The 57,671-nt window shown below is 58.3% G+C and carries 50 protein-coding genes and 2 pseudogenes (2 of these 52 cut by a window edge); 35 read left to right on the plus strand and 17 right to left on the minus strand.

Annotated features, from left to right (window positions below):
* The 6 genes from BSU04_RS20215 to BSU04_RS20240 all read left to right on the plus strand — a co-directional run.
* A protein-coding gene (locus BSU04_RS20215; protein ID WP_144021293.1) for a T6SS immunity protein Tli3 family protein crosses the window boundary here: on the plus strand, positions 1-498 show its 3' portion. It extends 246 nt beyond the left edge of the window; 498 of the gene's 744 nt are visible here — the last part of the coding sequence; its start codon lies off the left edge, out of view; it ends in the stop codon at positions 496-498.
* On the plus strand, positions 495-1,238 hold the full coding sequence (locus tag BSU04_RS20220) for a T6SS immunity protein Tli3 family protein (protein ID WP_144021294.1): 744 nt from the start codon (positions 495-497) through the stop codon (positions 1,236-1,238). The genes BSU04_RS20215 and BSU04_RS20220 overlap by 4 nt, the downstream gene beginning before the upstream one ends.
* Before the next feature lie 39 nt (positions 1,239-1,277).
* A complete protein-coding gene (locus BSU04_RS20225; protein WP_089162301.1) occupies positions 1,278-1,535 on the plus strand; it encodes a PAAR domain-containing protein in 258 nt (85 codons plus the stop codon).
* Entirely contained in the window at positions 1,532-2,914 is a 1,383-nt protein-coding gene (locus BSU04_RS20230; protein WP_089162302.1) for a hypothetical protein, read from the plus strand. Before BSU04_RS20225 ends, BSU04_RS20230 begins: the two co-directional genes overlap by 4 nt.
* 64 nt (positions 2,915-2,978) lie before the next feature.
* Positions 2,979-6,635 (plus strand): ImcF-related family protein, encoded by a 3,657-nt coding sequence (locus BSU04_RS20235; protein WP_179258376.1) that lies wholly within the window; start codon positions 2,979-2,981, stop codon positions 6,633-6,635.
* 74 nt (positions 6,636-6,709) lie between these two features.
* Positions 6,710-7,018: a hypothetical protein gene (locus BSU04_RS20240; protein ID WP_089162303.1), complete on the plus strand. Its 309-nt coding sequence runs from the start codon at positions 6,710-6,712 to the stop codon at positions 7,016-7,018.
* A gap of 50 nt (positions 7,019-7,068) precedes the next feature.
* Here the strand turns inward: BSU04_RS20240 and BSU04_RS46495 are convergent, their stop codons facing one another.
* Entirely contained in the window at positions 7,069-7,293 is a 225-nt protein-coding gene (locus BSU04_RS46495; RefSeq protein WP_179258377.1) for a hypothetical protein, read from the minus strand.
* A 60-nt stretch (positions 7,294-7,353) separates the two neighbouring features.
* Between BSU04_RS46495 and BSU04_RS46500 the strand changes: the two are divergent.
* Positions 7,354-7,565, plus strand: a pseudogene (locus BSU04_RS46500) (response regulator); the annotation flags it as partial.
* Positions 7,566-7,572: 7 nt separating this feature from the next.
* Here the strand turns inward: BSU04_RS46500 and BSU04_RS20250 are convergent.
* The gene (locus BSU04_RS20250; protein ID WP_089162304.1) at positions 7,573-8,226 is read right to left on the minus strand and encodes a glutathione S-transferase family protein; all 654 of its coding nucleotides are present in this window, start codon (positions 8,224-8,226) and stop codon (positions 7,573-7,575) included.
* Between the two features lie 209 nt (positions 8,227-8,435).
* Between BSU04_RS20250 and BSU04_RS20255 the strand changes: the two genes are divergently transcribed.
* A complete protein-coding gene (locus BSU04_RS20255) occupies positions 8,436-9,767 on the plus strand; it encodes a polyhydroxyalkanoate depolymerase (protein WP_089162356.1) in 1,332 nt (443 codons plus the stop codon).
* 33 nt (positions 9,768-9,800) lie between these two features.
* Here the strand turns inward: BSU04_RS20255 and BSU04_RS20260 are convergent, their stop codons facing one another.
* Positions 9,801-10,247, minus strand: a complete 447-nt coding sequence (locus tag BSU04_RS20260; protein WP_089162305.1) for a cupin domain-containing protein — start codon at positions 10,245-10,247, stop codon at positions 9,801-9,803.
* Between the two features lie 321 nt (positions 10,248-10,568).
* Between BSU04_RS20260 and BSU04_RS20265 the strand changes: the two genes are divergently transcribed.
* The 6 genes from BSU04_RS20265 (at position 10,569) to BSU04_RS20290 (ending at position 15,994) form a co-directional block, all read left to right on the plus strand.
* The gene (locus BSU04_RS20265) at positions 10,569-10,853 is read left to right on the plus strand and encodes a hypothetical protein (RefSeq protein WP_089162306.1); all 285 of its coding nucleotides are present in this window, start codon (positions 10,569-10,571) and stop codon (positions 10,851-10,853) included.
* Between the two features lie 160 nt (positions 10,854-11,013).
* On the plus strand, positions 11,014-11,859 hold the full coding sequence (locus BSU04_RS20270) for an oxidoreductase (protein WP_306427204.1): 846 nt from the start codon (positions 11,014-11,016) through the stop codon (positions 11,857-11,859).
* A 271-nt stretch (positions 11,860-12,130) separates the two neighbouring features.
* On the plus strand, positions 12,131-12,730 hold the full coding sequence (locus tag BSU04_RS20275; protein WP_373452847.1) for an RNA polymerase sigma factor: 600 nt from the start codon (positions 12,131-12,133) through the stop codon (positions 12,728-12,730).
* A 12-nt stretch (positions 12,731-12,742) separates the two neighbouring features.
* Positions 12,743-13,063: a hypothetical protein gene (locus BSU04_RS20280; RefSeq protein WP_089162309.1), complete on the plus strand. Its 321-nt coding sequence runs from the start codon at positions 12,743-12,745 to the stop codon at positions 13,061-13,063.
* A complete protein-coding gene (locus BSU04_RS20285; protein WP_089162310.1) occupies positions 13,060-13,356 on the plus strand; it encodes a 4Fe-4S dicluster domain-containing protein in 297 nt (98 codons plus the stop codon). Before BSU04_RS20280 ends, BSU04_RS20285 begins: the two co-directional genes overlap by 4 nt.
* A gap of 400 nt (positions 13,357-13,756) precedes the next feature.
* Positions 13,757-15,994, plus strand: coding sequence for an NADP-dependent isocitrate dehydrogenase (locus BSU04_RS20290; RefSeq protein WP_089162311.1), 2,238 nt, complete (start codon positions 13,757-13,759; stop codon positions 15,992-15,994).
* 198 nt (positions 15,995-16,192) lie between these two features.
* On the opposite strand, the gene BSU04_RS20295 is transcribed toward BSU04_RS20290, so the two are convergent.
* Positions 16,193-16,888, minus strand: coding sequence for a mobilization protein (locus tag BSU04_RS20295; RefSeq protein ID WP_089162312.1), 696 nt, complete (start codon positions 16,886-16,888; stop codon positions 16,193-16,195).
* Between the two features lie 483 nt (positions 16,889-17,371).
* Between BSU04_RS20295 and BSU04_RS20300 the strand changes: the two genes are divergently transcribed.
* Positions 17,372-19,126, plus strand: a complete 1,755-nt coding sequence (locus tag BSU04_RS20300; RefSeq protein WP_089162313.1) for a GGDEF domain-containing protein — start codon at positions 17,372-17,374, stop codon at positions 19,124-19,126.
* A 37-nt stretch (positions 19,127-19,163) separates the two neighbouring features.
* Here the strand turns inward: BSU04_RS20300 and BSU04_RS20305 are convergent, their stop codons facing one another.
* The gene (locus BSU04_RS20305; RefSeq protein ID WP_089162357.1) at positions 19,164-20,087 is read right to left on the minus strand and encodes a LysR family transcriptional regulator; all 924 of its coding nucleotides are present in this window, start codon (positions 20,085-20,087) and stop codon (positions 19,164-19,166) included.
* A gap of 118 nt (positions 20,088-20,205) precedes the next feature.
* Here BSU04_RS20305 and BSU04_RS20310 point away from each other — a divergent pair, with 118 nt between their 5' ends.
* Positions 20,206-20,859 (plus strand): DsbA family oxidoreductase, encoded by a 654-nt coding sequence (locus BSU04_RS20310; protein WP_089162358.1) that lies wholly within the window; start codon positions 20,206-20,208, stop codon positions 20,857-20,859.
* 147 nt (positions 20,860-21,006) lie between these two features.
* Positions 21,007-22,221 carry an MFS transporter gene (locus BSU04_RS20315; protein ID WP_089162314.1) on the plus strand — a complete coding sequence of 405 codons (1,215 nt, stop codon included), beginning with the start codon at positions 21,007-21,009 and terminating at the stop codon, positions 22,219-22,221.
* 279 nt (positions 22,222-22,500) lie between these two features.
* Here BSU04_RS20315 and BSU04_RS20320 read toward each other — a convergent pair whose 3' ends face one another.
* The 3 genes from BSU04_RS20320 to BSU04_RS20330 form a co-directional block, all read right to left on the minus strand.
* Positions 22,501-23,046 (minus strand): glutathione peroxidase, encoded by a 546-nt coding sequence (locus tag BSU04_RS20320; protein WP_089162315.1) that lies wholly within the window; start codon positions 23,044-23,046, stop codon positions 22,501-22,503.
* 76 nt (positions 23,047-23,122) lie between these two features.
* Entirely contained in the window at positions 23,123-24,088 is a 966-nt protein-coding gene (locus tag BSU04_RS20325; RefSeq protein ID WP_089162316.1) for a LysR family transcriptional regulator, read from the minus strand.
* 121 nt (positions 24,089-24,209) lie between these two features.
* Positions 24,210-24,674 carry a MarR family winged helix-turn-helix transcriptional regulator gene (locus tag BSU04_RS20330; protein ID WP_089162317.1) on the minus strand — a complete coding sequence of 155 codons (465 nt, stop codon included), beginning with the start codon at positions 24,672-24,674 and terminating at the stop codon, positions 24,210-24,212.
* Positions 24,675-24,940: 266 nt separating this feature from the next.
* On the opposite strand from BSU04_RS20330, the gene BSU04_RS20335 reads away from it, so the two are divergent.
* Together BSU04_RS20335 and BSU04_RS20340 are read left to right on the plus strand one after the other, a co-directional pair.
* Positions 24,941-25,912 (plus strand): amidohydrolase family protein, encoded by a 972-nt coding sequence (locus tag BSU04_RS20335; RefSeq protein ID WP_089162318.1) that lies wholly within the window; start codon positions 24,941-24,943, stop codon positions 25,910-25,912.
* A 30-nt stretch (positions 25,913-25,942) separates the two neighbouring features.
* Positions 25,943-27,352 (plus strand): MFS transporter, encoded by a 1,410-nt coding sequence (locus BSU04_RS20340; protein WP_089162319.1) that lies wholly within the window; start codon positions 25,943-25,945, stop codon positions 27,350-27,352.
* A 724-nt stretch (positions 27,353-28,076) separates the two neighbouring features.
* Here the strand turns inward: BSU04_RS20340 and BSU04_RS20345 are convergent.
* Genes BSU04_RS20345 through BSU04_RS20355 form a run of 3 tightly spaced genes read right to left on the minus strand, consistent with a single transcriptional unit; the run spans position 28,077 to position 30,362 of the window.
* Complete coding sequence (locus tag BSU04_RS20345; protein WP_089162320.1) at positions 28,077-29,141, minus strand: maleylacetate reductase; 1,065 nt, start codon at positions 29,139-29,141, stop codon at positions 28,077-28,079.
* Positions 29,128-29,481, minus strand: a complete 354-nt coding sequence (locus tag BSU04_RS20350) for a Dabb family protein (RefSeq protein WP_089162321.1) — start codon at positions 29,479-29,481, stop codon at positions 29,128-29,130. The genes BSU04_RS20345 and BSU04_RS20350 overlap by 14 nt, the downstream gene beginning before the upstream one ends.
* On the minus strand, positions 29,478-30,362 hold the full coding sequence (locus BSU04_RS20355; RefSeq protein WP_089162322.1) for an intradiol ring-cleavage dioxygenase: 885 nt from the start codon (positions 30,360-30,362) through the stop codon (positions 29,478-29,480). Before BSU04_RS20355 ends, BSU04_RS20350 begins: the two co-directional genes overlap by 4 nt.
* A gap of 132 nt (positions 30,363-30,494) precedes the next feature.
* Here BSU04_RS20355 and BSU04_RS20360 point away from each other — a divergent pair, with 132 nt between their 5' ends.
* Positions 30,495-31,454 carry a LysR family transcriptional regulator gene (locus BSU04_RS20360; protein ID WP_089162323.1) on the plus strand — a complete coding sequence of 320 codons (960 nt, stop codon included), beginning with the start codon at positions 30,495-30,497 and terminating at the stop codon, positions 31,452-31,454.
* 4 nt (positions 31,455-31,458) lie between these two features.
* Here the strand turns inward: BSU04_RS20360 and BSU04_RS45580 are convergent, their stop codons facing one another.
* Positions 31,459-31,647: a hypothetical protein gene (locus BSU04_RS45580; RefSeq protein WP_144021295.1), complete on the minus strand. Its 189-nt coding sequence runs from the start codon at positions 31,645-31,647 to the stop codon at positions 31,459-31,461.
* A gap of 72 nt (positions 31,648-31,719) precedes the next feature.
* On the opposite strand from BSU04_RS45580, the gene BSU04_RS20365 reads away from it, so the two are divergent.
* From BSU04_RS20365 to BSU04_RS20385, 5 genes and pseudogenes are all read left to right on the plus strand, one after another.
* On the plus strand, positions 31,720-32,742 hold the full coding sequence (locus tag BSU04_RS20365) for an IS30 family transposase (protein ID WP_089162324.1): 1,023 nt from the start codon (positions 31,720-31,722) through the stop codon (positions 32,740-32,742).
* A 33-nt stretch (positions 32,743-32,775) separates the two neighbouring features.
* Positions 32,776-33,084 (plus strand): annotated as a pseudogene (locus BSU04_RS20370) (ABC transporter permease); the annotation flags it as partial.
* Between the two features lie 344 nt (positions 33,085-33,428).
* The gene (locus BSU04_RS47755) at positions 33,429-34,652 is read left to right on the plus strand and encodes a L,D-transpeptidase (RefSeq protein ID WP_256983114.1); all 1,224 of its coding nucleotides are present in this window, start codon (positions 33,429-33,431) and stop codon (positions 34,650-34,652) included.
* A 723-nt stretch (positions 34,653-35,375) separates the two neighbouring features.
* Positions 35,376-35,651 carry a DUF1488 domain-containing protein gene (locus BSU04_RS20380; protein WP_062001862.1) on the plus strand — a complete coding sequence of 92 codons (276 nt, stop codon included), beginning with the start codon at positions 35,376-35,378 and terminating at the stop codon, positions 35,649-35,651.
* A gap of 709 nt (positions 35,652-36,360) precedes the next feature.
* Positions 36,361-37,893 carry a CYTH and CHAD domain-containing protein gene (locus tag BSU04_RS20385; RefSeq protein WP_089162325.1) on the plus strand — a complete coding sequence of 511 codons (1,533 nt, stop codon included), beginning with the start codon at positions 36,361-36,363 and terminating at the stop codon, positions 37,891-37,893.
* 80 nt (positions 37,894-37,973) lie between these two features.
* On the opposite strand, the gene BSU04_RS20390 is transcribed toward BSU04_RS20385, so the two are convergent.
* The 5 genes from BSU04_RS20390 to BSU04_RS20410 form a co-directional block, all read right to left on the minus strand.
* Entirely contained in the window at positions 37,974-38,162 is a 189-nt protein-coding gene (locus tag BSU04_RS20390; RefSeq protein WP_089162326.1) for a DUF3562 domain-containing protein, read from the minus strand.
* A 127-nt stretch (positions 38,163-38,289) separates the two neighbouring features.
* Positions 38,290-40,899: an MMPL family transporter gene (locus BSU04_RS20395; RefSeq protein ID WP_089162327.1), complete on the minus strand. Its 2,610-nt coding sequence runs from the start codon at positions 40,897-40,899 to the stop codon at positions 38,290-38,292.
* 248 nt (positions 40,900-41,147) lie between these two features.
* On the minus strand, positions 41,148-41,684 hold the full coding sequence (locus BSU04_RS20400; RefSeq protein ID WP_089162328.1) for a hypothetical protein: 537 nt from the start codon (positions 41,682-41,684) through the stop codon (positions 41,148-41,150).
* Between the two features lie 279 nt (positions 41,685-41,963).
* Positions 41,964-42,620 carry a helix-turn-helix domain-containing protein gene (locus tag BSU04_RS20405; protein WP_256983119.1) on the minus strand — a complete coding sequence of 219 codons (657 nt, stop codon included), beginning with the start codon at positions 42,618-42,620 and terminating at the stop codon, positions 41,964-41,966.
* A gap of 225 nt (positions 42,621-42,845) precedes the next feature.
* The gene (locus BSU04_RS20410) at positions 42,846-43,505 is read right to left on the minus strand and encodes a BON domain-containing protein (RefSeq protein ID WP_089162329.1); all 660 of its coding nucleotides are present in this window, start codon (positions 43,503-43,505) and stop codon (positions 42,846-42,848) included.
* Positions 43,506-44,943: 1,438 nt separating this feature from the next.
* Here BSU04_RS20410 and BSU04_RS20420 point away from each other — a divergent pair.
* The 10 genes from BSU04_RS20420 to BSU04_RS20465 all read left to right on the plus strand — a co-directional run.
* A complete protein-coding gene (locus BSU04_RS20420; RefSeq protein ID WP_089162331.1) occupies positions 44,944-45,417 on the plus strand; it encodes a cation-transporting P-type ATPase in 474 nt (157 codons plus the stop codon).
* Complete coding sequence (locus BSU04_RS20425; protein WP_089162332.1) at positions 45,414-47,735, plus strand: PAS domain-containing hybrid sensor histidine kinase/response regulator; 2,322 nt, start codon at positions 45,414-45,416, stop codon at positions 47,733-47,735. The genes BSU04_RS20420 and BSU04_RS20425 overlap by 4 nt, the downstream gene beginning before the upstream one ends.
* Positions 47,736-48,441: 706 nt before the next feature.
* Positions 48,442-49,185, plus strand: coding sequence for an HAD family hydrolase (locus tag BSU04_RS20430; RefSeq protein WP_089162333.1), 744 nt, complete (start codon positions 48,442-48,444; stop codon positions 49,183-49,185).
* Positions 49,182-51,482, plus strand: coding sequence for a glycoside hydrolase family 65 protein (locus BSU04_RS20435; protein WP_089162334.1), 2,301 nt, complete (start codon positions 49,182-49,184; stop codon positions 51,480-51,482). Before BSU04_RS20430 ends, BSU04_RS20435 begins: the two co-directional genes overlap by 4 nt.
* A 323-nt stretch (positions 51,483-51,805) precedes the next feature.
* Entirely contained in the window at positions 51,806-53,434 is a 1,629-nt protein-coding gene (locus tag BSU04_RS20440) for an acyl-CoA synthetase (protein ID WP_256983120.1), read from the plus strand.
* A 35-nt stretch (positions 53,435-53,469) separates the two neighbouring features.
* A complete protein-coding gene (locus tag BSU04_RS20445) occupies positions 53,470-54,222 on the plus strand; it encodes an electron transfer flavoprotein subunit beta/FixA family protein (protein ID WP_089162336.1) in 753 nt (250 codons plus the stop codon).
* Positions 54,223-55,164 carry an electron transfer flavoprotein subunit alpha/FixB family protein gene (locus tag BSU04_RS20450; RefSeq protein WP_089162337.1) on the plus strand — a complete coding sequence of 314 codons (942 nt, stop codon included), beginning with the start codon at positions 54,223-54,225 and terminating at the stop codon, positions 55,162-55,164.
* Positions 55,165-55,186: 22 nt separating this feature from the next.
* Positions 55,187-56,974 (plus strand): acyl-CoA dehydrogenase, encoded by a 1,788-nt coding sequence (locus tag BSU04_RS20455; protein WP_089162338.1) that lies wholly within the window; start codon positions 55,187-55,189, stop codon positions 56,972-56,974.
* Positions 56,975-57,001: 27 nt separating this feature from the next.
* Positions 57,002-57,442, plus strand: a complete 441-nt coding sequence (locus BSU04_RS20460; RefSeq protein WP_089162339.1) for a MaoC family dehydratase — start codon at positions 57,002-57,004, stop codon at positions 57,440-57,442.
* A 112-nt stretch (positions 57,443-57,554) separates the two neighbouring features.
* Positions 57,555-57,671: the 5' end (the start) of a phasin family protein gene (locus tag BSU04_RS20465; RefSeq protein WP_089162340.1), read on the plus strand. 306 nt of this gene lie beyond the right edge of the window; only the first 117 of its 423 coding nucleotides appear in the window; its start codon is at positions 57,555-57,557; its stop codon lies off the right edge, out of view.

Consider the following 57,671-nt stretch of genomic DNA (forward strand, 5'->3'; position numbering starts at 1 on the left):
AATTACTACAACGACACGAGTCTTGCGATCCATCAAAAAGTCTGGACGGGCAAAACGATCAACTATCGCGGCCGCCTGGTTATCGATGACCCATCCGGCATGAATATCGTTTTCCCAACCAACAGCAACACAACCTGCGGTGATCGCGGCTGCAAAGAATCGTTCGCTTATTCAACCGATAGCGGTCGCACGTTTCGCTGGCTTGACTATAAGCAACACAGCTCCAGGCCATCCGAGGATTCCGAAAAATTCACGATTGCGGTGGCCTCGAACAAGTTGTACGTGATTGAGCAAATTCTAAACAATGCTTATGTGATGCAATATCCGTTGGTTTCCGGTATCGACATAAGCAAACCCTATCCGCCTGGAATCGAGGGCGATGGTTTCAGTGCGTCGAGTAGGCCAACGTTTATGTCCGGGGTACATACGCCTTCCGGCCAAGACCACTACAGCTGCGATGCGTCTCTTCGCGCGCCCAACGTGACGACACTTCAATGAGCGCGAATATGGCGATGAGCATGAAATGCCTTGCACCTGCGAGCCTGTTGATCGCGGCTCTAACGCTGGTCGGATGTCAGACTGACTATGAGGACATGACCGTTGCTCAACGCGCCGCATATAGTCGCACCGGTAGCTCCTACACCCTTAAGCCGGACCCGAACGCACCAATCCAAGTGACCTACCGCATTGATGACCACCGGTTCGTGACGCTGGAAAACTACGACCGCTGCTTTGGCGACAATTATTACAACGACACCCGGCTGAGTATTCATCAAAAAGTATGGAAGGGCGAGCCAACGGATTATCGAGGACGCTTGGTAATCGATGACCCCTCGGGAATGAACGTGGTTCTTCCTACGGCGAGAAACTCTTCGTGCGGCGACCGAGGCTGCACCAACCATCTTGCCTACTCCACCGATAGCGGCCGCACGTTTCGCTGGCTTGACTATATGAAGTACAGCTCTAGGCCGTCCGAGGATTCGGAAAAGTTCACGATCGCAGTAACTAATCGTGGCTTCTACGTAGCCAGAGAAAATGGAAACGATGTTGGCGTAATGGAATACGCACTGATCAAAGATATCAATCTCAGCCAGCCATATCCTGCTGGCGTGAAAGGTAGCAGCTTCATGGCATCAAAAAGACCGGACGTTTTACCAAGCTTGCATACGCCTTCGGGCCAAGACCGCTTCACCTGCGACGCGTCTATCCGCTCGGCCGGACAGCCGAAAACGCCGTAATCAGCAATCAAGCATAACTAAGACACACTGCGAGAACCCATGAAAAAGCCAGTCTGCGAAGGCGATGATACAAGTCACGGCGGCAAGGTCAAGTCCGCCTCCTCGTCGTTCAATCTGAACGGGCGCAAAGCCGCCGTCAAGGGCGATATCGTGTCGTGCCCTGAGCACGGCGACAACCCGATTATCGAAGATGGCCCGGGCTTCAGCGATCAGGGCCGCCGCCTTGTGGTCGATGGCTGTCGCACGCAATGCGGGAGCATCGTCATTGCGCGCAATCCGGGCGTGTCGATCGCATGAACCGGCGATGGTCGTTATCCAGCGTACCGCGTCAAGCTGACGCGCTCGCGCCACCGGTCTGGCTGCTAGTGGTGCTTTTCGGTGTTATTCAAGCGATAGGCGCGGCGCTACGTGTCTACACGTGGCCCAAGGGGCAGCCCGTCATGGTGCCGGAGTTCCTGATGGGCCTTATCGTGATTCCCTGGCTTTTTTGGCTGGGCGCGTGCGGCGCACTATTCTTTGCGTACCTGCAAGATCAGAACCGCGCCGTGTGGTGGAATTATCTGACCGAAGAGCACATGACAGGCTGGCGCTTATGGGCGCAGACGCGGGTCGTTGTGGTCGATAGCGTTGTGCTTTCGCCTGAGCCCGATCTCGCCGAGCGCATGCTCAAGCTTGAGGGAACGCTTCCGGACAATCCCGGTAAAGCGCTGCTGCTGTCGGAACCCGCGACACGCCAAGGCGGCGCACGACTTCAGTCGGTTTTCGATCAACTGCTTACGCCGCTTATTCCAGCGCTCACCCGCATGAAACGGGCGGACAAAATGGAAATCGTCTATCAGACCGAACGCGAGAACGATATCGTCCATCTACGCGCAGCATGGGACCGTTTTGAACTGCCGCATACACCCACGTTCCAGTGGCTCGCGCCCGATGCCGCATCGCCGCTGACCGGTCCGTGGTTCGCCGTGCGCCCGCCCGAGTGCCGGATCGTCATTGCATGTCAATTGCATTCCCCGGACGTGACGCCCAAGTTTTCCGAAGTGGCCGTCGCCTTGTTGTTGACCACCTCGAAGTTTGCCGCGCGCACGAAGATCAAGCCGCAGGCATCGATATTCAGGCCGATCACCGCCGATTTCAGCACCGCAGAGCACGCATTAGGAACGCTGTTACGCGCCGAGCAAACGCCCGTCGATAAACTCCGCCACTTCTGGTCGAGCCACCTGAACAAGATCACGGCACACGCGGTAGATGCCGCCGTGAAAGACTCCGCACTGAAGGTCGAGCATCACGACATCGACAAGGCGATTGGTAAAGGAGGCCCGGCGAACCGCTGGCTTGCTCAAGCGCTCGCCGCCGAGATGGTTCAGCACGGACAAGGCGCGCAACTCATCGCGGTCCCACACGCGAGCGGTGTGGCATGGAATCTGGTGGCATCGAATCCGGCTCCGGTGCTGAGGCCCGCGCACCCGCCGATCCACTATTTTTCCTGGCCGTTTCTGGCGATGGTCATCGCGTTTGTCGCGTGCCTGTTCTTTATTCTGCTACCCGACGGCCTGAGCGACACGCTCAAGATCGCCATGATTGCGGCCATTCCGGTGCTGGTCGTCGTTCAAATCGGCGCTGAAATATGGACGCTCAAGCGAACATCGCGAGCCTTCGCCAATGAAGTCCGCTGATATGTCAGGTGCAGTGATCGATATCTCCGTGAGCCGAACCCTAAAGAATAAAGTGAATCATTAAATGACTATCCGCTTCAGCGTGAAATACGCCGCTATGGTTATGGCAGTCGGTGCGCTCGTGGCATCGGCGGCGTATTTCGGCGGCACGCAGACCGCGTCACTGATATCCGAGCGCGGCGCGATGGTTGCGCTGATCGGCATCGTCTGCGCGCTCCTGATCGGGTTTCGCGGTCCTATCGCGAGCGGGTGGAACGCGCTGACGCGTGGCGCTGCACCTCATGACACAGCACCCCGTAAGGCTCTGAACACCGACGCCGCGCCCGATCAATTCGACGAGGACGAGGCGCATTCGCTCGGGAAACAAACGGCATCGAATCTTGATAGCCTCAAGTTCGCGTTGCGAGACCGTCCGCTGCGTCGTCAAGCCCGGTTGCTGATCGCCGGCGACGAAGCCGTTGTTACGCGGCTCATGCCCGAGTTGGTAAAACACGGATGGCTGAGCACCGGCCACGCGCTATTGCTATGGGGCAAACCCGACACGGACGGACGACCGGACGAGACATGGCTTCACGAGGTGTACAAGCTGCGGCGTCGCCGCCCGGTCGATGCGGTGATCCTGACGCTCGACGGCGACGCGGACACGTCGTTGCCGCGACGCGGCAGCAATGCAAATGGTGTGATCCTTGCGCGTATCGCTGACGTGCTGCATTGGTCCGCACCAGTTTATGTGCTGGATGTCGCGCAGACCGATGAATTCAACGATGGCCGCACGGCATTACTCGGCTGTGAATTCGCGCCCGACGCTAACGAAGGCGCAGTTGAATCAACGCTGCTCACGTTGCGCAGTCGGATCGGCCATATGAGCGTTGAACAGTTGATTCGAAGCTTTAAAGACCGGTACAGCAATCAACTATCGCAAAGACTCGATGCACGCAGTGCGCCGCTGGCTGCGTTGATCGCATCGCTGTCAAATCGCCAAGACCGGCATCAGTGGGTAAGCGGTGCGTTCTTCGCGCCGTATCCGGTGGCGATTGATTCGGCGGATGACGAAGCCGATCCTAGCGCGCTCACCGCAGCCGATCTGCCGCTCTGGACTCACCTCGCCATGATCTCGCGCAAGGCGCAAGGGCGGCGCATGAACGGGCATCCCGTAACGGTGTTTTCGACTATCGGGCTGTGCATCATTGGCTTGTGGATCGCGGGCATGGTCGTGTCGGGCATGACGAACGGACGTGACCTCGTTGAAGCACGCAGTACGATTCAGGCGCTAAAGACCGCGCCCGATCCCGCTGCACGTCTGCAAGCCTTGCTCGCGTTGCAGCAGAAGCTTGGCCCCTATGAAGAGCGCGTCGCGCATCAGCCGCCGTTGTGGTCGCGCTTCGGGCTGAATCAGGACACGGCGATTCTGGCCGCGCTGTGGAAGCCATATGGCGAAGCCAGCAAATCTTTGTTAGTGACGCCGATTCAGCAGAACCTCGAAGCCGCGCTGGTCGACCTGAGCCAGATGCCCACCGATGCCCTCGATGACCACGCCAATGCAGCCGCTCAGGACGGCCACAAGGCGCTTAAAACCTACCTGATGTTGGCGGAGCCGAACCGTGTCGATGCCGGTCTCATCACGCCGCAACTGATGCGTTACTGGTCCACGACTGCGAACGTTTCCATCGGCGCGAAGCTGGATATTTCGGAACGGCTGCTGGGGTTTTACGCGCAACACCTGAAGGCCCACAATGCATGGCGCATCCAGCCGCGCGCTGAACTCGTGAACGCATCGCGCCAAACGCTGCTGTCAGTCATTGGCGTGCGCAATTCGGAAGATACCGTCTATCAAAGCGTGCTGGCCGGTGTGGGCAACAAGTACCCCGACCAGACGCTGGCATCGCTGACTACGGGCACCGATACGCGCGGCCTCGTGCGTTCCACCGTCACGGTGCCGGGCGTCTACACGCGGCAAGCGTACGAAGGTTATGTCGCAGCGGCCATCACCGAAGCCGCCAAGAGCCGCGATGTGACGCGTGACTGGGTGCTGGCTAACACCGCAGATCAAGCGCCACCTGCCACATCAACAGACGCCCTTGAACAGTCGCTCACCACGCAGTATTTCAACGACTACGCCGAGCACTGGCAAGGCTTCATGAATGCGTTGCAATGGCAAGCCGCGCCGAACATTCCGGCTGCCATCGAACAGATGAAACTGCTCGCCGACGCGCGTCAGTCGCCTGTCATCGCGTTGATGAAATCGATCGACTATCAAGGCAACGCGGGCATACGTCAGGCGTCGTTGTCGGACACATTGGTTGCTAAAGCGCAGAACATGTTCGGTAAGAAAGACGATCCACAAGCAGCCGTTGCCAACGACGCGGGACCGCTTTCGTCCTCGTTCGGCCCGGTGCTTCGCATGATCGGACAGGTCAGTGAGACGTCGACAACCAAGGCCAACGCATCCGCCAGCGATGTCAGCCTGCAACGCTATCTCGAACGCGTCACTGCATTGCGGCTGAAGCTACAGCAACTGAGCAACGGCATCGATGGCGACGCTCAAGCGCGCCAACTCGCGCAAGCGCTCTTCCAGGGCAAAGGTTCGGAACTTGCCGATACGCAAGCCTACGCGCACCTGATCGCGGCAAGCCTCGGCGCGCAGTGGTCGGGCATGGGCGATGCGCTCTTCGTTCGCCCCGTCGCACAGGCCACTCACATCGTGCTGCAACCGGCACAGGCGAGCCTGAACGACGCGTGGCGGCAATCCATCGTCGCCAACTGGAACAAGTCGTTTGCGGGGCGTTATCCGTTCAACGACACGGACAACGATGCATCGATTCCTGAACTCGCCCGATTCCTTCAACCGCAAGGCGGATTGATCTCGTCGTTTCTCAGTGTGCAGCTCGCGGGCGTGCTGGAATTGCAGGGCGATCAATGGGTGGAATTAAACACGCGCGGCGGCGCATTGCAATTCGATCCGGTGTTCCTGAAGGCCGTGAACACGCTGCAACGCGTTGCGGGGCATTTAATGCCGCAGGGTGAGCCGCAGTATCGATTCGACTTCAAGCCGATTCCGACACCGGGCATCACCGACACGTTGCTGACCATTGATGCGCAGAAATTGCACTACTTCAACCAGCGCGAACGATGGCAAGGTTTGCAGTGGCCATCGAACGACCCGCAAGTCGCCGGCACGCGGTTGCAATGGCAAACCGAAACAGCGGGCACGAGCAAGAATTTCGAATTCGCGGGTCGCTGGGCGCTGATCCGGATGCTCGAACGTGCCAAAGTCGAACCAATCGACAGCGCCACGTTTCAGCTTACGTGGCAGGCCGCGCCCGATACAAGCATGACGCGAATAGCGGCATTTTCAGTCCCCGCATCGAACGCGCGAACGTCGTCCCATCACGCCGCGGACGATTGGAGCGGTTCGGCGGATGACGCATCGCCCGGCCATGCGTCACTCGATAGCCTCGTCACGCAAGCACCGCTTATCGCTGCGCCCGCGAACCTGACTTATCCGCTCAGCTATTTCATGCGCACTGACATCGGCAAGGGTCCGCTGGAATTGCTCGTGTTGAAAGGCTTTGTTTTGCCGAACCGCATGTTTATTGAGAAGACGCGCGTGACGCCGCCGAGCAACGACGCGAGTCCTCCACCCTTGCCGAAAGCCGCACGCGAAGCCGCTAAACAGGCCGCCACGCCGCTACCAAGCGGCGATCTGGGTCATTCGCTGTGAAGTCGCGTTCGTCGTCACGGGGTAAGATTGCGGCAATCCTCCTGGCTCGATCGCCGTTATCGCCAAGACTAACCATGGGACGCATCGTCCTGAGCGTTCTCATGCTTGTCACGCCGGTCTGTGCATACGCCCGGGTTGACGCAATCAGTGCAGGCATATGCGTCGGCTTGGGGAGGATCGCCACATTGACCGCAATACAACGTGACGCGGGCACGCCCGAAAACCAAATGACAGGACAGGCGATCAAGTCGTTCTCGGACAACAACCTGCCTGCCATCCTGATGCTCATACATAACGTGTACACCGACAGCGTCATGCGCCGCCTCTCACCGGCCAAAACGGGCGAGGCGTATCGCGAGGTATGTCTGACCCAAGCGCAGTAGGGACGGCACCAACGCGCCGTTCGCCGTCGAGCGGGCACGGTGCCGCTGGGCTATGCGGCCTTCGCCAGCGAAAACGGCATTGAAATCGCATTGCCCGCCGCCATAACCTGTTCAAGGTGCGCGCCGAGCCGGTTCCACGCGTCGCAGATTTGCGTTTCGTAGTCGTGGCGCATATAAATGCGGGCGAGCTTCGTCGAGTTGCCCGAATGCTCGCCCTTTGGCGTGTGTGCGAGGCACTTATGGATGATGGCCTCGTTGCCCCCCAGACGCTGCATCGTGGTCGCACTCCACCAAGAAACCGAGTCGTAAAGACGCGTGAGCCCGTAACCCACAAAAATGACGTCAATATGCCCGACATGGACGCCCCTGACCGTGGTCGAGAAGATCCAGCGAGCTCGTGAATACCACGGTCAATGTCATCATGCTGACCACGGAAAGCAGCCCGGCCATGAAAGAGCGGGGCAAGGCAGCCGGCGTAAAGCGCTGGATCGTCAAGCCGTTCAAAAGTGACGCCGTGCTGGAAACCTTCAGGAAACTGGCAAGCTAAGCGGGCCTTAAAACTCGGCATCCAGCTCGTCGATCTCCTCGACCTCCTCCTGCGCATCCGCTATCCACTGCTGCATCTCCGGCAAGGCGAGAATGCGCTGCGCATACTCGACAATCTCCGGCTCGAGCTTGACGTCGTAAGTAACAAAGCGCGTAACGACCGGTGCGAACATCGCATCGGCAGCGCTCAAGCTGCCGAACAAATAGGGGCCTTCGTATTGCTTGAGGCATTCGATCCAAATCGCCGTCACTCGTTCGATATCCGTCTGCGCGCGTGCCCAGATCGTGAAGTTCGGAAAGTGCGCTTTGATATTCATGGGCAACGCCGAGCGCAACGAAGCGAAGCCTGAATGCATTTCTCCGCAAATAGAACGACAGTGCGCGCGCAAGCGCCGGTCAGCAGGCAGCAATCCGGCTTTCGGGCGCACTTCGTTCAGGTATTCCGCAATCGCGAGTGTGTCCCATACCTTGATGCCATCATGGACCAGACACGGAACGAGAATGGATGGCGAGAGCAGCAGCAATTCGGCGCGCGCGCCGGGATCGTCCATGGGCATCACGAACTCTTCGAACGGCAGCCCGCTGAACTTGGTGAGCAGCCAGCCTCGCAGCGACCACGACGAATAATTTTTGCTGCTGATAGTGAGCGTTGCTTTCGTCATCTGATGCTCCTCGGCGGTTCAGGCGAAACACGCGCGCCCAAATTCGCGGCGCAGTGCAGACACGCACCAAAAGACGGCATGTCCAGTGCGCGTTCAGGAATGCTGCAAGGGATGTGCCACTTTTAACCGCCCTCATGCCGACGCTGCACGTTGGCATATGTATTGCGTTGTTTTGTACGACTCGACAATACGCGCTCAAGCGAAAGGCGATGAACCCATTCGCATACTCCGGCTATCAGGCAATGGCAGACCTTACGCTGCCAATGCGCCACGGCGCGGCACTGGTCCATCACGCGCTCGATGCGTGGCCGTTTCTCGCCGATACACCTCAAGGCCGGTCACTGCGAGCCACATGCGATCTGCTGGGACTGTCAGCACTCACGCATAGCCGGCGCCCATTCGCTATCGACTCGGTGGAGATGGACGGCAAGAGCGTACTCGTGGCCGAGGAGATCACGTTCGCCACGCCATTCTGTTCGTTGCTGCATTTTGCGAAGGAAGGCGGACCTAAACAGCCACGGGTGCTTGTGATCGCACCCATGTCCGGCCACTTCGCCACGCTCCTGCGCGGCACGGTGCGCACCCTGCTGCCTGACCACGACGTCTACATCACCGACTGGATCAACCCTCGCGACGTCTCGCTGGCGCAGGGCCGCTTTGGCTTTGATGAATACGTCCAGCATGTGATTGACTTTATCGTCGCGCTAGGACCCAACACCCACGTGCTGGCGGTCTGCCAGCCGACCGTTGCCACTCTCGCGGCGGTGTCGCTGATGGCCGCAGACGATCATCCGCTGCAACCCGCCAGCATGACGCTGATGGCCGGGCCTATCGACACGCGTATCAATCCGACTTCGGTGAACGTGCTGGCGAAGAGCAAACCGCTTGAATGGTTCGAGCGGAACCTGATCAGTGCCGTGCCGTGGGGTTTTGCGGGCGCAGGCCGGCGCGTTTATCCCGGCCACACCCAACTGATGGCATTCATGTCGATGAATCCGACACGTCATTTCGACGCGTTCGAAGACATGGTGTATCAGCGCGCCAAGGGCGACCCCGCGAAGGCCGAGGCCATCCGCGTATTCTATGAAGAATACTTCGCGACCATGGATTTAACGGCCGAGTTTTATCTCGAGACCGTCGACACCATCTTTCAACAGCATGCATTGCCGCTGCATGAACTGGAAGTACGCGGGCGCCACGTTGATCCGTCATTGATCCGGCGGACCGCGCTGCTCACCGTTGAAGGCGAGCGCGACGATATCTGCGCGGTCGGCCAGACGCTTGCCGCGCAGGAACTGTGCAACAAATTGCGCCCCTACATGAAGACCCACCATGTGCAAACAGGTGTCGGCCACTATGGCGTGTTCAATGGCAAGCGTTGGGAGCGCCATATCTATCCGCGCGTGCGCGCAATGATTCACGACAACGAGCCAAGCCCGATTGTCATCAACGCGCGTGCGCAGCCTTTGCAATCATTGGCGCCGCTCACACGCCCTGTCGCACCACGCATGGATGTGAATGTGCAGTCCGAAGGGCCTTGATATGCTGGTCGAGAACGCCGCCTCAGCCGCATTTCAAGCAGGTTGCCGGCTCTGCCACGGCGTGAAAGCGGGAACCTCGCATGGCCCCTTTGCGTCGATGGTAGTGAAGTTGGCAGGCCCGACTATCTCCAGATACTCCATGTCCTCGGAATAATCGAAGAGGTAATGCACGATCCCCGGTGCCTGATGCACGCAGTCGCCGGTCGCGACCAGTGTCTCTTTGTCGCCGTACATGAAGCGCGCCCAGCCCTTGAGCATGATCACAATGTGGAATTCAGCCTCATGACGGTGCCATCCCGTGCCTTGCTCTGGTGCATTATTGGCTTTCACGAGTTGCGCGATCACCTTGCCGCCAGTCGCTTCTGCGATGCCTAAATCACGATAAAGAAAAAAATCGCGCAACCCCTGATCTTCATAAGGGGTGTCTTGTGGCCGGATATGCGAAAAGCGAGTGGCAAGTTCGAACGTTTCAGATGACATGGGCACGCTCCGGTTGGGCAGCAAAATTGTCGAATGAAAAGGGCTAGCCACTTTGCTATGCATCAAGCGTTCCAACTTTACCGGTTCAATGAAACGGCAATCAGATGACTTATTACGGTCTTCCCTGGACAAAAGCTAGGGCCTGCGCTCGCGAAAAAGTGGCATTTAAAAAGCACATTCACTCACTGGCAATTCGCGCGCAAACTCCATCAAAGACATTGCCCATAAACGAGCGTGTGTTGCTAAACTTGGTTCCGTAGCGTTTCGTGCCGGGTTGCAGCGCGAGCCATCCTGGGTACGTTCACTGGAGAGATCGACACCATGTCCTACATCAGCGTCGAGATCAGAGACTACGATGAATCGCGAAAAGTGGTCACCGTCGCGTTCAGTGAAAAATGGCCCGTCACACTGTCCTCTGCCGTCATAGCCGAGTTGACCCTTGAAGACTGCGACACCATCGGCCGCGACGGCGAGTTGGTCGAAGCAGTTCTGACCGATGACGAAGCCTGCGTCCTCAAGATGCTGTTCGAAGACGAGGGCACCATTGAAGACTTTCTCGCCAATCCCTCCAGGCTAATCGGTTGCACAAGCGAACTCGACGAATAAGCCAATTGCGCTTAGAAAGAGCGAGCTTTATCTCACGACCCGCAAAAGACCTGACTGGTCAACGACCCTGTTTTGCACGTTCAGGCAAGAACGCGCGAGGATCGGTCTATCGCGCAAGCATCGCATCATGGTTCCATGAGGCTTGATCAGCAAGGAGCCAATGATGCAGAAAACATGGTTTATCACAGGCGCAAGCCGCGGCCTTGGAGCGCTTATTGCCAAGGCCGCGATCCGGGCAGGAGATCGGGTCGTCGCCACGGGGCGCAAGCGCGAAGATATCGTCAAGAGCCTGGGGCAGGACAACGACCAACTGCTTAACATCGCGCTGGACGTGACGGACGCACCCCAGGCGCACGCAGCGGTTGAAGCCGCCGTGTCGCGATTCGGCGGTGTCGACGTACTCGTGAACAACGCGGGATACGGCCATCTGGGATTCTTCGAAGAGAACACGATCGAGGACGTGCAAGCCCAGTTCGCCACCAACCTGTTCGGCGTTTTCAACGTGACGTGGGCTGCACTGCCCGTCATGCGCTCCGCTCGGCACGGACGCATCTTCAACATCTCGTCGCTTGCCGGTATCCTCGGTGCGGAAGTGGGCTCGCTTTACTGCGCCAGCAAGTTTGCGCTCGAAGGTTTCTCCGAGTCCCTGGCGAAGGAAGTTGCACCGTTCGGTCTCTTCGTGACGATTGTCGAGCCCGGTCCTTTCCGTACCGACTTCCTCACCAGCGAATCGCTTCGGTTAGGGAAAAAATTGGTGGCCGACTACGATGACCGGCGCGAGCGGTTGCGCTTGTCCTTCGAACAACGCAGTGGCCAGCAACCGGGCGATCCTGTGAAGCTCGCACAAGCACTAGTTGATCTGGCAAACGAGGCCGAACCGCCGATGCGTTTTGCCGCCGGATCGATTGCCGTCAATGCAGCGGACGCAAAACTCGCCGGCATGCAAGCCGAGCTCAATCGCTGGCGCGCGCTTTCGGTCGCGACTGACGGTGACTACGCCGCCTAGCGGTTTCATCTGCCTGGATTACGTCAGCGTCACATCGAGCGGGCGCTGAGCGGCCGGTGCCGGCCTCGCCTCTATCGCTCATGAAGAGCTTCGGCGCGGCGATTCAATTCGCCTGCTGCCGTCTCAAACACCCTATTCCACCGCCGCGGACAAAATCGTGGTCTCCTGTCGTTTCGCGTCGCGAGCGCTCAGCCTGCGCGTCCGCTGGCCCTGACGCCGGAATTTTTCCTGCCGCCCACAATATTCCCGATCGTGAAACGTCTTCACCTGTATGGAACAGCCGCCGCCCACGAACCCGATGATCGATAGAGATAGCGACATCACCGCAACCGTCTTGCGTGAGCGGACGAAACTCGGGAACTTCATCCGGCGTCGCGTGCGTGATCCAAGCGACGCCGAAGACATCCTGCAGGACGTACTCCACGAGTTCGTGCAGGCGTACCGGCTTCCCGAACCGATTGAACAAGTCAGCGCCTGGCTGTTTCGCGTGGCGCGTAACCGCATCATCGACCGCTTCCGAAAGAAGAAAGAGCAGCCGCTGAGCGAGATGGCCGGGACCAGCGCGACCAGCGATCACGCTGATGCCGTCGACGACGAATACCGGCTGGATCTGGCGCTGCCTGCACACGATGCCGGGCCGGAAGCCGCCTATGCCCGGTCGGTGCTCTTGGCGGCCCTGCAACACGCGCTCGACGAACTGCCGGAAAACCAGCGCGAGATTTTCGTGGCCCACGAGATCGAGGGACGCAGCTTCAAGGAATTGGCTTCGGAGAGCGGCGTGGCTTTGAACACGCTGCTGGCGCGCAAGCGTTATGCGGTGCTGCATCTGCGCGCCCGCTTGCAAGCCGTCTATGACGAACTGGATATTTAAAGGAGAAGGTAGATGAGATTCAGACTGAGGTTCCTCGGCAAGGCGCTGCTGGTGATCGTGGGCATTGCGGTGTTCGGATGGATGGTGATGACCTTATGGAACTGGGTGGTCCCTGCGCTGTTCGTCGGCGCGCGCGCGATCGATTTTGCCCATGCGCTGGGCCTCTTGATCCTGAGCCGGATCTTGTTCGGCGGATTCCGGGGCCATGGCGGCTGGCGTGGGGGGCGGCAGTGGCGCCGGTGGGAACAGATGACACCGGAGGAGCGGGAGAAGTTTCAGAAGGGCATGCGCTGCGGCCGCGGCCGCGGCAAGCCGCAAGAGGATGCGGTATGAGCAATACGCCGGCATCCGCATGCAAGCAGGCACCGGGCGTGATCGTGCCCGTTGTGAACTTCAACCGGTGCGAGGGCAAGGCCGATTGCGCAGTCGTGTGTCCCGAGAATGTTTTCGACATCCGCCGGATCGACACCGCCGACTATCAGCGCTTGGGGACGATGCAGAAATTCAAGCTCCGGGTGCACGGCATGAAGGTCGCATACACGCCGAACGCCGATGCGTGCCGGGCATGCGGTTTATGCGTGAGCGCGTGTCCCGAACGAGCCATTACCTTGGCCCGGATGAGTTGACGGCGCCCCCGCTGACGCGGCCAAGCGAATGGTCCTGATCGCGTCGGCGCCGGGCATTTTCCGGCCGAGCGGAGCCGGTACTAAGGCGACGCTCAAGATTTTCGCCGATTTAATCGCGAATGCCGCTGTTAGCGGTGTAATGCGGTCGCAAGCGGCGGCCCAAGCAATCGGCGTAGCAATTTAGTCTTTAGATTTAGGCGCTTAAGCGGATCAGCGGGGTGCCCCGAAACGCCCCACCGCCCTTCGCGACAGCATCGAAAACCCTCGATTTGAGGGTTGCGGCGCGAAACGGCGGGCCGGTTCAGCCCTCTTGAAAGCAAAATCAGGCAAAATTCGATGGTTAACCCCGGTCGTTGACGCAGCCGGCGGCGCCCCCAACCCATTTTTCTTGAGATAAGCGATGAGTACCGAGCAACCTACCATCATCTACACCCTCACCGACGAGGCCCCGCTGCTGGCGACGAGCTCCTTCCTGCCCATCATCCGGACGTTCACCGCGCCGGCAGGAATCCGCGTCACCACCAGCGACATCTCGGTCGCCGGCCGCATCCTGGGCGAGTTCCCGGAATTCCTGACCGAAGAGCAACGGGTGCCGGACAACCTGGCCGAACTGGGCCGCCTGACGCTGCTGCCCGAAACCAACATCATCAAGCTACCCAACATCAGCGCATCCCAGCACCAGTTGATCGGCGCGATCAAGGAACTGCAGGGCAAGGGCTACAAGATCCCGGATTTCCCTGAGGAACCGAAGACCGACGCTGAGAAGGCGATCCGCCAGCGTTATTCCAAGTGCCTGGGCAGCGCCGTCAACCCGGTGCTGCGTGAAGGTAACTCGGACCGCCGCGCGCCTGCCGCCGTCAAGAACTACGCTCGCAAGAACCCGCACAGCATGGGCGAGTGGAGCATGGCTTCGCGCACCCACGTGGCGCACATGAAGCATGGCGACTTCTATCACGGCGAAAAGTCCATGACCGTGGACAAGGCTCGCGACGTGAAGATGGAACTGCTTACGCAAAGCGGCAAGACCATTGTGCTCAAGCCGAAGGTGTCGTTGCTGGACGGCGAGATCATCGACAGCATGTTCATGAGCAAGAAGGCGCTGTGTGACTTCTACGAAGAACAGATGGAAGACGCGCGCAAGACCGGCGTGATGTTCTCGTTGCACGTGAAGGCCACGATGATGAAGGTCTCGCACCCCATCGTCTTCGGTCATGCCGTGAAGATCTTCTACAAGGAAGCCTTTGAGAAGCACGGCAAGCTGTTCGACGAACTGGGCGTGAACGTCAACAACGGCCTCGTCAACCTGTACGACAAGCTGGAAAGCCTGCCGACTTCCAAGCGCGAAGAGATCATCCGCGACATGCATGCGTGCCACGAGCATCGTCCGGAACTGGCGATGGTGGATTCCGCCAAGGGCATCTCGAACCTGCATGCGCCCAACGACATCATCGTGGATGCATCGATGCCGGCCATGATTCGCATTGGCGGCAAGATGTGGGGCGCCGACGGCCGTCCGAAGGACACGAAGGCCGTGATTCCTGAAAGCACGTTTGCGCGGATCTATCAGGAAATCATCAACTTCTGCAAGACCAACGGCAACTTCGACCCGGTCACGATGGGCACGGTGCCCAACGTCGGGCTGATGGCGCAGCAGGCCGAGGAATACGGCTCGCACGACAAGACCTTCGAAGTGTTGGAAGCGGGCGAAGCGCGCATTGTCGACATCGCCACGGGTGAAGTGCTGCTGACGCAAAACGTGGAAGAAGGCGACATCTGGCGCATGTGCCAGGTCAAGGATGCGCCGATCCGCGACTGGGTGAAGCTGGCCGTCACGCGTGCCCGCAACTCGGGCATGCCGGCTATTTTCTGGCTGGACCCGTACCGTCCGCACGAAGCCGAAGTGATCAAGAAGGTCGAGACGTACTTGAAGGATCACGACACCAAGGGCCTGGACATCCAGATCATGTCGCAAGTGCGCGCGATGCGTTACACGCTGGAGCGTGTCATCCGAGGGCTGGACACGATCTCTGTCACGGGCAACATCCTGCGTGACTACCTGACCGACCTTTTCCCGATCATGGAGCTGGGTACCAGCGCCAAGATGCTTTCCATTGTTCCGTTGATGGCTGGCGGCGGCATGTACGAAACCGGCGCGGGCGGTTCTGCTCCGAAGCACGTCAAGCAACTGGTTGAAGAGAACCATTTGCGCTGGGATTCGCTGGGTGAATTCCTGGCGCTGGCGGTGTCGCTGGAGGATTTGGGCATCAAGACCGGCAATACGCGGGCCAAGGTCCTGGCTAAGACGCTGGATGCCGCCACGGGACAACTGCTGGAGAACAACAAGAACCCGTCGCCCAAGACTGGACAACTGGACAACCGCGGTAGCCAGTTCTATCTCGCGATGTACTGGGCCCAGGAACTGGCAGCGCAAACGGAAGATGCAGCCTTGGCCGCTCAGTTCGCGCCGTTGGCGAAGCGACTGACGGCGGACGAGAAGACCATCGTGGATGAGTTGTCAGCGGTTCAGGGTGAGGCGGCGGACATTGGCGGCTATTACAAGCCTGACTTCGAGAAGCTGGAGTCGGTGATGCGTCCCAGCAAGACGCTGAACGCTGCGCTGGCGGCAGCTCAGGCTTGAGGCGTTTCATTGGCTTGTAGCCTATGATCGCTTTCTTCCGGTTTCGGCCGGAAGAAAGCGCCAGCAGCGTAGATTTTTGCGGGTATTGGCACGGCTAGTTCAACAGGATTTTCCGGGCCGGTTTTCGTCCAATTTAGTTTGTATCACTATCTATTATTTGGCGGCCGGGCAACTCCTCATCCCCAGCCGATCTTCCTACTACAACGCCAGACTGCCCATCTCTCCATAAGCACGATTCAACCACACCTTGACGCGCTGTCGCTCCAGCAAACCAAGCCCGGAAGCTGCTCGATCCGGGTGATTCACGGCAGCCCAAAAACTGACACCATGTTGATCGATTTTCTGCATCGTGGTATCGGGCAAGCGCCTCAGGCTGATCACACTGGCGCCCAGCGCTTCGGCCCGGGCGAGTTCCCCTGACGCTTCCAGAATCTCGAAGCGATCCCCGCGAACCTCATTCAGGACGATGACCAGCTTGATCCGTCCGCCGAACTGATCGAGCCACTGCCGCAGCAGGTCGACCGAATCGCGCCCGGCGTCCATGACGTGCCACCAGGTCAGCGTCAGCCCATGCTCTTGCGAGAGACCAATAACATCCGCGTCGTCGAGCCATTTCCCGAGAGACTGCTGCGTCTGCGCAGCAAGATCAACCAGGATGCGCCGCTGAGGATCCTCAAGCGCATGTTCAATGATGGGGTCCAGGCTATCGTGACGATCAAGCACGGCCGGTGCAGCAAAATCCGCATAGAAGCGCAATAACGCGCCGTGCGATTTGTCGGTGTCGAAACCCGTGAACGGGATGCTCCGATCAACAAAATACTGGGCTAATACGCGGGCGACGAGCGATTTGCCGACGCCTCCTTTTTCGCCACCGATGAAGTGGATGTAGCTCATTGCTGCGGATCCTTTGTCGAGGAGCGGGCTGGGTGGAGACAAGAATATCGCGTTTCGATGACGTAACAGCGACTTGGGTAACAGCGGCTTAGGCTACACGGAAAAGAAATGAGTGACAGCAGCACGCTGTACTCTCGCATGGATTTGTTAAATCGGACGGAAGCTGAGCTTGGGGCGGGCCATGAGTGACGCGAGCGCGCCCGACCTGGCAAGACAGCAAATGGAACGCATGCCCGCGCCTCTGAATAGAGCAGCCAATGTGTCGCGAACCAAGGGAAATCATCTGCGATTGAATTCTCCCCGACAACAGTTCCAAGGTTCCGACTAGATCGCTCGCCGGTAATTTTGAAAGAAAACGGTCTAACGATCGTGTTTTGTCCGAGTAGACGATTCCGGCGGGCTGCGGTATGTTGAATCACCGGCTGCAATAAGTCGCCCTGTTTTAAGAATGTTAGGCAAGCGACCTGCTGCGAATCAACAAAAATGCCATCAACCCGGATCTTGCTTGCCAAGCGACTCAAGCTGACAACAGCCGCTCTGTGCGTTCTGGTCTTGAGCCTTGCCGCGCCTTTGCTCCTGCATCAATCACGCGCCTATTCATTGGCGGAGAATGGGGTTCAATCATTGGACCGCTTTCGCGCCGCATTGCTCGCCATGGAAAGCGTGTCGGCGGAACGCGGCCCCGCCAACGGCGCGCTAGGCGCAGACGCCCGGAGTGCACCATCGCTGCGACTGCCCTTGATCAATGCGCGCGCCGAAAGCGACCGGCGCTTGGCCGTGTTGCGCTCACTGATCACAAGTCAGGCGTGTCCCGACTGCGCGGTTGAACGCGCGTCGGTCGATGCAGTACAAACACGGCTTGTCGCGGCCCGCAAGCAAGTCGACGGCCTCATCGCCCAGCCCATAGAACAACGTGACCATGATGCCGTCCTAAGCGCGGTCAACCAGATGATCGCCGTCATTCCCAACTTCGGGCCGCTGGCAAATGCCAGCGCAGCGGGCATTGTGCGCGGGGACCCCAACGCACTGAATTGCGTCTTGACCGCTCGGTTGACCGCTGAACTTCGTGAACAGGCGGGGCTTCTAGGGTCGACCTTCACTGCCGCGCTGACCGCTCGCCGGCCCTTGAGTGAAACCGAATTATTCGCGCAAGAACGCGCTAAAGGACGTATAGACGAATTGCGCAGCCTGATAGCTGCCCGAGTAGAACACACACCGATCAGCGCAAGCACCTATCAGCGCCTCACCAGCGTCTATTACGACACTGGCCTGAGCTATATGGCGCACGTCCGCGACATGGCAAGGCGGCCGGAAGGAGCCAATCTCACGGCTGCCGGATTGGCCGCAGAGTATGTGCCGACCATGAGGCCGATCGTGCAATTTCGCGACTACGTGCTGGATCTGGCGGACAAAGAAGTCAAAGGGCATCGTAATGATTCGCTGATGTTGCTGGTTGCAAGCGCAATGGGTAGCGCGGGCGTTCTCTACCTGTTGCTGATTGCGTCCGTGTACTTCAAGCGGCGATTCGTCCAGCCGTTTATTGAAGCCGCGGACATCATCATGGCAATCGCCGATGGAAAGCTCGAGACGCCCATCCCTCACGGTGAACACCGGCTTGAGATCCGCAGCCTGTTTCACGCGATCCTCGTGCTGAAGGAAAACAGCATCGAAAAAATGCGGCTGGAGCACGAGCGCAATATCCTGCTGCGCGAACTCGAGACCGTTGCCGACACTGACTTCCTGACGCGCTTGCTCAACCGCCGCGCGTTCGAACGCAAGGCGACCGCTTCGCTAAGCAGGCGCACTTCGTCCGAAGCCAAGCAGGTCCTCATCATGTTCGACGCGGACCGCTTCAAGCAGATCAACGACACCCTGGGCCACGCCGCCGGCGATCTGGCGCTGCAGACGATTGGAAGACTATGCAGCGAGATATGGCATAAGCCGGACATCGTGGCACGCCTCGGCGGCGAGGAGTTCGCTGTGCTGACAAAAGTCGATGACGCCAGCGAAGCCGTTGGTGCCGCCAACGAACTGCGGCGGCGGCTAGCGTCCACGGCGCTGGAACTGGATGGTGTCCGCTTTACAGTCACATTGAGCTTCGGGATCTCGCTCGCTTCGCAAACCGGGCGGGAGACGCTCGACGCCCTTCTGCTACGCGCCGACAAGCTGCTTTACAGCGCCAAGCTGGGCGGGCGTAACTGTATTGTGTCGGACATCGAAAGCTCGACAAGTCACTAGCATTGGCTTTAAGCAGCGTGCAGCATCTGGCCGCCGATCATTCCACCGTAGGCGTTCGCACGCGTACAGCGAGGAACTGCACGAAGGTGCGGACCTTGCTCGAATGGCGGCGATTCGGCAGGTAAGCCGCGTAGATCACCGAATCGCCCGCATGCGGATTGACGTCGATGTTTTCAAAGAGGCGCAGCAGATGGCCGGCACCGATCTCCGGCGCCACCAGCCACTCTGGCATCAGTGCAATGCCCCTGCCCGCGAGAACGGCTTCGAACAGCACGTCAGGGTTATTGGCAATCAGGTGGCCGCGCACTTCGACCCGTTCTTCCGTGGCTCCATGGCGAAACGTCCACACCTGCCTCGTAGCGCGATGGGGTCCGCCATACGCGAAGCGCAAGCATTCGTGATTAGTCAGCGCCCGCGGTTCAGCAGGCGTGCCGTGCCGCTCCAGATACTCATGGCTCGCCACGACAAAACGCTTGTTGTCAGCCAGCTTCCTGACGACCAGGTTTTCATCGCGTGAGGGCAAGCCGATTCGAATCGCGACATCGATCCGCTCTGCGGCCAGATCGACATAGTGGTCGGCGACCACCACGTCGAGGACCACACGGGGATACTCGCTCAGGAAGGTGGCAAGGTGCGGCGCCAGGCACAGCCGGCTATATGCCGTAGGCACGGAGATGCGCAGCGCGCCAACGGGCGCTGCGCCGCTGTCGAAGATGCTGTCGTCGGCTTCAGCCAGGTCGTCCAGCACCTTGCTGATTTGCTCGACGTAAGCGGTGCCGGCGTCGGTGAGGCTGACGCGCCGCGTAGTGCGCGTCAGTAGCGCGGTGCCAAGCGACGCTTCGAGCGCATCCATCAGGCGTGTAACTGAGGAAGTGGCCACCCCCAGGCGCTGGGCGGCCTTGGAAAAACCGCCGGCCTCAGCCACTTCCAGCAACGTCGTCAATGCAACCAGTTTGTCCACTTTGATGGCTCCGCTGCCCGAGCGTTGCGTGGCACGCAACGCGAGATTGCTCTGCGAACGTATTCTACTAACGAATTGCAATCGATATCCTGTGTGCAATCTTCTTCAGGAGCGCGCCGTGCAAGCCATCGAAATCTCTGTCAACTACGACTTCATATGTCCGTGGTGCTGGATCGGCCACCTGAATCTTGCGTCCGGAATTCGCGCAGCCAACCTGCCGGTGCCCGTTTCAATCCAGTATGTGCCGTTCGAATTGAACCCGACGATGCCCGCGCACGGAATGGACCGGCGCGAATATCGGACGGCCAAGTTCGGCAGTTGGGTACGCTCCCAAGGTATGGATGCGCAGGTTGCGGCCACAGGCCTGGCTGCCGGCGCGCAATTCAACTATGACAAGGTCGGCAGAACGCCTAACACACGCCTCGCTCATCAGTTGATGCAGTACGCGTTGAGTATCGGCGACGCGCACAAGACCGAAGCGCTCTATCAGTCGATATTCGTCGCGTACTTCTCGGAAGGACACGATATTGGCCTGCTCAGCATATTGGTCGAGATTGCCGTGAAAAACGGCTTCGACGCTGCCGCGGCAGAGGACTACCTGACGCAAGACCGCGGTCTTGCAAAGGTCGGCGAAGCGCAGCAGCTCGCGCAACAGCAAGGCATTCGTTCGGTGCCGACCGTGTTCATCGCGGGCGAAGCGATCAGCGGAGCGCAACCCCCGGCGGTGTTTTCCAACGCGTTGCGATCGGCGCTCGAGCGGAGCACAGCATGAGCGCTGGCACTGGCGACTGCGCTGGCATCGGCGCCGCGCACAGCTTCGGCTCGGTATCCACATGACCGACCTTGGCGTTCTCGCTCGGAAAACCGCCTGACGAACATCGAACATCAAACCAAATTTGACCACTGAAGGATCCATCGCATGACGCCTAACGCACCTGCTGCCGACCGGAACGGCGGCACAGTCAAGCTAACCCAGGGCATGATCGCGCTGTTCGCGTTCTGCTGCGGCGCGATCGTCGCCAACCTCTACTACGCGCAACCGATCACCGAGCTCATCGCGCCCGACATTCACATGTCAAGCGGCACGGCGAGCCTGATCGTCTCGCTTACGCAGATCGGCTATGCATTCGGACTTTTCTTCCTGGTTCCGCTCGGCGATTTGCTGGAGAACCGCAAGCTGATGATCACGACAGCCATTGTCTCGATCTTCAGTCTGGCGCTGGCAGCCGTCACGCATCAGCCGAACGCGTTCCTGGCGGTCTCGCTGCTGGTCGGTTTCAGCTCGGTCGCCGTGCAGATCCTGATCCCGCTGGCCGCGCACCTCGCGCCCGACGAATCGCGTGGCCGCGTGGTCGGCAACATCATGAGCGGGCTTCTGCTCGGCATATTGTTGTCACGTCCGATCTCAAGCGTGGTGGCCGGTCATTTCGGCTGGCGCGCCGTATTCGGCTCGGCGGCGGTGTTGATGGCGATCGTGACGGCAGTCCTGGCATTGACAATCCCGCGCCGTCAGCCTTCGCATCAGGCGACCTACTTTCAGTTGATCCATTCGCTTGGCGAGCTGGTTGTGACCTTGCCGGTACTGCGTCATCGCGCGCTGTATCAAGGGCTGATGTTTGGCACGTTCAGCCTCTTCTGGACCGCAGTGCCGATCGAGCTGACACGTCATTACGGCCTGTCGCAGAACGGGATCGCGGTGTTCGCGCTGGTCGGCGCAATGGGCGCGACATCCGCGCCTGTGGCAGGGCGGCTTGCCGACGCCGGGCACACGGTCCGCGCTACGCTGATTGCGCTTGTGGTCGGGGCGCTCGCGTTCACACCCGCGCTGATTCATCCGGCGTGGGGCGTGGGCGGACTCGTCGTGACCGGCGTTGTACTGGACTTCGCCGTGCAGATGAACATGGTGCTCGGCCAACGCGAGATCTATGCGTTACATGCGGCCAGCCGGAACCGTCTGAATGCCCTTTATATGACCAGCATCTTCATTGGCGGCGCGATCGGGTCAGCGCTCGCCAGCAGCTTGTATGACCATGGTGGATGGACGCTGACCGCGACGGTTGCGAGTGTATTTCCGATCATCGCGTTGCTTCATTACCTAGTGGTCGGCAGGTCGGTTGCTGCGGCGAACGCTTGACCGAAGTTGAGCGCTCCTCGCCTTGGCGGGGGCGCTTTGATGACGACGCAAGCGCCCCGGGAACGCGCGTTGTATGGCAATCAACTCGTGGACCGCGAGCTTGCAATGATGAAGCGAGGCCAAGCACTATTCGCGCTTAAAGAGAACACGGTCGACGGATCGCGCTTGTTGCGTGTCGTCTCAATTCGTCTGATTGTCACGCGCTGCGCAGTGCGATTGCCGGTCCTGCCGGCGTTCTCACCGCACAGCCGCAGCGGTGCTGCTGAAGCGCTGCTTCGCTTAGTTCGACAGCGCCGTTTGAATAGCCTCAAGCAGGCGCGGATCATCTGCCGTGACATCCGGCGAGAAACGGCCCACTACGCGGCCGTCCCTGCCAATCACGAATTTCTCGAAGTTCCACAACACATCGGGTGCCGGGTTAGGCTCAATGCCGTAGCCTTTGAGCCGCTCGCGAAACGGGCCGTCGCCGGTAGTATCCGGCTGCGTGCTGGTCAGCGTCTGGTACAGCGGATGCTGGTCGGCGCCGACCACTGATACCTTCGAAAACATCGGGAATTTCACGTCGTAAGTCAGGCTGCAAAAATCCTTGATCTCTGCGTCGCTTCCTGGCTCCTGCCCCTTGAAGTTGTTCGCCGGAAAGCCCAGCACTTCCAGGCCTCCGGCCCGCTTGTCCTCATAGAGTTTTTCCAGGGCTTCGTATTGCGGCGTGAGCCCGCACTTGGAGGCTACGTTCACGATCAGCAACACCTTGCCCTTGAACGGCTCAAGCGTAAGCGCCGCGCCGTCGATGGATTTCACAGGAATATCGTAGATTGTCTGGCTCATATAGGGGCTCAATGGAGAAAGGGATCGGGCGCTTGCGGGAACTGAGTTAAGCGATGCCTATCCTACTCCGGAACCGTTAGCCGCTGCACGGGTCGTCCATTCCCTTCAATGGAGCGACCTTCGTTGCGGACTGTCCTGCCAACAACGATGCCGCAATATGGTCACGCAAGAACGTAATCCACGTAGCGATTTTCGCGTCCAGATACTCGCGCGATGCATAGAGCGCATAAACGGTCGAGCTCTGTAATTCATATGTGGGCATCACCCGCACCAGTTCGCCGCTCCTGAGAAACGAGAGCGCCGTCAACAGGGGCAGCGGTGCGATGCCCATGCCTTCTCGCAGCGCGATTGCCAGCGCCTCTGCGGAGCTTACGCGCAACTTCGCCGGTGGCACATGGAACACCTCCGTTCCTCGCTCTGAGCTAAAAACCCACTTGTCCGACGCGAAGAATGAGGTCAGCAGTTGCAGGCAGCTGTGCATGCGCAGATCGGCGACGGTTTCCGGCGAGCCGGTATTGACCAGATAAGACGGTGCCGCGCAAAGCACCGTTGGCACGCTACATAACTGGGCCGCGACCATCGCCGAGTCAGGCAACGGGGAGTGCGTCACGTGCAACGACACGTCGAAGCCGCCCTCCAGAATGTCCGGCGCGTACTGGGAAAGCGTGAGGTCGACACGCACATCCGGATACTTCTCGCAGTACTTCGCGAGCGCTGGAATCACGTAGTACTGGCCGAAAGCGGACGGCGCGTGAAGCCGCAACACACCTTTGGGCAGCGCCTTCGCATCGCCCGCCTGCGCCTCCGCTATGTCGACGCGATCCAGTATTTCCCGGCATTGCTCAAGATAGCGGGCACCCGCTTCGGTCAACGCGACACGTCGCGTGGACCGGTTGAGCAAGCGACTGCGCAGATGCGTTTCCAGGTCGGAGACAGCCCGCGACGCTTGCGCCGTGGTGCTGCCCAGGAGCTGCGCGGCAGCGGTGAAGCTGCCTGTATCCGCAACCGTCACGTACATCCGCATTTTTCCAAGCTTGTCCATCGTTAATCCGATTCAATACGACAGATGTGCGACGCACACAACCGCCAATCCTCACTGGCCTTGGACGGTTCGCCAGCGCCCGGCGATGCGCCGCCGGAGGGAGGAAGTTGAGAAAACTCGTTCAGGCCAGCGGCTCAGCGTTCTCGTACAACCGGTCGAGCAAGTTACGCAGCGTCTTCACCTCGGCTTTGGTAAAACAGTTCACGGCAACGGCTTCATAGTGCTTCGCCAACGGCACAATTTCCCGTGTGAGATTCGCTCCGTCTACAGTGAGCGAAAGCTGAACCGCGCGCGCGTCTTCCTCGCTCTTCTCACGGGAAACGTAGCCCTGTGCGATCAGGCGATCGACGATACGAGACAGCGCCGACACGTCGACACACGCACGAACTACCAGCTCCGACAGACGTTGATGGGGTCTCTGTCCCAGTGAAGCGCACACCCGCCACTCCGTCAGGCTGAGCCCGTAGGGTTTGAGTGCCTTGGCGAACGCGTTTCCCATCCTGCTCCCCGCTCTCGACACCAGATACGGAACCGCCGCCTCCAGATCGTGCTCAACCGTGATGGATGCCTCGTGCCGTTTTCCCATGTGCTGCAACCCTCTTCACAGTACAGTTACTATTTGATTGATTTGTCAAGTATACCCGCCTTTCACACCGCAGCGAATCGTACGAAATTCTTTTGCCCACTCATCGAACATCGCTAGGGTATTCCCGAATTAGTATTTGATAAATCAAGCATATACTTCGGACACATTATTTGATTTTTCAAATAATGAATGACATGAGACGACCGTACCGCAGCCGTGTCGATGTCATCGACCCTTCACAATCGCCCCTTCGCCGCCCCGCCATCATGAAAGATAAAATTGCGTTAGAAGAGCATTTCGCCATCGATCTGACTATCGGTGACTCTCAGGTCTATGCGCGCCCCGAGATGTGGACGCAACTCAAGCAAAACCTTCTGGATTTTGAACAACAGCGGATCGAGCAAATGGACGAATGGGGCACGGCATTGTCGATCCTGTCGCTCAACTCGCCCGCCGTCCAGTCGATCCCTGATCCGCAAACGGCAGTCCAGGTCGCCAAGCGCGCCAACGACATTCTCGCTGAGCAAATTCAACGTCGTCCCGCCCGCTTTGGCGGTTTCGCTGCGTTGCCGATGCAGGACCCGGACGCAGCGGCGCTCGAACTCGAGCGTTGCGTGTTGCAACTTGGTTTCCACGGCTTCCTTGTGAACGGTTTCTCCCAGGTTGGTGACGAGCAGACTGTCGCCTACTACGATGCCCCGCAGTTCGCCGACTTCTGGGATCATGCCGCTGCGCTTGGCAAACCGTTCTATATGCATCCGCGCGACCCGCTGCCGAGCCGCGAGCCTATCTATGACGGCAGTCCCTGGCTGACAGGACCGACCTGGGCGTTCGCCGCGGAAACGAGCGTGCATGCGCTACGTCTGATGTCGAGCGGCCTGTTCGACCGGTACCCGACATTGCAGATGATCCTTGGGCACTTCGGCGAGGGCATTCCCTCGAACGTCTGGCGCATCGATCACATTCTGCGCAAGGGCCGTCGTGGCATACCTTGCGAACGCGAGATCGGCGACTACCTGCGCGAGAACGTCTATATCACCACCAGCGGCAATTTCCGTACGCCGACCCTGCTGTCGACGCTGCTCGAGGTCGGCAGCGACCGCATCATGTATTCAGTCGATTATCCGTTTGAAAAGCATGAAAATGCGGCACGATGGTTCGACAACTGCGAAATCAGCGAAAACGACCGCCGCAAGATCGGACGCGACAATGCGCAACGGCTCTTCGGCCTGAAGTAGAAGTCAATGCCGTAGAGGTCCGGAGCCACGATGAACAAGAAATCGGCTGCACTATCCGATCGCAGCAATAGCACGCCAACCGATGAGACGAGCGACGTAATCGATATTGCCGCGCTCATCGACAGCCATCCCCTCAGTCGATTCCAGATATGGGTGATGGTGCTCGTGGGTCTCTCGGTGGTGATGGATGGTTTTGACATTCAGGCCATGGGCTTCGTCGCACCGTCGATCATTCGCGAATGGGGTGTTTCCCGCGCGGCGATGGGGCCTGTATTCGGCACGAGCCTGATCGGCATGATGCTCGGGTCGCTGATCCTGGGGCCTGTCGCCGACCGGATCGGACGGCGGCCTGTGCTGATCGGCGCGACACTTTTTCTCTCCGTCTGCATGTTTGCGACCTCGTTCGCTTCGACGCTGCCACAACTCCTGGCGTTTCGTTTTATTACCGGCGTGGGGCTTGGCGGCATCATGGGCAACGCGATTGCATTGGTCAGCGAATACAGCCCGACGCGCAAACGGGCGACGCTGATGATGTGGGTCTCGTGCGGCTTTACGGGCGGTGCAGTGCTCGGCGGTTTAGCGTCGGCGGCACTGATTCCGGCGGCGGGATGGCGGTCCGTGTTCCTGTTTGGCGGCGCAGTTCCTCTTGCCATTGCGATAGCGATGCTCGCCTGCCTGCCAGAATCGATGCAGTTTCTCGTACTGCGTCAGCGCCGTCTCGCTCGTGTGAGCTACTGGCTTAGCAAGATCACCCCGCTCGTCGAAAGCGGTGCGCCGCATCGCTATCTCGTGCGTGAAAAAGCACTGACGGGCAGACCTGTCAGCGCACTATTCGCGTCCGGCCGCGCGCGCGTGACGCTGCTGCTGTGGGCCGTGAATTTCATGAACTTGCTGAACCTGTTCTTCCTGGCGAACTGGTTGCCGACCATTGCTGCCGATGCCGGATACAGCGTGTCTCGCGCGTCGCTTATTGGCACCACGCTTCAAGTAGGCGGGGTGATAGGAACGATCGCGATGGGACCGCTTATCGACCGTTGGGGATTCTTCCGAATCCTGGCGCCCGGCTATCTGATCGCGGCGCTGGCGGTCGCCGGAATCGGCCAGACTTCGCACGTTTCCTTCGCTCTGATGATGGCGTTTGTTGCGGTCAGCGGCTTCGGCATTGTTGGTGCGCAACCGGCGAACAATACGCTTGCGGCTACGGTCTACCCCACTGCGTTGCGCGCGACGGGAGTGGGCTGGAGCCTGGGTGTCGGTCGCGCCGGATCGATTGTCGGTCCTATTGTTGCAGGCAATCTAATGGAGCTGCACTGGTCGTCCGCCCACCTTTTTCTGGCGGCTGCAATACCCGCGGTGTTGTCGTGCGTGATGATTGCCGCGCTCTCGCGTGACAGGTTGTTTGCGTCATCGCCTGTTGCTGGCGAGGTGGAAATCGTGTGAGAGGGAACTTGGCGCGTAGTGTCGTTAGGGATGCTCGGTTTTTGGGGTGGTGGCAGAGGGGAGTGCTGGGGTGTTAGGGTCTGGGGTTAGTGGTCGGGGTTAGTGGTCGGAGTTAGTGGTCGGAGTTAGTGCCGGGGTGCTAGGTTCCTGCGTTAGCGGTCGGAGTCATTGCCGGGTTGCTGCTTTCAGCCTTAGTGGTCTGCCTGAGTTGGCTAATTTCTTTAGCACTGTTAGCCACTGTTCGTGGCGGCACGTCATTTCTTGGTCCTTAGCGACAAAGAAACGAAGAGCAGATACAGGTGGGGCCTTACCGGTTCCTGGGAAAATAGTGCTTGCCCGAGAGCACTGGTGGCGAAGCGTGTCTATGTCAGGATTCGCGAGAAGGAGGGGTTCAAACATCCGTGGCTCTGGCGAGCACCGTGCTTTTGGGGCACCTATGAATGGAAACTGCACGCTGTGGACACTTAGGGTAGCGTGGTTTGAAAGCGTTTTCTTTGCTTCGTTTCTTTGTCGCTAAGGACCAACAAATGACGCGCCGCCACGCGCAGTGGCTAACAGTGCTAAAGAAATGAGCCAACTCACGCAGACCACTAACACTGAAAGCAGCAACCCGGCATTGACCCAGACCGCTAACGCAGGAACCTGGCACCCCGGCACTGACCCCGACCGCGAACCCCCAGCCAGCAAACACCCCCAAAACCCGTCCACCGGCGCGAGCGAAACCCTAAAGTGGTGGTGCGCCATCGAACGCATCCTGAAGCAACGAACGAATCGCGTTGTATTCAACAGCGCGCGGATTCCAGTACGGATTGGCGCTGGCGATCTCCGCAGCCCGATCAAGCTGTGCCGCGTTCATCCCAATGTCTTTAAGCGCGACCGCAGCACCATTCGCCTTCGCGAGTTCATACACACCCATCGCTGCGTTGTCGTGCCCGAGTGCGCGCGCTATCCGCTTCATTGCATCAGGCGCGGCGCTCGCGTTGTAGGACAGTGCGTGGGGCAGGATGATCGTGTGCGTCGCCGCATGCGGCAGGTTGAAACTGCCACCAAGCGTATGACACAGCTTGTGATGCAAGGCCATGCCGACACTCCCCAGCACCGTGCCGCACAACCACGCGCCGTACAGCGCCTGCGACCTCCCGTGACTATCCTCTGGATGAGCGACAACCACCGGCAACGCACGCGCTAGTGACGCAGTACCCTCTTCCGCCATCAAGCTGATAATCGGATTGGCCTCGCGCGAATAGAGTCCTTCAGCAGCGTGCGCAATGGCATTGATACCACTTGTCAGCGACAGTTGCGCCGGAAGCGTCAGCGTCAATTCCGGATCGTAGATGACCGTCTTGGGAAGCACCCGCAAGTCCGTTCCGGTTCGCTTCAGGCCCGCTTCCGTCAAACCAAAAATGGGCGTCATTTCACTGCCGGCGTAAGTCGTCGGAATAGCGAGTATCGGTAAGTCTGATTCGAGCGCGATTGCCTTGCCAAGTCCAATGGTCGAGCCACCGCCCACCGCGATTGCGCAATCTGCGTTTAATCTTTTAGCCAATTGCCGCGCTTCGGTTGCGAGCTCCACCGGCACATGCATGACCGCGCGATCGAAGATGCCCGCCGCGCGCGCTCCCAGACGGGCGGCGAGTGCTTCAGCAACGTCGCGTTGTTGAGGCGAACACAGGATCAGCGCGCGCTCGGCGTTCAGGTTCAGCACTTCACGTTCAAGATGCCGCAGGCTACCTGCGCCAAACACCACTCGCGCCGCGCGCGCTGAATAGACGAAGTCAGATGCCTGCATTAGCCGTCTCCATGCTTAACGGTGCAAGCAGCGGCAAAGATTCGACCAGGTAGTCAACTTGAAACCGTGCGGTCCGAATACGGCCAAGTTGCTGCCTCACGCGCAGATGCTCGGGATGACCGGCATAGGCGTCAAGCGCATGCTGCGATTCGAAGTCGGTCACCAGGACAACGTCGCAGGCATAATCCGCGGCACTCGAATCCATACCGACTTCCAGATGGATCATGCCGGGGATACGTCCCCGCAACCCCTCGAAGCTGCGCTTGACGAGCTGACGCGACGCAAGGTTTTCCTCCGGCGTTTCTCCACTCACGCGCCACATGACGATATGCCGAATCATGCTGCAACCCCTTGGTAGTTCAAGACAAAATCATAGTCAAGGGTATAAAACGGCGTGCTCATGACAGTGCCGTCAGGCGCGATACCAGGTTCGTGCTTCACCCATTCAACGATCAGGTTCGACCGGACGCCGAACACCGCATCCGAATCCAGATACTGATCGCCGTCGCGAAACACGTGGGTAATCAGCGTGTCGTAACCAGGCGCCTTGATCCAGAAGTGCAGATGGGCGGGCCGCCACGGATGTCGCCCCAGTGCATCAAGCATTCTTCCGACCGGACCATCGTGAGGGATCGGATAGGCCTCGGCGAGAATCGACCGGAAATGAAAGCGGCCGTCGGCTTGCGTGTGCAACTTGCCTCGTGCGCTATGAACCATGTCGCCAACGTCATCAGTCGTTTTCTGCACGTCGTAAAAACCGTCTTCGTCGGACTGCCAGACATCAACTGACGCATTGGCAACCGGCTCGCCGTTCACGCCGCGAATCTGACCCTGCACAAAACACGGCGCACCCAACGCGCCATTCGATACGTCGTCGCCGTTCTGGTACTCCGGCGCCCCGTCTACAAAGAAAGGGCCCAATACGGTCGCCTCGGTGCATGCTGCAGGTTTCTTGTTGTTCTGCGTGGTGACCAGCATGGAGAGCCCCAGCGTGTCAGACAGCAGGACGAACTCCTGACGTTTGTCGTCTGTGATATGGCCTACGTCGGTCAGGAATTTGATAGCCGTGAACCACTCGTCCTCGGTGAGCTTCACTTCACGGGCAAACGCGTGGAGATGCTGCACGAGACTCGTCATGACAGTGAGAAGGCGTGGGTTGCCACATCCACCCATTGACGCGAGTACCGCCTGCGTGATGGTGTCTTCGTCGATATTGCGCATTGTGGGTGTCTCCTTTTATAGCCGCCGCCAGTGATGATCAGCGAGCCTGATTCCGCCGATATTAACCCTTGGTCCGCTGGAATAAAACGAGCTATAGTGAAATGATATTTCCACCCTGCGGAAGAATCCCATATGGACCGATTCACCCAGATCGAATTTTTTGTCCTGACCGCGGAGACGGGCAGCCTTTCGAAAGCAGCAGAGAAACTGAACATGTCGAACGCGGCGGCCAGCCGGACGTTGAATGCACTGGAGGAGCGGCTGGGCGCAAGGCTGGTCGAGCGAACCACGCGCCGGCTCTGGCTGACTGATGCTGGACGCGCTTACCACCGGCGCTGCAGCACCATATTGGCGGAGATGGCCGAGGCCGATTCTGCTGCCGGCGACGCCGCGCTGAACCCGCGCGGCACGTTGCGTGTCACGAGTTCCGTCTCGTTCGCGATGATGCATATCGCGCCGTGGCTGCCCGAGTTCAGCCTGCACTATCCGGAACTATCCGTGCAGATCGTGGCGGCCAACCGGTATCCGGATTTCATTGAAGCGGGGATCGACGTGGCCATTCGCACGCGTGAGCACGAGGGCGATTCCGGCATCACGGTGAGGCGTCTGGCCGAGACGCGGCGAATACTGGCAGCGTCGCCCGGATATCTGGCCAGACATGGGCGGCCCAAGACACCCGAGGACCTTGCGAGCCACCGGATGCTCATCTATAACCTTGCGCTGGATCCTCACGTACTGCATCTCATGCGGGGAGAAGAAAGCCGCGAGATTCCGATCACGAGCACCCTGGATTCGAACGAGGGACAGGTGATCTGCGCGGCGGGCTACGCCGGCATGGGTATCGTCATACAGCCGTTGTACATTGTTCACGATGATATTGTGGCCGGCCGTCTAGTGCCCCTGCTTGAAGACTGGCAACTACCCCGTCTCACCATCAATATTGCTTACCAGAGCAGGCGCCACCAGCCCGCCAAAATTCGCGTCTTCACTCAGGCGCTGATCGACCGTGTCGAGCAACTGGATCTTGCAAGGAAGTGGAGCGCACTGCCCCATGAGCGAATGGACGCCCACTTGCAGCGGTCTGGGCTATAAAAGCTTAGGCGCCGATCATCTGTCTGGCGGCAGCTTCAGCCATGGCCAATGCGGCGTCGGCGTCACGCATCGGGCGGCCACAGCCGCGCCCCGTCACTTTCTCGATCGACTTCGTGTCACGAACCGTTGTCACGCGGATTGCGCCTTTGAACATCTCACCGGGAGACGGCAGAACACAAGCCTCAACGGTCATGTTGCCCTTGGTTTGTTTGAAAGGGCGGCCTCAAAAGTGAACTGCAACACCTGCCTCGTATAAGGTGTCGCAATGTCCGAAAAAACTTCTTACCAACAACTGCAGCCTGAAGAACGCCTAACCATTGCAAGCTTGCATCTGCAGGGTTCGAGTATGCGGGCCATGGCCCGCATACTCGGGCGCTCACCGGGAACTATCAGCCGCGAGTTAATGCGAAACAGCTCTTCTGTTGGCTACACGTCGGTGCCCGCTGCGGCGCTTTGCAGCGCACGCCGCAGTGCGTCGCGTCCTCGGGCCAAGCTTTGCCCGCAAAGCGTTTGCTGGCGCATCGTTCTCACCCTGCTTGAGTGGAAATGGTCGCCCCAGCAGATATCGGGCACACTCAAGCGCATGTATCCCACCGACTCGAACCAGCACGTCTCGCACGAAACCATCTATACGGCGATCTATGCTCAGCCGCGCGGTGAACTGCGCCGCCAACTTATTGCCTGCTTGCGCCACGGCCACAGCACGCGTATGCCACGCGCGCGGGGCACGGACCGGCGCGGACAGATTCCGGACATGGTCAGTATCCACGTGCGACCGCCCGAAATCGAAGACCGCCTGCTGCCAGGTCACTGGGAAGGCGACTTCATTAAGGGTGCGGACAACCAATCCTCTGTCGGCGTTCTGGTCGAGCGCACCAGCCGCCTGGTGCTGCTTGCCAAGATGGAGGACGCCACCGCCGCCTCAGCGCTCGCAGGCTTCTCCGCCAAACTTAATTCGATTGTTGCGCCGTTACGGCAAAGCTTTACCTACGACCAAGGCAAAGAAATGTCGCGCCATCAGGAACTCACCGCCGCCACCGGCGTGAATGTGTACTTCTGCGACCCGCACAGTCCTTGGCAACGCGGTACTTGCGAAAACACCAACGGGTTGCTGCGCCAGTATTTGCCTAAAGGTACGGACCTATCGGTCTACAGTCAGGACGAACTCGACGCGATCGCTGACAGCCTGAATAGCCGGCCGCGCGCCACTCACGCGTTCCATTCTCCGTTCGAAGTCTTCGCTGCAACCCTTGCTTCAGCAAGCCAATCTCCAAGTTCTAAACACTGAACCCCCTGTTGCACTTCACCCTTGAAACCGCCCACCTTTATCCTGGAAAACCTGGATAAATTCGGTGCGCTGAAAGCGATCGGCGCAAAGGGCCGCGAACTGGTCTACATGATCCTGTTCATGGCAACCTTTACGGCGTTGACTGGTTACGGCCTAGGGGTTGGTCTCGTGACACTGACGATCTCGATTACTCGAAGCCTGTTGCCTAACTACGCTGCGATCACGACGTTCTGGAACCTGGCACTGGCATTCGGCATGGTCGTTCTGATAGCCGGTATCTCCAGTTACATCGGAGTGCGTAAGGTACTTAAAATAGAGCCGTTCGACATCTTCAGGGGTTAGTCAGTATCCCGGCAATTTAAATCATCTTGCGAAAAACCTTGGATCTCGCTGGAGTCGTGACGATCATGCGAGCCCGTTTCAAAGATTTCACAAATCACAGCCTGCCTTGCGCGAATCGATGTCACCGCATCGCCCGCGCGAGGAAGCTTGCCCGAGTTCGGGCCAAGACGGTTGGCCGCCCCCGACGCAAGGCGAATGGAGTACCAAATTTAGAGGATCGTTTCTTCGCCTGACGTGAGCGCCAGTCTGCGTAGTTTCCGAACCTACCGTTCATGCCACGTTTGCCACTATGATGGCATGCCAGTGCGAACCGAGGAATAGACACAGATGTGCCGGAGCTTAAAGTGAAAAACGGAATTGTTTGGGCTCAGATTGGCGCTACTGTCTTAGCGGCAACAGCGGTTCTCATGGTAGCCCAGAAAATCGACGGGGCAAGCAGTGGTTGGCGAGACAGTTACGGAGAGCAGTCGTTCAACATGCGTTACCGTGCAGTGACGGGAGCCCACGACACCGCGGTGACCCACGAGCCGTATGTGCGGCACAATACCGAACGTGCCCTAAAAGTCGGGGCGATGCCAACACCGTGGGTTTTGCGAGATTCGCGTGTCTCTTACGTGGCTGGTGATATCTATTCGTTGGAGAGTGACTTTACGTCCGGTCGGGATTCGCCCAATCCGTCTATGATCCACACTTCGCTACGCAATCCCATCGGCGTTGTGGGGGCATCGGAGGTTGCAGTTTCTGGGGCTGAAAATTCCGACGCGATTTCGCCCAATGTCGCACAGTCCGAAGAGCTTGATGCTACAGGTGCGTCGGAGATGGATAAGGCTTTCACGGACGAAGTACAGAGACGATTGACCGTGCCTCCGGCTGACCAATTGCTCTACGGCTCCAGGCTGCAACAAGCTTTGCAGGGAAAGTCTCTTGGCGCGATCGCGAACGAGTATGTAGTGCTGGTCGATCGCAACCAAAATGTGCAGGCGTTGTTTATCTACTTCCGGGCTAAGGCTGATGCCACTTGGCATATGGTTGGTGCTACACCTGTGTCAACTGGTCTTCCCGGAACCTACGACCATTTCACGACGCCGCTGGGTGTTTTCGAACATACGCCGCGCAACATGGACTTTCGCTCGGAAGGGACGCTCAACGAATTCAAGATCCGCGGCTACGGAGCGCGCGATATGCGTATCTACGATCTCGGTTGGGCTCAGGGTGAACGTGGCTGGGGAAAGGGCGGTATGTCTCAGATGCGCTTTCAGATGCATGCAACCGACCCAGACAAACTAGAGCCTGTCCTCGGTATTCGCCATTCAAAGGGTTGCGTCCGGATCCCCGCAGCGCTCAATGTATTCTTTGATCATCACGGCATCCTCGACGCGGACTATGAGGCTCGCGTGGCTGCGGGTGAATCGCTATGGATATTAAAGCCCAGGCGTGACCCGACCCCATGGGCAGGACACTATCTTGTGGTCATTGATTCCGCGCAGAATGTCCGCCCGGCATGGTCGCCGCTTCCCGACGGAAAAGCCCGCTCGCAATTTCCGGCGCACGGGGACTCGGCAGACTAAATCGAGCCCTCAGGATGTCACATATCGTCATGGTGAAAGCCGTTGCGTACGGCGTTGTGACTGTGCGGTGTTTTCTTCGATCCTCGGTAGCGCACCATGAGGAAGCCAAATTGCTGTTGATCACCAGGAACAGGTGCTCGACTTTGGTCCGGATGATTGCTTTAAGGTAGAGGTTGCAAGGGTGAAGTGCCACAGGGGGCTAATGTTTAGAGCTTGGAGGTTGTCATTCGGCGCACCCCGAATCCGCGATAGACGCATTGCTGCCAAAGTGTTCGAACGACCGGATTCTGCAACGAGTTTCGGGTCGTATGTCGTGCTTGGCGGGCAGGCAGGCTTGTGGCGTGCAAGTTGCGCGGCTGGCAAAGAAACGACTGTCCGTTCATTTTTTTTCAAAACCTCGCGATCTCCAGGCCACGCTCTTTCTCATCAAGTTGACAAATGTCACGGTGTGAGTTTCTGCCGTGCCTATGCTCAGATATGCCTGTCTGAACAAGGCTTCGTGCAACTCGCCGTGGTCGCAGATCTGTCTTCTTACCTTGCAGATGCACGAATCTCATGAATTGGCAATTGTTCGGGGTCCGACGTCTTGCTGCCTTCGCATTCGACATAAATGATTGGAGCACCGACCTTATTAAAATCGCCCGTGAAAAAATTCAAGTGTGCTTGGGAGTGTTCGAAACCAAGTTATAAAGACAATGCAGATAAATCGTTGAGTGGATCACAATGAAGATCTCTTTCCCGCCTGAAAGTCCCGCTTACTGTGCAGTTGACCCTGCCTTGGCGTTTTCCGCCGTAGTCGACGGCGTCCGCCTCAAATGTACTATTACTGCCGAGGCACTCGAAGACCATTTTGGTGCGAGGTCGGTTCTTGAAGAGGATCTCAAAAAAGCATTCGGAGCGCATATCCATGCCATCCACGTAGCGGCAAGGCGGATTTTCACCGAGCTCGGCGTGATGCCCGTAGCGCTGCACAGTGGTTATTTTAGATTCGTTGAATGAAGGTGGCCCGATATTCCGACCTGGCTCGGTTGTCTCGAGGATGACTCTCACTTCGTTCGGACAGTTTCGTTTGGGCAGATCGGGACGCAAGCCTGGTTTGCGCGGGAAACCCTTGATGTCCCCACGGTCGGTCGCCGCGGGAGCGCCTAGAGTCGCTTGCAATAGAATTAAGGCGCTTTGCTAGTCAGACGCAGTCGCCCGATGATTGCAGCTTTCCGAGCAGCGCCAACGTTAGCGCTGCAGTCCAGATCACTTCCGTCTATGACCGCACTCCCGTCAAGTCACAAGCAACAATGCCGAGCATGCGAGAGCAACGTTGCCGGTCCTAGAGACATCCATGCTCCAAAATAGGCCGGTCTTGGCGCGATTAACTTAACAGCGGCAAGGCGCCAACCGATTCCAACGCTGTGCCATCAGTGTCAACTCGCTAAAACCGTTGCATGTTGCTCAGGTCGTTTGTGCCATAGCGGTTGTGGCGATCCAGGTGGCAGGGGTGCTCTGGCGATGTGAGCGCCGGCATCGCCGCTGCGGCAGTTGCAAGCGGGCATAGATGGCACGATTTCTTCCTTATTCCTCGTGGTGCTGGCCGATGGCTATTCTGGTTGCAAACCCGGCGCTGCGGGCAACGCCGGGCGATCGCGAAAGCCTCTCGCGAAAGCCTCGTATTCGGCCAACAAAACAGCGGGCCTCGACAAACGGAGAGTCGTACATGGAACGCGAAATCAAGCTTCAAGCAAGTAAAGACCAACTCAAGCAGATTCGTTTGCTGCCAGTGCTGGTCCCCTTGCTGGAGCGGCCGCCTCGAACCGAGCACCTTGTCAGCACTTACTTTGATACCCAAGACCTGATCTTCCACGAACAAGGTCTTGCCCTACGCGTAAGAGCCATCAGCGATGCGTTTGTGCAGACGCTCAAGACAGAAGGCTCGACCAAAGCAGGCATGTATGTCCGAGAAGAGTACGAGACGCCCGTAGACGCGAATGCGCCCGATATCAACGTGCTCCGAAACTGCATCCCAAAAAAATCACTTGTCGCCAGACTCCTGGCAATGACCGACGTAGGTACGGCTCTCGTTCCGCAATTCACGACCACGGTCAAGCGTACCGTCTTGTCCCTGCGATTCCCGGATGGAGATGAGGTCGAACTCGCGCTTGACGATGGCGTTATTGAAAGTGGTTCCTCGTCCGAGGTTTTGCAGGAAATCGAACTGGAGCTCAAGAATGGTAAGCCAGATCGTCTTTATCATCTCGCGTTGGACCTGTTAAGAGCGGTTCCGATGCGCATCGCTACTCTGAGCAAAGGCGAGCGCGGCTACAACTTGATCCGCCCAATGTCCCACGCGGCGACGGGGGCCCAGCCAGTTGAGCTGAGGAAAAAAGATACGGTCGAGGCCGCCTTTGAATGCATCGTGCAGAACTGCCTTGCACAAATTCAGGGTAACGAACTCGGCGTCATAAAAAGCGCCGATGCCGAACCGGTTCATCAAATGCGCGTGGGCATTCGACGTCTGCGCTCAGCGCTCGACTTGGTCGAACCCCTCATAGTCTTTCCTGTCTCCCTTGAAGTGGAGCTTAAATGGATAGCTGGGAAGCTGGGCGCTGCACGTGATTGGGAAGTCCTGGTCACTTCATCGTTGTCCGGAACGTTTGGCGATGCGCACAGCGACTTTGATGCGCAAGCAATGATAGGAATTGCCAGAGAAACCGCCCGGCAACATCGTACTGAGGCTGCAGCCGCGGTGGATTGCACCCGATATGCTTGTCTCATCATTGAAGTGACGCGCTGGTTTGAACAATCGCAATGGCGCGAAGGCCTGGATGAAGAGCGGCGTGATGCTCTGAGCCGACCCGTGAGCGAGTTCGCGGCCGAAGCGTTGCATGAACGGCACCGCAAACTAATGAAGCGGGGACGGCATCTTCCGGACCTTGACCCCAACACTCGCCATCGCGCACGGATAGCGGCGAAAAAACTCCGCTACGCGATGGAATTTTTCGCCACGCTTTATGAGAAGAAGACGCTTCGAAATTACGCCGCAACGCTCACGCAACTGCAGGATGATTTAGGGTGGCGCAATGACTTGGCGGTTGCCGACCGCTTACTTCGAGATCTGGCTGCGACCGCACCCGATGCCGTGGTTAGCGCGGCATATGCGAGGGGATTTCTAGCGTCGCGTATGGCAGAGGACTACGGCAAGCTCAAGATGCTGTGGAGTGAGTTTAAGCGACTGTCTGCACCGAAATGACACTTTGACACTGGTTCGGTTCGATCGAGCGGACCCAATGTGTACCGGTCGCCGCCGGCTTTTGGTGAGCGGCTAGCTTCTCAATGTTTCGGCGGTTTTAGGTTTGCGCGAACCCTTTTTGCTGCCAAAAGCGACATATAGTCAAGGATGTGTGCTCCGTCTCGATAGGATGTCATCGTGTCCTCATACATCTTTGAGACGGCTTGCACCGATGTGCGCGTTTCTCTGGCTATCTGCTCCACAACTTTCTCATCGCTGGATTTGGTCACTTTTTGTTTCCTTATTCAGAAGGCAGCAAGGGGAAGAGCTGATTTTTCCGACGCGAATGATGAGGTGATCCAGACAGGTTTCTCTGTCCAGAACGGTCCTCCGGCTGTCGTCGCGCGCGGGGCAGGCTCATTTCTTCGAGACACTCTTTTCGCGTGGCTTACCCATTAACACGGGCTGAAACACCACGGCGCCGATTAGCATGCAGAACAGCGACAGCGTGAGCAGCCGTCCCATGCTTGCGGTGCCCGGAAGGTGCGATAGCCACAAGCTGCCGAACGCGGTTGCAGTGGTGGCCGCACTGAATACCACAGCGTGGGTGAGGCTCGACTGCAACAGGCCAGTCTGCCCGCTGCGCCAAGCCATCACATAGTAGATCTTGAATGCTACGCCGACGCCGAGCATCAGCGGGAGCGCGATGATGTTAGCGAAGTTGAGGGGCATGCTGAACACAACGCACAACTCAAGCGTGACAGTCGCCGAAACCAGCAGCGGAATCAGCGTGCGCAATACGTCGCCAATGCGGCGCAGCGTCAGCCACAGCAGGATCGTGATTGTCAGCAAAGCCCAACCCGCTGCCTGCAGGAATGCCTTGATGATTGTGTTTGCCGAATGCAGGACGGAGATCGGTCCACCGATCGCGCTTGGCGCGGCGGTCTTCACGGCCTGCGCGAAGTGGCGCAGCATCGTGTCGTCGCCTGGGTCGGTGCCAGGCGGGACCTTTGGCTCAATGTCGACGAGCGCGTGGCCATCGGTCGAGACCCAATCGCGCGCGATATCTGAGGGCAGGCTGTCGCGCGTGATCTCGCTGGGCTGTAGCATCGTCAACAGTTGTTTAAGTGCGATCTTTAGCGGCTCTGCCATCGCGGTTTCGGCGAGGTCGCGCGTGGTAGCGTTAGCGGCAGCGAGCTTTAGCAGCGTCGCCGACAGATGATTGGCCTCTGCGGCACCCAGGCCGGGGTGATCCTCTGCGGCGAGCGACAGCTGATTGGCCGCGCGCTTCAACGCGGCGACGCGTATTGCATCGGTCGCTGGGGACACCGGAGCTTGGGTGAGGGCGGGCAGCAGTTGCTGCGCGGCACTTGCGACCAGCAGGAGTTTTTGCTGCTGGTCGGAGGGAATGAATGTGGAGAGCGTCGTGACGCGGCCGACCTCCGGTAAGGTTGTCAAGTGCGCAGCGATGCGGTCCGCGTCCACGAGCGACGGCGCTAGCACCTGTACGTTGTTCACTGCGGCCTCGGGCGAATTTTTCAGTGCCAGCAGCGTCGCCATCGATTCGGTATGCGGATCATTCAGATGGAGCGGATTGAAGTCGAATCGGAGATGCGTCAGCAGCGGCAACGCGCCGATCACCACCACAAGTGTTGTAACCAGTACCGGCTTTCGGTGGCGGTCAAGAAAATCGTCGACGGGGGCTAATTGCTTAAAACCCGGCGAAACAGCTTCCCATGACGGATTGAAGACCTTCAATAGTGCGGGCAGGAGAGTGATGTTGGTCACATATGCGACGAGCATCCCTATGCCAGCAATCTCGCCGAGCTCCGACACCCCCCGATAGGCCGTCGGCAGAAACGAGAAGAAGCTAGCGGATACGGCCACCGCAGCAAGCGTGAGCGGCACGCCGATGCTGTGCGCAGTCTTGACCAGCGAGGCTGCAAGGCGGTCGTCGGAATGCCGCTCCTCGCGATATTTGACGCTGAACTGTACACCGAAGTCCACCCCGAGTCCGACAAACAGCACCATGAACGCGACTGAAATCATGTTGAATGAGCCGACCATCATCAGGCCGAGTGTCGTCGTGACAGCGAGTCCGACGAACAGCGCAATGAACACCGCTGCGATCATGCGTCCCGAGCGCAACGCGAGCCACAGGATCACCAGCATGACGACAAGAGCGGCGACCCCGTGGAGCGCCGCGCCGTCCTTTACTGATGCGAACTCTTCGTCGGCGAGCGGCTGTTCGCCAGTCAATCGAGTTGTCGCGCCGTAGCGTGCAGTGAGTTGCAGCGAAGCCGCGGTTGTGCGGATCGATTGCGACGCGCGCGCGCCTGGTTCAAGCGCGCCATAGTCGACTAACGGCTGCACTGTGATGAACGCGCGGGCTGGTTCTATCGAGGCATCCTTGTCGACTAGTGCACGCCAGGAAAACGCCGCTGGCTGGTTCGCCAGCACCCGATCGATCACAGCGGCGCTTTGCGACAACAGATGGCGCATGTCGCTGAGCTTCACCTGACCGGTCAGTAGTGGAAGCAACAGACTCGTTGTCAGCACGCCGGCGAGTCCGCTCACGCTCGGATCGTGCGCCAATGCGTTGACGAGCGGGCGCGCCTGGACGAGCTGTGTGGTGGTGGATCGGACCTCGTCGAGTGGCAGGAAAAGCAGGCCGTTGTGCTCGAAGAACGGGCCTCCGGCCGGCTGCACGGCGCTAACGAACTCTTTGGGTTGTTTCTGCAGTGCTGGGGTCAGCAAACCAGCTGCAACGTCCGCAAATTCAGGGGCTCGCGCTTCGACTACAACAAGGACCGTCTGCGCGCGCTGTGGAAAGGCTCGGCTCATTGCTTGGTCGAGACCAGACCACTCTTTATTCGCCTTGACGAGACGACTGATGTCAGTATTGATCTTGAAATTGTGGGCGGCATAAAAGCTACTCAGAACGGCGAGCACGAGCGCAAGCGCGATAACTCGCGCCGGATGACGGACCGACCAAGCTACAAGACCAACGATAGATGACTTTAGCATCTAGGCGAAGTGCGATCTGTCTCAGATAATCTATGAATTTTTTCTAACATCGTTTTTCGCGTGTTGATTACGACGGAGGAGGGATTCACTCAGATCTGTTGAATGGTTTCCGGGATTTTGGCGGTGCTGAGCATCCATCGTGTTACATAAGGTTGAAGCCTGTTTTCAGTTCAGGGGGGCTCCCGGGCGGATTTCCGACGGCGCCACCGGCAGAACGCGAGCAGCCTGCAGCGAGATGCAAAGGAAACCTAGGCGGCCACCGAGATTGCGCGTTTCGCGGCGGGCTCGACGAGACAACAACGAATCGCGTGATGTTTTGCTGCTTCATTGCTGTGATCAATCGCGCAAAGCGCAATGGCATGTGCAGCTTGCGCTTCATGAGCCGCTAACGCTACCTTCCCTTCTTCGTAATGCTTAGTGGCCTGACGTAGGTATCGGGCGGCATGCTCATGCAACTCCGCTGCTGCCTCGTGATGCTCAGCGACGTGCAGGCTGCTTTGCACTATTCCGGAAGGGCCGAGCGATATGGGATCAAAATGCAAGAATGGCTCTTGGCCCGTCGCCATCTCGATACTCGCCTTTTCTCTGTAATGATCGGACACGTCCTGTCCCTGGGCGAGAGCAAGCAACGCATGACCATGTGCTACGAGAGCTTGGTGTGCTGCATGCGAATAGTCTTTTCCTGCGACGTAGTGCCTGGACGCGTCGATGTGAAGGCGTGCTGCATGCTCATGACTCGACGGAGCCAAAGTTTCTTGCGCGTTTGCGCTGTGATTCGTTTTCATATTCGATTCCACCTAAGCTGTTAGTCCTCGTTGCAACACAATGCGCCGTCGGCCTCAAGCGCGATAGCCTCGGATACTACTCACCAGTGCTACCCTAAAGATATATCTGACTGGCGTTTGATCGCAGTTGCGAATACTGCGCGCTTCGTCTGAAGAGGCGGGTGACCGACGGACTGTAGCGTGGCGACATAAGCCAAGGCTTGCAGCCACGACTGTTGCGATGCCACCGATAGCTCAAGTAAGGCTCCAGCAATCGTCGAGAATACGGGACACAGCGTTCTACATGCGTGACAAACCGAGACGGTCGACGATTCGTATTTCCTTGCCTTGGACGTGAACAAGCCCTCGCTTTTGCAACTTTGAGAACATTCGGCTCACGGTCTCCAGTTCGATTCCTAAGTAGCTGCCCATTTCTTGCCGCGTCATGCGAAGATTGAATTCTTTGGGAGAGTATCCCTGCGCCTTCATCCGGTCGGATATATCAAGAAGGAAAGCGGCAACGCGTTGCTCGGCAGACATCGTTCCAAGCATCAAAAGGAGACCGGACTCTCGCACGATCTCACCGCTCATTAGGCGAAGTAAATGGTGTTGCATGGAGCTGACTTCGCGGCACAGCGATACCAGAAGCGCAAAGCGAATAACGGAGGCCTCACTGTCTTCGAGTGCAATCGCATCGCAGTTGTGCCGTTCGGCGAAGACGCCGTCAAGGCCAAGTGTCTCGCCCGCAAGCTGAAATCCGGTTACCTGCTCGCCGCCGTCCCGATGAGTGACAACTGTCTTGAAGCAACCGACGCGGACGGTATAGATACTATTGAATTGATCGTTCGCACGGTACAGGACCTCGCCGCGTCTTACCTTTCGTGTTGTGGATAAGATCGCGTCCAAACGATTGAGGTCCAGCGGGATGGAGGATTTCGCGACGTGAACGTTCGGCATCGGGTCGTGGGCGCGACTCGTAAAAGCATGCGGAAACATAGGGAGTTGAGCGCGGAATTGCGTGCTCGAAACCGAAGCTTCGTTCGCAGCATTCTCGAGTTGGATGGAAGGCATGATCGACTCCTGTTCTTGCATCGAACGTATGCACGCGACTTTTTGTACCATAAGGAAAGCGATTTATCCGTCTAGGATATTTCGCTGACCTGAGCTCACATACGGGTTTCGTCAACGCGAGATGATAAGGTCGTTCTCCACGGCGGTAGCGCCGGGAGCGGACCAGGCGGTCGCGACCGCCAGGTCCCGGTCATGTGGGGACCGGACGCTTCCGCTTAGCCTGACCGTTGCGCCGTTCGCTGTTACGTTAATGTTGCGGGAGTCCGACCACGAACGACTTAAGGCGTGCATTAGGTCTCCGCGCACCTGTAAGACATTAATAGGGGGCTTGAGCGTAATTTGGTTCGTCACGCCGACTACCCCATGAAGTCGGCTAACGTCCTGAGCGGCGGCCTCTCTCTGGAAGTTCCGGTCTACTTCTCCGCTAAGTGTTATCCACCCGTCTTCCACCTTCACCTCAACCGCGTCTCTCGGAACAGCGACATCCCACTCTAGCCGGTTCACGACTGCCGCTGCGATATCGCCGTCGCTGCGTTTTGCATCGAAGGCAAGTCGGACTTCGATATTCTCCACGACCGCTTCGACTCCCTTTACCCGTGATGCAGCAGCTTCGGCCGCATGTTTTTCTGCGAAGGTTTCTACGCGCCCTGTCAGCGTCACGATGCCAGCAATAGCTGTAACACCGATGTGGGCAGCAATCACGCTGGGTTCCCAGGCAAGCTCGGAAAGGACTGCCTGTTGCAATTCGGTGTCGCCGTAAATAACTGCCATGATGTCTCCAGGATGAGCAAAGGTAATGCATGTGAGGAGAGAACGCTACACGTCAACATGCGGCCCCAGCGGTCAGTATTCCGTGGCCCGTCTTTCCTCGACGGTGATCAATCAACGTTGATGCTTTTGATGATAGGGAGTTGAAAGCTGCCCCGATAGACTCGGAAACTACTCAGCTTGGCGCGCTCGAACTTGGGGCCGCTGCAGTTTTACGTTGGGCGTCTGGGGCAGTTCCGGACTTGCCATGTTTTCGCACAACCGCACCACCGTGCAGAGGCGATCGGCGTCAAGAGGCGGCACGCACTTGCAACATCGCAACCTAAAGTACGGCTCGAACTTCTTTTAGGGCGTAGAACGAATGGTCCAGGCAGAGAGGGTCGGGTATCCAGATGGCAATTGTGCTAGTTGCTTAGGTCGTCGATCTACTTGAGCTCCTTATTCCACCGCCTCCTCCCGGTTCGGTTATCCAACTGATTTCCGGCGCGACAGAAAACCATAGATATGATTCACCTTGAAGCTCCGATTCGCTCTCTTAAAGCGTCCTGATCCGATCAAATGCCCGCTCCGTCTGTGCCCGCTTCTTGAGGGTCATCATTGTTCAACCCTGTACCCGCCAGTTGGACGTCCGGTTGCATTCGCTCTTACCCGAATACATTGCACGCGACCCAGCACACCAGGAACCTCTCCTGAGTAGTTTCCGAGCCTGCTCGCTCCGAGGAATCATAGCTATCATCGGAGTACGGTCGAGGTATGACCAGCGGACTACGGTCACGGATCAACCTTCGCTTTTAAGAGTCGAGGTCTGCGGCGCGCGAGGTGGGGGGGTGATCGTGCAAAATGAAGTAAGCGGTTCCTGGATATTATTGAGTTATGTGATGTTGCTCCCGCTGCTGATCGGTTATTTGGCATTCATTGGTTGGGCGACGGTCATTTCAGATTTGGAAAAACGCAAGGAGCAACGAAAAAGAAATTCTAGTTTGCGATAGCAATAAACGTATTTCATCGCGTTGTTGCATAGTGGTTTAAAGATCTAGCAGGCGTTCGAATGGGTTCATTTGGTCAATGCGACACTTGTCTCGAGGGACGTGTCGCGATACACACGAAAGTCACGTCGGCCACTAAATCCGGAGTGCGGCAAACCGTAATTTACGAGTCAACGATCTATGGCGTACCGTGGCTGCGTCGCAATGAACTTCTGGCCGCTGCCTCCAAGGAAAAATTGGACATTAACGAAAACTACGCGTCGGTTGTAATGCATTAACCCAATGGGATTCGAAGAGGGGCGCGAACGCAGAGGGATTCCCTATGAATGCGCGCTTAGTACAGCAACAATTGCCTGCAAGGTTCCCGAGCAGATCGTTGAAAATAAACCGCCCGTTCCTAAAATCTTAGTTGTTTAACGATTCGGCGAACGTAAGCTCTATCGACGAGATTATCTATGACGCTTAACCCCGCCGCCGCGACAGTCATCGCCCCAAAGAACGACTCGTTCCCGTTTTCGAAGGAAGGCTTACCTGCCGGACTGACTACTGATGAGGCACAACGCCGACTGGCGACGTCCGGTCGGAACGCTATGCCGGATACATCGGTACACCCGGCGCGCATGGCGCTTATCAAGTTTTGGGCACCAGTCCCATGGATGCTGGAAGCGGCCGTTGTGCTCGAAATTTCCCTCGGTAAGTATGTCGAAGCGGCAATCATTGGAGCGCTTTTGTTGTTCAAAGCGGCCCTCGGGTTTGTCCAGGAGAGCCGTGCACAGGCGACGCTGGCTGCGCACGCAGCTTGTCGCGCAAGTTTGACCAGATCGCCTGGGGCAATCTTGGCCAGTATGTTTGGATATGGGTACTGGGTTTCGGGATTGATGTCAAAAATGCGTTCAGAAAGCAATCAATTACGAAGTGAGGGGGTATGACCGCATCTGATAAATGTCTGGCCGGAGCGTTGCCCGTTGGATTCGACCAATATCACGCCGCGCTCGCAAGCATGGGCGAAGGGATAATTACGACGGACGCGCATGGTCATATTACCTTCCTGAACTCGGCGGCTCAGTTGTTAACCGGTTGGACGCAAGCGAAGGCGGTGGGATTGCCGGTCGAGAAGGTCTTCAATCTAGCCGATCAAGACACTTGTTTGGTGCCAGACAATCCGATTGCGAAGACGCTGAAGGAAGGTCTAGTCGTTAGAATAAGTTTGACCTCGATAATGATCGGGAAAACGAGCGTTCGGCAACAGGTCGAGGGCAGCGCAGCGCCGATTTTCAACGCCGATGGAGAACTGTCGGGGACTGTGGCTATATTTCGTGACGCTACTGAACGCGCCCGGCAAGCGCGATGCATGCAGCTTGCTCCCGACGATGCTAACGACCTGGTCAAAAGCATTCGCACACCATTTCTCACGCTTGATGGCGATCTTCGCGTCGCAAGGGCAAATGCTGCATTCTGCGAGGCCTTCTCTGTTTCAAAAGTAAATGTGGAAGGTTTTGGGATTTATGAGCTTAACGAACAACAATGGGATACACCGACTATTCGAGATGCATTGGATGAAGTCCAATCCGGCCGTCGTTCCACAAGAGATTGCTGCGTCGAAATGGACTTTCCCGGGATCGGAAGGAGGATCATTGCGCTGAATGTACTGCGTCTGGGAGCGGATGATGGCGGTGGGCACTCGATCATGGTGACCTTTGACGATATCACTGGTGGCCGTCGTTCGGAAACCTGCCCTTTGGTTTCCGAGGTTCCGTACAAGCGCTTGTTTGAAAGCGCCAAGGACGGAATAATTGTGCTCGACGCGAAAACCTTGAAAATCACCGACGCAAACCAATTCCTCCTTGATTTGCTTGGCTACTCTTTCGCAGAGCTACTCGGCAAGGAACTTTGGGAACTTGGCTTTGTTGCAGATAAGTCGGCGAGCCAGTCCGTTGGTCGAGAGCTGCAGGATCACGGTTATGTCCGCTATCGTCACCTGCCGCTGGAAACGAAAGACGGGAAGTGCATCGATGTGGAGGTGATCAGCAACATTTACTCGGTGAATCAACATGCCGTTGCCCAGTGCAACATTCGCGACATCAGTGTCCAATCCAGAATGGAGCGAAAACTTCAGGAGCAGACGGAGGCCTTGGCCGAACTGCATAGCAGAAAAGATGAGTTTCTAGCGATGCTCAGTCATGAGCTTCGCAATCCTTTGGCGCCAATGGCAAATGCAGTGCGTCTTCTGCAGCTGCAGCGTGACGAGGACCCCGTTCAGGGGCGAGCGCGGGGAATAATCGAGCGTCAGTTGATCCAATTGACCCGACTTGTCGACGACTTGATGGAAGTGTCTCGCATCACAACCGGCAGAGTTCTCTTGCGCAACGACGTGGTCGCGGTAAGCACGATTATCGAGAATGCGGTGGAGACCGTCCGACATCTGATGGATTTGAGGCGACACCAGCTACGGGTGTCGTTGTCCACACAAGTCGTCTGGGTGTACGCCGACGCGGCTCGTCTGGAACAAGTTTTTGTGAACCTGCTGACTAACGCCGCCAAATATACGGAAGAAGGTGGACATGTGACGGTGACTCTTGAGCAGGAGGGTGAAGATTGCGTGGTGCGCATCCGCGATACTGGCGTGGGAATCGGGCCAGAGCTTCTGCCACACGTCTTCGATCTTTTTACGCAAGCGGAGTTATCCCTGGATCGATCGCGGGGCGGCTTAGGGGTTGGTTTGGCTTTAGTGCGAAGTCTGGTGGAAATGCACGGAGGACGCGTCGATGTTCGCAGTGTTGAGGGGCAGGGAAGCGAATTTGTTGTCCGTATTCCGGCGGTGGTCTCTCCCGCACCGCAACCACTTTTAGCACGATCGGAGACGAACAAACAGGGCGACGCCAAGTTACGCGTCCTGGTGGTTGATGACAACCTCGACACCGCTGAAAGCATGTCGATGCTTGTAGAAACCTTGGGGCACGATGTCCTCATCGCCCATGAGGGAAACGCGGCGCTGCAGGCGTTTCGCGAGTTCAAAGCCGACGTCGTGCTATTGGATATTGGCTTGCCAGGGTTAACGGGGTACGAGGTAGCGGCCTGCATAAGGGCACAGGAAACTAGTCACAGGGTCGTGCTGGTTGCCATCACCGGGTACGGTCAAGAATCAGATCGGCAGCTAGCGTTGGCGGCCGGATTCGATCATCACCTCGTTAAGCCAGTGGATTTTGACAAAGTAATCGAAATTTTAAGAGTTGCTTCGCGAGCATAGCTATAGCAGGGTCATAGGACATCATCAGATTACGAATCTCATTCATCTGCTATAGCGAGCGGGGTTCAGCCCCGTACCATCCTCGGTAGTGCCGCTCGCTCTGACATCGTTCTGGCCTTTGGAGCCCGAGCCCTTCGTCCACTAATCAGTTTTTGTGGGGGGCTCTCGTTGGTGCGATGTCCCTCGACCTAGACCAGACTGGATCGCGCGCCTCTCAACGAAGGCATGGCGGCGGACATGGGGCCACATACAGCCACATTGGCGGTCATTCCCGTAGGATTGGCCGGTCTGCCGCGTATTTTTGGGCACACGATACGACCGGCGAAAGGATTGCGCTAGGTGTTATAGCGCCGCGCCTTCCCGCCGTGTGAACGGCAAACCACCCCTTCGCGATGCAGACTGTACGCCTCCGCGAGCACTCCAGTTTTTCCAAGTGCTATTGATTTCGGTTGAGTCAGTCTGAGTATTTTCCGAACCTTTTTCTGACGGTCTTTTCGCCGGATACTAGGATTTTTTGTCGCGGCGAATTCTTGCCGGCGCTTTGAGTGGACGTGGATGTCTCCGTTTTCGCAGTACGCAGCCTGACATTCTGGAGCTTGGATATGTATTCAACTGAATATGCAAGTCGTGACGCAGTCGGCGCTGAAAGCACCTCAGATTCTGTTAGCTCAAACATCGATATTTGCGTCTTCGGCATGGGCCGAGCATGACGCATAGCAAAGAGCCGGTTTCCGTATCACAAGGGCCTCGAACATTATCGGCGGGGATCTTTGACGTCGACGGCGTCCTCCTTGCCTCGCCTCACGAGCGCGCCTGGCGTGAAGCGCTGGGGAACCCGGGCGATGAAGCTCGCTTCACCACGGCCATGTACCAGTCCCAGATTGCAGGCAAACCGCGGCTCGCCGGCGCTCTCGCTGCGTTGCAGGCGTTGGGTCTGCCCCACGCCGGTCTACTGGCCGAAGCCTACGCCGAGCGCAAGCAAAGACGGTTGGAGGAACTGATTCATGCGGGGGCAGTGAGTGCGTTTCCCGACGCGCTGCGCTTCGTTCGGGACGTGATGGCGTTAGGTTGGCCCATGGCTGTCGCGTCGTCGTCGAAGAACGCTAACGAAATGATGAAGCGCGTTCAACTGGACACGCACCATACTCTGCTTGATGTCTTTGGATCGAATGTCTGCGGCCGGGACTTACGACAAGGTAAGCCAAACCCGGAGATATTCCTCCTGGCTGCCGCGGATTTGCCAGCAGCGCCCAGGAACTGCTTCGTGGTGGAGGATGCGCCAGCGGGTATCGAAGCCGCGTGTGCCGGTGGGATGACGGGGCTGGGCGTCGCCCGGCTTCATGATGCAGACCTGCTCTGGGCGGCAGGCGCAAGCCTCGTTGTGACCAGCCTCGACGAAGTTTCCATCGATGAGCTTGCGCGAGGGCGGCTCTGCCGACGCGCGCCATGACCGTCGCTACAACCCTCAGCGGCGCGTTGACTCCAACAGACAATTGCGACTGGATCATCGAGGAGGCCGGATACGACCCATTGCGCGAAGGTAGCCGCGGGTCGCGCTTCGCAATTAGTAATGGCTTCCTCGGTGTGTGCGGAGCACGCGCCATACACCGGGGTGGGAGATGGGTTGGCGCGTCGCGTACGTTGGTGGCCGGACTGTTCGATACGGCAGACGAAGAACATGCCATTCCAGGTTTGATTGCAGCCCCTAACTGGCTTCAAGTCCGGATTCTGCGCGACGGTGTTCCATTGACACACCGGGAGGGCGATGGGAAGTCCCAGCATCGGATACTGGATCTACGCAGGGGCTTGTTGCTGACCGATGCACGGCTCTCCAATGCGGACGTCGTCTGGGTCCGGCTACGGAGCCTGCACCTTGCCTCTCTCAGCCATCGCGCGATCGGCCTGCAGCTCATTCAGATGGAGTTCGAGCGGGGCGAAGCCGAGATCACGCTCAACGCGTCCCTTGAGGTGTCGGACACGGGTCTTTTGCCAGAGCGGGTCGAGCAGGGCTTGGGGGTATGGAATACAACCTCGTCTGGAAAACGCCTTGCAATGGCGGCAGCTTTAACTCTGCACATCGACGGCGTGGATATCAATCCGACATCAAGCAGCCCATTGCAATGGTCATGGCGCTGGAAGTCGCGTCCTGGCCAGGTCGTTTGTCTTGCGCGGACAGTGGCCGTGACGTGTGGCGTTGCAGGAGAGGTTCATCCGGGCCAAGATGCCGTAGGGGCGCTTGATGTTGCCCGCAAACTTGGGTGGTCGGGCGTCGTGGCGGCGCATGAGACAGCGTGGACCAAGCGCTGGCATTGCAGCGATGTCGAAATCAAAGGAGACGCAGCCGCGCAAAGAGCGTTGCGGTTCGCCCTCTACCATCTGAACGGGGCAGCGAACCCTGACGACGAGCACGTGTCTATTGCGGCACGGGCGTTGACCGGCGACGATTATCGCGGACACGTGTTCTGGGATACTGAAATCTACCTTCTTCCGTTCTTTACCCTGACATGGCCCATCGCGGCGCGGGCGCTGCTTATGTACCGGTTTCATACGCTCGATGGTGCCCGCGCGAAAGCGGCCGAACTGGGGTGGCGGGGGGCGCTCTACGCATGGGAGTCCGCGGATACCGGCGCAGAGACGTGCCCCTTGCACGTGATCGGGCCTGACCGCAAGCGGGTGGAGGTCAAATGTGGACGGCAGGAACAGCACATCAGCGCGGATATTGCTTACGCCGTCTGGCAATACTGGCAGGCCACAGGAGACGATGGTTTCATGCGCGATGCCGGCGCTGAAATCTTGCTGGAGACCGCCCGGTTCTGGTCGAGCCGTGCGCGGCCGGAGCCGGATGGTCACTGCCACGTGCGCGGCGTCATCGGTCCAGATGAATATCACGAGTCGATCGACGATAGCTCCTTCACCAATGTCATGGCACGATGCAACATCCGGCGCGCGCTTGACGTGGTGGAATGGTTGCGCGCACGTTGGCCCAAACAATGGGGAAGCCTGGCGGCCCGTCTCGCCTTGAGCGATGCCGAGTTGGAGCAATGGCGTAACGTCGCCGAAACAATAATGACCGGCTTCGATCCGAAAACAGGTCTCTTTGAGCAGTTCGCGGGGTTTTTCTCATTGGATGACGTGGATCTTTCACGTTATGCCGGTCGATCGGTGCCCATTGACGTGGTACTTGGCCCAGAACAGACGCGTCAATCCCAGATCGTCAAGCAGGCCGATGTGGTGGCGCTTCTCGCGTTGCTGCCGGACGAATTTCCCGCGGACACCGGCGCAAAGAACTTCGGCTACTACGCGCCACGCTGCGCCCATGGCAGCTCACTCAGCCTTGCGATGCACGGGGTCGTCGCAGCGAGACTGGGAGAGACAGAAGCCGCACTGGACTATTTTCGCCGGACGTCGGCCATTGACCTTGAAGACAACCATGCGGCTATTGACGGCGGCGTGCACATTGCAGCCTTGGGTGGCATTTGGTCGATGGTCGTATTCGGCTTTGCGGGACTATCGCTGCACGCGGACCATTTGGCCTTGAATCCCCGCATCCCGGCTTCTTGGCAGAGTCTTCGTTTTGGATTGCAGTGGCGGGGGCGGTACCTGAAAATCAAGATCGAACACGCCACCGCAAGCCTTGAGGTGACGCTGGATGCAGGAGAGCCAATGACGCTTGTTGTCAATGGGAAGGCTTTCGCGCTAAGTCGAGACCAACCGTTTTGGGTGTTGACAAGCTCTAGTAGTCAATGACCCGCATGGCGTACGACACTATCCGCTGTAACTGAGCGCTGCTGGAAGGTCGTGCCAGCGATAAGACCCATTTGCGTTCTGCGTAGCGCTCTCTTATGCGGTCGCCCACAAACGTGAAGATCTCACACAGGGTTGACGTAGATCAACGCCCTGGCTCCGGATGGTGCTGCAATGAAAAGAGAGAGCGGATTCGATGCGACCGCGGTTTCGCGTCACAAGGCGAATCTGGAACCGAAATCGAAAATGCCTTTTTAAAAAAATTTAATTATTCTGAAGTACTTATTGAATGCTTTATAAAAACTACATACCGACCGGAGACCGCTGTGACCAGCATTAACCCCTACGACTTCGGGCTCGAAAAGAACAGTGCTAACTATGTTCCGCTGTCGCCCATCAGTTTCATCGAGCGCGCCGCCTTGGTTTACCCGAACCATGTTGCCGTTATTCATGGGGATTTGCAGTTCACGTGGAAGCAATGCTATGAGCGTTGCTTGCGCCTTGCCTCCGCGCTTAAGAAGCGTGGTGTCGGGGTGGGCGATACGGTGGCGCTGATGGCGCCAAACGTCCCGGCCATGTACGAGGCCCACTTTGCGGTGCCGATGATCGGTGCGGTGTTGAATACCCTGAATTTGCGCCTTGATGCAGAGGCTATTGGTTTCATGCTGCAGCATGGCGAAGCCAAGGTTGTCATCACCGACCGGGAGTACTCCGGGATTATGGAGCATGCTCTGCCAATGCTTGAAGAGCGACCGTTGGTGATCGACATCGATGACCCGGAATATGAGGGCGGAAAGCTTCTCGGTGAAAAAGACTACGAAGCATTCCTGCTGGAAGGCGACGCGCACTTCGAGTGGTCATTGCCCTCAGATGAATGGAATGCGATTGCGCTCAATTACACGTCTGGTACCACCGGTAACCCGAAGGGAGTGGTCTATCACCATCGTGGAGCGTACCTCAACGCGGTGTCGAACATCCTGTCGTTAGGCATGCCGCAACACGCAGTGTATTTGTGGACACTGCCCATGTTTCATTGCAACGGCTGGTGCTTCCCCTGGACCATGGCGGCCAATGCCGGCACGAACGTGTGCTTGCGTCGCGTGGATGCAAAGGCCATTTTCCATGCGATCAAGAAGTACAAAGTAACCCATTTCTGTGCCGCACCGATCGTGCATACCATGCTGATCAACGTGCCGGAAGAGGCCCGCAGCGGTATCGAGCACAGGGTTTCGGGCTGTATCGCAGGCGCTGCGCCGCCGGCTTCTGTCATCGAGGGGATGGAGCGGATCGGTTTTGACATTACGCATGTCTATGGGCTGACCGAAACCTATGGCCCCGCTGCCATATGCGCCAAGCAGAACGGTTGGGACGAACTGCCTTTGGAGCAACGTGCCGAACTAAACGGACGTCAGGGTGTGCGAGCGCCGATGCTCGAAGACATGGTGGTCATGGATCCGGCAAGCATGGAGCCCGTTCCCTGGGACGGTGAGACGATGGGCGAGATCATGTTCCGCGGCAATCTGATCATGAAGGGATATCTGAAGAACCCGCATGCCACGGAGAAGGAGTTTGCTGGCGGCTGGTTTCATAGCGGTGACCTGGCGGTGGTCGGACCAGACGGGTACGTCAAGATCAAGGACCGCTCGAAGGACATCATCATTTCAGGCGGTGAGAACATTTCGTCGCTCGAAGTGGAGGACGTACTTTATCGGCATGCTGCGGTAGTCGGCGCCGCGGTCGTGGCGCGGCCCGACGAGAAATGGGGCGAAGTCGCGTGCGCCTTTGTCGAACTCAGGGATGGTGGACAAGTCACTGAACTGGAACTTATCGACTTCTGTCGCGAACGCATGGCACGCTTCAAAGTGCCGAAGAAGATCATCTTCGGACCGCTGACAAGAACGGGGTCCGGCAAGATTCAGAAGTTCCTGTTGCGCGAACAGGCCCAGGCGCTCTAGCAGCCTAAAACTCGCACACAAGCAGTGAGCGGACTATGAAGATACTGGTTAGCGTAAAACGCGTGCTTGACTACAACGTCAAGGTTCGCGTCAGCCCGGATGGGCGCGGTGTCGACTTGGCCAACGTCAAGATGTCGATGAACCCGTTCGACGAAATTGCCGTGGAAGAGGCGGTACGACTCAAGGAAGCCGGCATTGCGACAGACGTGGTGGCGGTGTCGTGCGGCGCGTCCAAGTGTCAGGAGACGCTGCGCACCGCCTTAGCGATTGGCGCAGACCGAGCGATTTTGCTTGAAAGCGATGTCGAACTGCAACCGCTGGCGGTCGCCAAACTCCTTAAGGCACTGGTAGAGAAAGAGCAGCCGCAGATTGTCTTTTGCGGCAAGCAAGCCATCGATGACGATGCCAACCAGACCGGCCAGATGCTGGCGGCGCTCATGGGCTGGCCTCAAGCCACCTTTGCCTCCAAGGTGGTCGTCAAAGACAACACCACGGCCACCGTCACGCGCGAGGTCGATGGCGGACTGGAGACGTTAGAGCTTCAGCTTCCTGCCGTCATCACCACTGATTTGCGGCTGAATGAGCCGCGCTACGTAACGCTGCCCAACATCATGAAAGCGAAGAAAAAGCCACTCGAGACGATTGCGCCCGAAACGCTTGGCGTGGACGTCACCCCGCGGCTGGAGACCCTCGCAGTGGCGGAGCCGTCCAAGCGCACTGCCGGTATCCGCGTGGCGGACGTAAAGCAGCTTATTGATAAGCTCAAGAACGAAGCGAAGGTGATCTGAATGGCGATTCTCGTAATTGCGGAGCACGACCATATGTCGATCAAAAGTGCGACGCTGAATACCATCGCCGCTGCGAAGGAGATCGGCGGCGATATTGACGTGCTGGTGGCGGGCCACGGTTGCGATGCGGCAGCGCGGGCGGTTGCCGAGATCGACGGGGTCGTCAGGGTGCGCGTTGCGGATGCCTCGCACTATGTCGACCAGTCCGCCGAGAACATCGCCGCCCTGATCGTTGCTCACTCCGGCGGGTACACCCACATCCTGGCGCCCGCTACCACCTTCGGCAAGAATTTGCTGCCGCGGGTTGCGGCGCTGCTCGATGTGGCGCAGATCTCCGACATCGTCGCTGTAAAGTCCAGCGACACGTTTATACGACCGATCTACGCTGGCAATGCGCTGGCAACAGTCAAATCCCGCGACACAGTCAAAGTGGTAACGGTTCGCAGCACAGGGTTCGACGCGGCTCGCCCAGGCGGTTCCGCGGCGGTCGAAGCTTTGCCAGCGGGTGCCGATTTCGCTCTGTCAAAACTGACAGGGCGCGACCTCACGAAGTCGGAGCGCCCTGAACTCGGTGACGCCAAGATCGTCGTCTCCGGCGGCCGAGGACTGGGAAATGGGGAGAACTACCACAGGCTGCTCGATCCCCTGGCCGACAAACTCGGTGCAGCGCTCGGTGCCTCGCGCGCAGCCGTGGATGCCGGCTTCGTACCAAACGACTATCAGGTTGGCCAGACCGGCAAAATCGTGGCCCCTGATCTGTACATCGCCGTCGGTATATCCGGCGCGATCCAGCATTTGGCCGGCATGAAGGATTCCAAGGTAATCGTCGCTATCAACAAAGATGCTGATGCACCGATTTTCCAGGTCGCGGATTACGGCCTGGTGGCTGATTTGTTTGAGGCATTGCCGGAACTTTCCGGCTTATTGACTGAAAGCGGGTAGGCCCGGACCGAAGGACACAACGATGACGACGTACGTAGCACCGACACGCGACATGCTGTTCGCGATGAACGACCTGGCAGGCCTTGCTGAGATCGCAGCGCTGCCAGGCAATGACGAAGTGACGCCGGACCTCGTGGAAGCGATCCTTGACGAGGCGGCGAAATTTGCGTCCGAAGTGCTTGCCCCTATCAATGCTCAGGGCGACCGCCAAGGCTGCCAATGCAAGGATGGAGAAGTCACGACCGCCGACGGGTTCAAGGCGGCCTACAGCAAGTTCATCGAAAGCGGGTGGAACGCCATGCCGGCAAGTCCCGACTTCGGCGGTCAGGGCTTGCCTTCATTGGTGTCCACTGCAGTGCTCGAGATGTGGAAGGCGTCCAACATGGCTTTTTCCTTGTGCCAGATGCTGACCCTCGGTGCAGTTGCAGCTATCGCGCACCACGGGCGTGAACAGGACAAGCAACTGTACTTGCCGAAGATGGTGTCGGGCGAATGGACCGGAACCATGAACCTCACTGAGTCGCAGGCGGGCTCGGATCTGTCCGCGGTTCGCTCCAAGGCGCAGCCCGAGGGGGATCACTACCGCATCTCAGGCACCAAGATCTTCATCACGTGGGGCGAGCATGACATGGCGGAGAACATCATCCACATGGTCCTCGCACGCCTGCCAGACGCACCGGAAGGCACGAAGGGGATCTCGTTGTTCGTCGTACCCAAGTTCCTGGTGAACGCCGACGGCAGTCTGGGCCAGCGCAACGATCTCATTTGCGCGTCGATCGAGCACAAGATGGGTATCCATGGCAGTCCGACCGCGGTCATGGCCTTCGGCGAAAACGAAGGCGCGATCGGCTACCTGGTGGGCGAAGCAAACCGTGGCCTCGCGTGCATGTTCACCATGATGAACCACGCCCGCCTCAACGTCGGACTCGAAGGCGTAGCCATCTCCGAGCGCGCTTACCAGCAGGCCTTGGGGTATGCGCGTGAGCGCGTGCAGAGCAGTCCCATTGGCTCTCCAGGCGGCGCTCCCGTCGCGATCATCCGCCACCCCGACGTACGGCGCATGTTGATGAACATGAAGGCGCGTATCGAAGCCATGCGTGCGCTCGCTTATTTCGCCGCTGCTCAGATGGACAAGGCGCACTCGCATCCAGACCCAGACGAGCGCAGGATGCGTCAAACCATCACGGATCTGCTGACGCCCGTTGTCAAAGGGTGGTGTACCGAAAATGCCATCGACATTACTTCCACTGGCATTCAGGTGCACGGCGGCGTTGGCTTCATCGAAGAGACCGGCGCTTGCCAGCACATGCGCGATGCACGCATCACCACCATCTACGAGGGTACGACAGGAATCCAGGCAAATGATCTCATCGGACGGAAGGTGGCTCGCGATAAAGGCGCCGCGGTGAAACTTCTGCTGGGTGAGATGAACGCCACCTTGGCTGCTCTCGACGCCGCGGGGGACAAAGAGCTCCGAGTCATCGGTGAATCGCTGCAAGGCGGAACATTGGCGCTGGAGCAGGCAACCGAATGGCTGCTCGCGAACTACGATCGCAATCCAGCCAGCGCGGCAGCCGGAGCGGTGCCTTACCTCAAGTTATGCGGCACCGTGATCGGGGGCTGGCTCATGGCGCGCGCTGCCTTGGTCGCTACAACCAGACTTTCGACGGCCGACGCCGACTTCCACCGGGCGAAGGTGGTCACTGCGCGCTTTTATGCCGAGCATGTGTTGCCTGAGGCGCAAGCCTATTGCCAAGCCATCGTCAACGGCGCCAGCTCGGTTCTCGCGTTGGAAGAATCACTGTTCTAAGCAGCCCGAATCAATAGGTGTAAGGTGATGAACGAACTCAACGGCTACGACTACGAAGATTTGAAACCGGGCATGAGCGCCACATTTGCGAAGACTATCACTGAGGCAGACATCGTGCTCTTCGCCGCCGTTTCCGGCGACAACAACGCCGTGCATATCAATGAGGAGTTCGCTCAAACGACCCGGTTCAAAGGCCGAATTGCTCACGGTATGCTGACCGCCAGCGTGATCTCAGCGGCGATCGCCGGTCGGCTGCCCGGCCCGGGGACGATCTACCTGAGCCAGAATCTGCGTTTCACAGCGGCGGTGAAGCCCGGTGACACCGTCCACGCCACTGTAACCGTCAAGGAAATGTTACCTGAGAAGCGGCGCGTAACGCTCACCACCGTCTGTCGCGTGGCCAACAAGGTGGTGATCGACGGAGACGCGCTGGTTATGCCTACTTCGAAGCAGGCCCGCGAGACCTAGGGACGGATGCGGACGCTTTGACCGGCACTCGCCTCCGCCGCAACAAACCGGGCGGCCATAGCATGCCTCCTGCCTGTAAACCCGCAACGAACCTACTTACCGAGAGACGATCATGGAAACTGAAACCACCACCCCATTCGCCGACGTAACCAAGCTGATCCAGCAGTTCAAGGTCCCGGGCCTCGACATGGCGCAGATCATCGAGTCGCGTCGCAAGGATATGGAGGCC

Source organism: Caballeronia sordidicola (assembly GCF_002220365.1).
In the GTDB taxonomy this organism is placed as follows: domain Bacteria; phylum Pseudomonadota; class Gammaproteobacteria; order Burkholderiales; family Burkholderiaceae; genus Caballeronia; species Caballeronia sordidicola_C.

Bases quoted from the DNA above. Each gene is read 5' to 3' on its own strand.
- BSU04_RS20395 (WP_089162327.1), bottom strand. From the start codon at position 40,899: ATGCTAAAGTCATCTATCGTTGGTCTTGTAGCTTGGTCGGTCCGTCAT.
- BSU04_RS20280 (WP_089162309.1), top strand. From the start codon at position 12,743: ATGAGATTCAGACTGAGGTTCCTCGGCAAGGCGCTGCTGGTGATCGTG.
- BSU04_RS20365 (WP_089162324.1), top strand. From the start codon at position 31,720: ATGTCCGAAAAAACTTCTTACCAACAACTGCAGCCTGAAGAACGCCTA.
- BSU04_RS20250 (WP_089162304.1), bottom strand. From the start codon at position 8,226: ATGACGAAAGCAACGCTCACTATCAGCAGCAAAAATTATTCGTCGTGG.
- BSU04_RS20455 (WP_089162338.1), top strand. From the start codon at position 55,187: ATGACGACGTACGTAGCACCGACACGCGACATGCTGTTCGCGATGAAC.
- BSU04_RS20290 (WP_089162311.1), top strand. From the start codon at position 13,757: ATGAGTACCGAGCAACCTACCATCATCTACACCCTCACCGACGAGGCC.
- BSU04_RS20255 (WP_089162356.1), top strand. From the start codon at position 8,436: ATGAACCCATTCGCATACTCCGGCTATCAGGCAATGGCAGACCTTACG.
- BSU04_RS20400 (WP_089162328.1), bottom strand. From the start codon at position 41,684: ATGAAAACGAATCACAGCGCAAACGCGCAAGAAACTTTGGCTCCGTCG.
- BSU04_RS20275 (WP_373452847.1), top strand. From the start codon at position 12,131: ATGGAACAGCCGCCGCCCACGAACCCGATGATCGATAGAGATAGCGAC.
- BSU04_RS20285 (WP_089162310.1), top strand. From the start codon at position 13,060: ATGAGCAATACGCCGGCATCCGCATGCAAGCAGGCACCGGGCGTGATC.
- BSU04_RS20235 (WP_179258376.1), top strand. From the start codon at position 2,979: ATGACTATCCGCTTCAGCGTGAAATACGCCGCTATGGTTATGGCAGTC.
- BSU04_RS20265 (WP_089162306.1), top strand. From the start codon at position 10,569: ATGTCCTACATCAGCGTCGAGATCAGAGACTACGATGAATCGCGAAAA.
- BSU04_RS20345 (WP_089162320.1), bottom strand. From the start codon at position 29,141: ATGCAGGCATCTGACTTCGTCTATTCAGCGCGCGCGGCGCGAGTGGTG.
- BSU04_RS20330 (WP_089162317.1), bottom strand. From the start codon at position 24,674: ATGGGAAAACGGCACGAGGCATCCATCACGGTTGAGCACGATCTGGAG.
- BSU04_RS20225 (WP_089162301.1), top strand. From the start codon at position 1,278: ATGAAAAAGCCAGTCTGCGAAGGCGATGATACAAGTCACGGCGGCAAG.
- BSU04_RS20320 (WP_089162315.1), bottom strand. From the start codon at position 23,046: ATGAGCCAGACAATCTACGATATTCCTGTGAAATCCATCGACGGCGCG.
- BSU04_RS20360 (WP_089162323.1), top strand. From the start codon at position 30,495: ATGGACCGATTCACCCAGATCGAATTTTTTGTCCTGACCGCGGAGACG.
- BSU04_RS20240 (WP_089162303.1), top strand. From the start codon at position 6,710: ATGGGACGCATCGTCCTGAGCGTTCTCATGCTTGTCACGCCGGTCTGT.
- BSU04_RS20435 (WP_089162334.1), top strand. From the start codon at position 49,182: ATGACCGTCGCTACAACCCTCAGCGGCGCGTTGACTCCAACAGACAAT.
- BSU04_RS20220 (WP_144021294.1), top strand. From the start codon at position 495: ATGAGCGCGAATATGGCGATGAGCATGAAATGCCTTGCACCTGCGAGC.
- BSU04_RS20355 (WP_089162322.1), bottom strand. From the start codon at position 30,362: ATGCGCAATATCGACGAAGACACCATCACGCAGGCGGTACTCGCGTCA.
- BSU04_RS20350 (WP_089162321.1), bottom strand. From the start codon at position 29,481: ATGATTCGGCATATCGTCATGTGGCGCGTGAGTGGAGAAACGCCGGAG.
- BSU04_RS20260 (WP_089162305.1), bottom strand. From the start codon at position 10,247: ATGTCATCTGAAACGTTCGAACTTGCCACTCGCTTTTCGCATATCCGG.
- BSU04_RS20270 (WP_306427204.1), top strand. From the start codon at position 11,014: ATGATGCAGAAAACATGGTTTATCACAGGCGCAAGCCGCGGCCTTGGA.
- BSU04_RS20410 (WP_089162329.1), bottom strand. From the start codon at position 43,505: ATGGCAGTTATTTACGGCGACACCGAATTGCAACAGGCAGTCCTTTCC.
- BSU04_RS20405 (WP_256983119.1), bottom strand. From the start codon at position 42,620: ATGCCGAACGTTCACGTCGCGAAATCCTCCATCCCGCTGGACCTCAAT.
- BSU04_RS46495 (WP_179258377.1), bottom strand. From the start codon at position 7,293: ATGCAGCGTCTGGGGGGCAACGAGGCCATCATCCATAAGTGCCTCGCA.
- BSU04_RS20340 (WP_089162319.1), top strand. From the start codon at position 25,943: ATGAACAAGAAATCGGCTGCACTATCCGATCGCAGCAATAGCACGCCA.
- BSU04_RS20230 (WP_089162302.1), top strand. From the start codon at position 1,532: ATGAACCGGCGATGGTCGTTATCCAGCGTACCGCGTCAAGCTGACGCG.
- BSU04_RS20420 (WP_089162331.1), top strand. From the start codon at position 44,944: ATGACGCTTAACCCCGCCGCCGCGACAGTCATCGCCCCAAAGAACGAC.
- BSU04_RS20325 (WP_089162316.1), bottom strand. From the start codon at position 24,088: ATGGACAAGCTTGGAAAAATGCGGATGTACGTGACGGTTGCGGATACA.
- BSU04_RS20445 (WP_089162336.1), top strand. From the start codon at position 53,470: ATGAAGATACTGGTTAGCGTAAAACGCGTGCTTGACTACAACGTCAAG.
- BSU04_RS20380 (WP_062001862.1), top strand. From the start codon at position 35,376: ATGAAGATCTCTTTCCCGCCTGAAAGTCCCGCTTACTGTGCAGTTGAC.
- BSU04_RS20335 (WP_089162318.1), top strand. From the start codon at position 24,941: ATGAAAGATAAAATTGCGTTAGAAGAGCATTTCGCCATCGATCTGACT.
- BSU04_RS20425 (WP_089162332.1), top strand. From the start codon at position 45,414: ATGACCGCATCTGATAAATGTCTGGCCGGAGCGTTGCCCGTTGGATTC.
- BSU04_RS20450 (WP_089162337.1), top strand. From the start codon at position 54,223: ATGGCGATTCTCGTAATTGCGGAGCACGACCATATGTCGATCAAAAGT.
- BSU04_RS20295 (WP_089162312.1), bottom strand. From the start codon at position 16,888: ATGAGCTACATCCACTTCATCGGTGGCGAAAAAGGAGGCGTCGGCAAA.
- BSU04_RS20385 (WP_089162325.1), top strand. From the start codon at position 36,361: ATGGAACGCGAAATCAAGCTTCAAGCAAGTAAAGACCAACTCAAGCAG.
- BSU04_RS20460 (WP_089162339.1), top strand. From the start codon at position 57,002: ATGAACGAACTCAACGGCTACGACTACGAAGATTTGAAACCGGGCATG.
- BSU04_RS45580 (WP_144021295.1), bottom strand. From the start codon at position 31,647: ATGACCGTTGAGGCTTGTGTTCTGCCGTCTCCCGGTGAGATGTTCAAA.
- BSU04_RS20315 (WP_089162314.1), top strand. From the start codon at position 21,007: ATGACGCCTAACGCACCTGCTGCCGACCGGAACGGCGGCACAGTCAAG.
- BSU04_RS20300 (WP_089162313.1), top strand. From the start codon at position 17,372: ATGCCATCAACCCGGATCTTGCTTGCCAAGCGACTCAAGCTGACAACA.
- BSU04_RS20430 (WP_089162333.1), top strand. From the start codon at position 48,442: ATGACGCATAGCAAAGAGCCGGTTTCCGTATCACAAGGGCCTCGAACA.